The 43,321-nt window shown below is 40.0% G+C and carries 38 protein-coding genes, 1 tRNA gene, 1 other RNA gene, 1 riboswitch and 1 other annotated feature; of the genes, 28 read left to right on the forward strand and 12 right to left on the reverse strand.

The window, feature by feature from the left end; genetic code table 11:
* Positions 1 to 222: hypothetical protein (locus QYB95_RS17795; protein ID WP_301139719.1), on the reverse strand; the 222-nt coding region annotated here is incomplete at its 3' end.
* 666 nt (positions 223 to 888) lie between these two features.
* Here QYB95_RS17795 and guaB point away from each other — a divergent pair.
* From guaB to asnB, 3 genes are all read left to right on the forward strand, one after another.
* Entirely contained in the window at positions 889 to 2,352 is a 1,464-nt protein-coding gene (gene guaB, locus QYB95_RS17800) for an IMP dehydrogenase (protein WP_301139720.1), read from the forward strand.
* A 267-nt stretch (positions 2,353 to 2,619) separates the two neighbouring features.
* On the forward strand, positions 2,620 to 3,954 hold the full coding sequence (locus QYB95_RS17805; RefSeq protein ID WP_425609224.1) for a D-alanyl-D-alanine carboxypeptidase family protein: 1,335 nt from the start codon (positions 2,620 to 2,622) through the stop codon (positions 3,952 to 3,954).
* 184 nt (positions 3,955 to 4,138) lie between these two features.
* Positions 4,139 to 5,974, forward strand: coding sequence for an asparagine synthase (glutamine-hydrolyzing) (gene asnB, locus QYB95_RS17810; protein WP_301139721.1), 1,836 nt, complete (start codon positions 4,139 to 4,141; stop codon positions 5,972 to 5,974).
* 15 nt (positions 5,975 to 5,989) lie between these two features.
* On the opposite strand, the gene pdxR is transcribed toward asnB, so the two are convergent.
* Positions 5,990 to 7,423: a MocR-like pyridoxine biosynthesis transcription factor PdxR gene (gene pdxR / locus QYB95_RS17815; protein ID WP_301139722.1), complete on the reverse strand. Its 1,434-nt coding sequence runs from the start codon at positions 7,421 to 7,423 to the stop codon at positions 5,990 to 5,992.
* A 107-nt stretch (positions 7,424 to 7,530) separates the two neighbouring features.
* On the opposite strand from pdxR, the gene pdxS reads away from it, so the two are divergent.
* The 3 genes from pdxS to serS all read left to right on the forward strand — a co-directional run bounded on the left by pdxS (position 7,531) and on the right by serS (position 10,656).
* Positions 7,531 to 8,415, forward strand: coding sequence for a pyridoxal 5'-phosphate synthase lyase subunit PdxS (gene pdxS, locus QYB95_RS17820; protein WP_301139723.1), 885 nt, complete (start codon positions 7,531 to 7,533; stop codon positions 8,413 to 8,415).
* Position 8,416: 1 nt separating this feature from the next.
* Positions 8,417 to 9,019, forward strand: coding sequence for a pyridoxal 5'-phosphate synthase glutaminase subunit PdxT (gene pdxT, locus QYB95_RS17825; RefSeq protein WP_301139724.1), 603 nt, complete (start codon positions 8,417 to 8,419; stop codon positions 9,017 to 9,019).
* A gap of 46 nt (positions 9,020 to 9,065) precedes the next feature.
* Positions 9,066 to 9,279 (forward strand) — a binding site (T-box leader).
* A 96-nt stretch (positions 9,280 to 9,375) separates the two neighbouring features.
* Positions 9,376 to 10,656, forward strand: a complete 1,281-nt coding sequence (gene serS / locus QYB95_RS17830; protein ID WP_301139725.1) for a serine--tRNA ligase — start codon at positions 9,376 to 9,378, stop codon at positions 10,654 to 10,656.
* Positions 10,657 to 10,686: 30 nt separating this feature from the next.
* Here serS and QYB95_RS17835 read toward each other — a convergent pair whose 3' ends face one another.
* From QYB95_RS17835 to QYB95_RS17845, 3 genes are read right to left on the reverse strand one after another with little or no spacing between them, the layout of a single operon-like run.
* Positions 10,687 to 11,466 (reverse strand): ABC transporter ATP-binding protein, encoded by a 780-nt coding sequence (locus tag QYB95_RS17835; protein ID WP_425609225.1) that lies wholly within the window; start codon positions 11,464 to 11,466, stop codon positions 10,687 to 10,689.
* A gap of 10 nt (positions 11,467 to 11,476) precedes the next feature.
* Positions 11,477 to 12,526: a FecCD family ABC transporter permease gene (locus QYB95_RS17840; protein WP_301139726.1), complete on the reverse strand. Its 1,050-nt coding sequence runs from the start codon at positions 12,524 to 12,526 to the stop codon at positions 11,477 to 11,479.
* Positions 12,523 to 13,521 (reverse strand): FecCD family ABC transporter permease, encoded by a 999-nt coding sequence (locus tag QYB95_RS17845; RefSeq protein ID WP_301139727.1) that lies wholly within the window; start codon positions 13,519 to 13,521, stop codon positions 12,523 to 12,525. Before QYB95_RS17845 ends, QYB95_RS17840 begins: the two co-directional genes overlap by 4 nt.
* 155 nt (positions 13,522 to 13,676) lie before the next feature.
* Between QYB95_RS17845 and QYB95_RS17850 the strand changes: the two genes are divergently transcribed.
* Positions 13,677 to 14,660, forward strand: a complete 984-nt coding sequence (locus QYB95_RS17850; RefSeq protein WP_301139728.1) for an ABC transporter substrate-binding protein — start codon at positions 13,677 to 13,679, stop codon at positions 14,658 to 14,660.
* A gap of 62 nt (positions 14,661 to 14,722) precedes the next feature.
* Here QYB95_RS17850 and QYB95_RS17855 read toward each other — a convergent pair whose 3' ends face one another.
* On the reverse strand, positions 14,723 to 16,036 hold the full coding sequence (locus tag QYB95_RS17855; protein ID WP_301139729.1) for a short-chain fatty acid transporter: 1,314 nt from the start codon (positions 16,034 to 16,036) through the stop codon (positions 14,723 to 14,725).
* Between the two features lie 332 nt (positions 16,037 to 16,368).
* On the opposite strand from QYB95_RS17855, the gene QYB95_RS17860 reads away from it, so the two are divergent.
* Positions 16,369 to 17,526 (forward strand): aminotransferase A, encoded by a 1,158-nt coding sequence (locus QYB95_RS17860; protein WP_301139730.1) that lies wholly within the window; start codon positions 16,369 to 16,371, stop codon positions 17,524 to 17,526.
* Between the two features lie 188 nt (positions 17,527 to 17,714).
* On the opposite strand, the gene QYB95_RS17865 is transcribed toward QYB95_RS17860, so the two are convergent.
* Together QYB95_RS17865 and tadA are read right to left on the reverse strand one after the other, a co-directional pair.
* On the reverse strand, positions 17,715 to 18,266 hold the full coding sequence (locus QYB95_RS17865; RefSeq protein WP_301139731.1) for an SF0329 family protein: 552 nt from the start codon (positions 18,264 to 18,266) through the stop codon (positions 17,715 to 17,717).
* Positions 18,256 to 18,780, reverse strand: a complete 525-nt coding sequence (gene tadA, locus QYB95_RS17870; RefSeq protein ID WP_301139732.1) for a tRNA adenosine(34) deaminase TadA — start codon at positions 18,778 to 18,780, stop codon at positions 18,256 to 18,258. The genes QYB95_RS17865 and tadA overlap by 11 nt, the downstream gene beginning before the upstream one ends.
* 223 nt (positions 18,781 to 19,003) lie before the next feature.
* On the opposite strand from tadA, the gene QYB95_RS17875 reads away from it, so the two are divergent.
* The 3 genes from QYB95_RS17875 to QYB95_RS17885 all read left to right on the forward strand — a co-directional run bounded on the left by QYB95_RS17875 (position 19,004) and on the right by QYB95_RS17885 (position 21,452).
* The gene (locus QYB95_RS17875; RefSeq protein ID WP_301139733.1) at positions 19,004 to 19,645 is read left to right on the forward strand and encodes a deoxynucleoside kinase; all 642 of its coding nucleotides are present in this window, start codon (positions 19,004 to 19,006) and stop codon (positions 19,643 to 19,645) included.
* Entirely contained in the window at positions 19,642 to 20,310 is a 669-nt protein-coding gene (locus tag QYB95_RS17880) for a deoxynucleoside kinase (RefSeq protein WP_301139734.1), read from the forward strand. The genes QYB95_RS17875 and QYB95_RS17880 overlap by 4 nt, the downstream gene beginning before the upstream one ends.
* Before the next feature lie 350 nt (positions 20,311 to 20,660).
* Positions 20,661 to 21,452, forward strand: coding sequence for an ABC transporter ATP-binding protein (locus QYB95_RS17885; RefSeq protein WP_301139735.1), 792 nt, complete (start codon positions 20,661 to 20,663; stop codon positions 21,450 to 21,452).
* Positions 21,453 to 21,507: 55 nt separating this feature from the next.
* Here QYB95_RS17885 and QYB95_RS17890 read toward each other — a convergent pair whose 3' ends face one another.
* Positions 21,508 to 22,269 (reverse strand): MBL fold metallo-hydrolase, encoded by a 762-nt coding sequence (locus QYB95_RS17890; RefSeq protein ID WP_301139736.1) that lies wholly within the window; start codon positions 22,267 to 22,269, stop codon positions 21,508 to 21,510.
* Between the two features lie 82 nt (positions 22,270 to 22,351).
* Here QYB95_RS17890 and QYB95_RS17895 point away from each other — a divergent pair, with 82 nt between their 5' ends.
* A complete protein-coding gene (locus QYB95_RS17895; protein WP_301139737.1) occupies positions 22,352 to 22,915 on the forward strand; it encodes an LOG family protein in 564 nt (187 codons plus the stop codon).
* 43 nt (positions 22,916 to 22,958) lie between these two features.
* Here the strand turns inward: QYB95_RS17895 and QYB95_RS17900 are convergent, their stop codons facing one another.
* Positions 22,959 to 23,339, reverse strand: a complete 381-nt coding sequence (locus QYB95_RS17900) for a sodium:proton antiporter (RefSeq protein ID WP_301139738.1) — start codon at positions 23,337 to 23,339, stop codon at positions 22,959 to 22,961.
* 193 nt (positions 23,340 to 23,532) lie between these two features.
* On the opposite strand from QYB95_RS17900, the gene QYB95_RS17905 reads away from it, so the two are divergent.
* Both QYB95_RS17905 and QYB95_RS17910 read left to right on the forward strand, forming a co-directional pair.
* Entirely contained in the window at positions 23,533 to 24,159 is a 627-nt protein-coding gene (locus QYB95_RS17905; RefSeq protein ID WP_301139739.1) for an RraA family protein, read from the forward strand.
* A gap of 132 nt (positions 24,160 to 24,291) precedes the next feature.
* Positions 24,292 to 24,443: riboswitch (cyclic di-AMP (ydaO/yuaA leader) on the forward strand.
* Between the two features lie 130 nt (positions 24,444 to 24,573).
* On the forward strand, positions 24,574 to 25,830 hold the full coding sequence (locus tag QYB95_RS17910) for a cation:dicarboxylate symporter family transporter (RefSeq protein ID WP_301139740.1): 1,257 nt from the start codon (positions 24,574 to 24,576) through the stop codon (positions 25,828 to 25,830).
* A gap of 333 nt (positions 25,831 to 26,163) precedes the next feature.
* On the opposite strand, the gene QYB95_RS17915 is transcribed toward QYB95_RS17910, so the two are convergent.
* A tRNA-Ser gene (locus tag QYB95_RS17915) sits at positions 26,164 to 26,256 on the reverse strand.
* A 303-nt stretch (positions 26,257 to 26,559) separates the two neighbouring features.
* On the opposite strand from QYB95_RS17915, the gene ffs reads away from it, so the two are divergent.
* The 14 genes from ffs to QYB95_RS17985 all read left to right on the forward strand — a co-directional run bounded on the left by ffs (position 26,560) and on the right by QYB95_RS17985 (position 42,947).
* Positions 26,560 to 26,826, forward strand: an RNA gene (gene ffs / locus QYB95_RS17920) — signal recognition particle sRNA large type.
* Between the two features lie 527 nt (positions 26,827 to 27,353).
* On the forward strand, positions 27,354 to 29,744 hold the full coding sequence (locus QYB95_RS17925) for a cytochrome c oxidase subunit II (RefSeq protein ID WP_301139741.1): 2,391 nt from the start codon (positions 27,354 to 27,356) through the stop codon (positions 29,742 to 29,744).
* A 2-nt stretch (positions 29,745 to 29,746) separates the two neighbouring features.
* Positions 29,747 to 30,682, forward strand: coding sequence for an ABC transporter ATP-binding protein (locus tag QYB95_RS17930; RefSeq protein ID WP_301139755.1), 936 nt, complete (start codon positions 29,747 to 29,749; stop codon positions 30,680 to 30,682).
* Complete coding sequence (locus tag QYB95_RS17935; protein WP_301139742.1) at positions 30,679 to 31,542, forward strand: ABC transporter permease; 864 nt, start codon at positions 30,679 to 30,681, stop codon at positions 31,540 to 31,542. The genes QYB95_RS17930 and QYB95_RS17935 overlap by 4 nt, the downstream gene beginning before the upstream one ends.
* 13 nt (positions 31,543 to 31,555) lie before the next feature.
* A complete protein-coding gene (locus QYB95_RS17940; protein ID WP_301139743.1) occupies positions 31,556 to 33,016 on the forward strand; it encodes a hypothetical protein in 1,461 nt (486 codons plus the stop codon).
* 13 nt (positions 33,017 to 33,029) lie between these two features.
* Complete coding sequence (locus QYB95_RS17945; RefSeq protein ID WP_301139744.1) at positions 33,030 to 34,025, forward strand: AAA family ATPase; 996 nt, start codon at positions 33,030 to 33,032, stop codon at positions 34,023 to 34,025.
* On the forward strand, positions 34,022 to 34,900 hold the full coding sequence (locus QYB95_RS17950) for a DUF58 domain-containing protein (protein ID WP_301139745.1): 879 nt from the start codon (positions 34,022 to 34,024) through the stop codon (positions 34,898 to 34,900). Before QYB95_RS17945 ends, QYB95_RS17950 begins: the two co-directional genes overlap by 4 nt.
* Positions 34,901 to 34,911: 11 nt before the next feature.
* Positions 34,912 to 36,663: a vWA domain-containing protein gene (locus QYB95_RS17955; RefSeq protein ID WP_301139746.1), complete on the forward strand. Its 1,752-nt coding sequence runs from the start codon at positions 34,912 to 34,914 to the stop codon at positions 36,661 to 36,663.
* Positions 36,647 to 39,241, forward strand: a complete 2,595-nt coding sequence (locus QYB95_RS17960; protein ID WP_301139747.1) for a VWA domain-containing protein — start codon at positions 36,647 to 36,649, stop codon at positions 39,239 to 39,241. The genes QYB95_RS17955 and QYB95_RS17960 overlap by 17 nt, the downstream gene beginning before the upstream one ends.
* Before the next feature lie 193 nt (positions 39,242 to 39,434).
* Positions 39,435 to 41,210, forward strand: coding sequence for a DNA polymerase III subunit gamma/tau (dnaX, locus tag QYB95_RS17965; RefSeq protein ID WP_301139748.1), 1,776 nt, complete (start codon positions 39,435 to 39,437; stop codon positions 41,208 to 41,210).
* 97 nt (positions 41,211 to 41,307) lie between these two features.
* Positions 41,308 to 41,622 carry a YbaB/EbfC family nucleoid-associated protein gene (locus QYB95_RS17970; RefSeq protein ID WP_301139749.1) on the forward strand — a complete coding sequence of 105 codons (315 nt, stop codon included), beginning with the start codon at positions 41,308 to 41,310 and terminating at the stop codon, positions 41,620 to 41,622.
* A gap of 12 nt (positions 41,623 to 41,634) precedes the next feature.
* On the forward strand, positions 41,635 to 42,231 hold the full coding sequence (recR, locus tag QYB95_RS17975) for a recombination mediator RecR (protein ID WP_107937661.1): 597 nt from the start codon (positions 41,635 to 41,637) through the stop codon (positions 42,229 to 42,231).
* Positions 42,232 to 42,396: 165 nt separating this feature from the next.
* Entirely contained in the window at positions 42,397 to 42,612 is a 216-nt protein-coding gene (locus QYB95_RS17980; protein WP_301139750.1) for a YaaL family protein, read from the forward strand.
* Positions 42,613 to 42,677: 65 nt separating this feature from the next.
* The gene (locus QYB95_RS17985) at positions 42,678 to 42,947 is read left to right on the forward strand and encodes a pro-sigmaK processing inhibitor BofA family protein (protein ID WP_301139751.1); all 270 of its coding nucleotides are present in this window, start codon (positions 42,678 to 42,680) and stop codon (positions 42,945 to 42,947) included.
* Between the two features lie 168 nt (positions 42,948 to 43,115).
* Here the strand turns inward: QYB95_RS17985 and QYB95_RS17990 are convergent.
* Positions 43,116 to 43,321: hypothetical protein (locus tag QYB95_RS17990; protein ID WP_301139752.1), on the reverse strand; the 206-nt coding region annotated here is incomplete at its 5' end.

Below are 43,321 nucleotides of genomic sequence, written 5' to 3' on the forward strand. Positions count from 1 at the left end.
CGCAAACCACTGAGTATTCAGTGGTTTTTTTATTATAAGAAAACCATCAACTATAGAAACCGAGAGTTGGCCAGCCGGGAACACGGATGCACCCCTGTGAAAGTGGAAGACTTCATTGCTATCATTTGATGCCATTTTCTTTTTGAATCGTCCTAATACTCTCATCGCATTGCTACTGTTTACGCCTTCGCTTGCCGTAACTCGTCGTATAAACAGATTCATTGCTACCGCTTCCCCCCTTGCTAGCACCAAAACGTTGTAAAAGCAGCCGCATTGCTACCGTCTGCTCATTAACTTTCTTCGAACCTTCCTATATGCCTTGATTAACATAAAATCTCTCCTGCTCTTAATTTTAGAAAGATTAGTTTTAAAATTCTTAAAGAACACGCATGATTCATTAATAGAGATGAGGAAGTAATAAAATATCGCTGCCTTATCTTGCATTGATCAATAGAGGTTTTAGTTTATGGAGAATATCTTGAAAAGCAGCACCGACAGACAATACTATTGGAAATTAGGGATGTTTGTTAACAGCACACTTGCGAAAACAATCATATTAATTAAAATAATTTGTAAAAATGAATTAAGTTTCCAATTCACTAGAAAATGAAATTATTAAAGGGAAACTTCATTTAAGTTAGTTGAATGCGTTTACATATATTTGGATATTCTTATATTTCCTATTCGAGTCAATAATTCTCGTTGAGAAGTAAATACTAAATCAAGTTGCTCATAGGATCTATTTGGTGATACATTAAATGAAAACTTAGGACATAGATATAATAGAATTATCCGAATAATCTTTCTTTTAAAGTGTTCTTGACACTTAGATTCCATGTTGTTAATCTTACAATTAATATTCTTTAAGAAAATGGAGGCATTTACGAAATGTGGGAAACGAAATTTGCCAAAGAAGGCTTAACATTTGATGATGTTTTATTAGTACCAGCGCATTCAGAAGTATTACCAAAAACGGTTGACTTATCTTCACAATTAACTCCAAAGATTAAATTGAATATCCCGATTATCAGTGCAGGGATGGATACGGTAACTGAATCCAAAATGGCTATTGCTATGGCTCGTCAGGGTGGTATCGGAATAATCCATAAAAATATGAGTATTGAAGAACAAGCTGAAGAAGTTGAAAAAGTTAAGCGATCTGAAAATGGTGTCATTACGAATCCGTTTTTCTTAACTCCAACGCATCAAGTATTTGACGCTGAGCACTTAATGGGTAAATATCGCATTTCTGGTGTCCCAATTGTAAATAATGAAGAAGACTTAACATTAGTTGGAATAATCACAAATCGTGACATGCGTTTCATTTCAGATTATTCATTAAAAATTGATGATGTTATGACAAAGGAAGAGTTGATTACAGCTCCAGTAGGAACGACTTTAGAGGAAGCTGAAAAGATCCTTCAACAATATAAAATTGAAAAACTTCCTATCGTTGATGAGAACGGTAAGCTAACGGGGTTAATTACAATTAAAGATATCGAAAAAGTAATTGAGTTCCCAAATGCTGCGAAAGATGGATTAGGGCGTTTGTTGGTAGGAGCGGCAGTTGGCGTTTCAACTGATACAATGCAACGTGTATCAAAGCTTGTAGAAGCACAAGTTGATATTATTGTAATTGATACAGCTCACGGCCATTCACAAGGAGTAATTCAAACGGTAAAGCAAATTCGTGAAGCCTTCCCTGAATTAGAGATTATTGCAGGGAATGTAGCAACTGGAGAAGCTACTCGCGCTTTATACGAAGCGGGTGCAGATGTAGTTAAAGTCGGAATCGGACCAGGATCGATTTGTACTACTCGTGTAGTAGCTGGTGTTGGTGTACCACAAATCACTGCAGTTTATGATTGTGCAACGGTTGCCAGAGAAATGGGCAAAACAATTATAGCAGATGGTGGTATTAAATATTCCGGGGATATCGTAAAAGCATTGGCTGCCGGTGGACATGTTGTTATGCTTGGTTCTTTACTAGCAGGTACTTCAGAATCACCAGGTGAAACGGAAATCTTCCAAGGTCGACGCTTTAAAGTTTACCGCGGTATGGGTTCATTAGCAGCGATGGAAAAAGGTTCTAAAGATCGCTACTTCCAGGAAGATGCGAAAAAACTTGTACCAGAAGGAATCGAAGGACGTCTACCATATAAAGGACCTCTAACTGATACAATTCATCAGTTACTTGGTGGTATCCGTGCTGGTATGGGTTATTGCGGGGCGCCAAGCCTGGAAAGTCTTCGTGAGAATTCACAATTTATTCGTATGACAGGTGCAGGTCTTCGTGAATCACATCCACATGATGTTCAAATTACAAAAGAAGCGCCTAACTATTCACTATAGTAGATTGGGAACCTCAAGCATACTTTTAACGTCAGCATTTGATGTTAGAAGTGTGCTTTTTTTCTCTATCCAAGTAGAACGCAAATCTATAATGAGTGAATTTATTGGGGATACAATCGTTTTATGGATAGTATTTCTACTAATTCCCTAAATTTATTAAAATAAAACGTTTAACCATGATTTTCTATTGTAAACGTAATATTTTTCTTGCAAGTTCTATGATAAAATGACGAAAGTAAAGTAAAAAATAAATTGGAGGTATTTTTAGTGAAAACAGCTAAGAAAGCATCGTGGTTTAGCCTGTTGATGATTCCTATTCTGTTATTAAGCACTTTTGTTTCAGCTATACCAAGTGCAAGTGCGGAAACAGATTTAGGCATAAACGTGGATGCAGCGATTTTGATTGACGCAGATACAGGGAAGATTTTATATGAACAAAACGCAGACACTTCTTTAGGAATTGCGAGTATGTCGAAAATGATGTCTGAGTATATCCTGCTAGATGCCATTAAAGAAGGAACAATAACTTGGGATCAACAATACCATGTTACCGAATATACATATAAAATGTCGCAAGACCGTGCTTTAAGCAATGTACCTTTAAGAAGAGATGGAACATACTCAATTCAAGAGTTATATGAAGCAATGGCAATCTATTCAGCAAATGCTGCAACAGTAGGGATTGCCGAAACAATTGCGGGGTCTGAAACAGAATTCGTCAAACTGATGAATGAAAAAGCAAAAGAAATTGGTCTGGAAGGTTATAGTTTTGTAAATGCAACTGGTTTAAATAATGCGGATCTTTTTGGCATGCACCCTGAAGGCACTGGGGCTGAAGATGAAAACGTGATGCCAGCACGATCTGTAGCAAAGCTTGCTTACCATCTTTTAAAAGATCACCCGGAAGTATTGGAGACTTCTAGTATTCCAAAGAAAACTTTCCGTGAAGGCACAGACGACCAAATTGAAATGGCTAACTGGAACTGGATGCTGCCAGGTTTAGTAAGTGAATATCAGGGTGTGGACGGTTTAAAAACAGGTTCAACACTTTTAGCAGGCCAATGTTTCACTGGAACTGCGGAGCGTAATGGAACTCGCTTAATCGCGGTTGTAATGAATGCGAAAGATTCAAAAGGAAATAGTGTACGGACTGCCCGTTTTGATGCAGCTGCAAAGTTATTCAACTATGGTTTTGAGCAATTTACAAAACAAGAAATTGTTCCAAGCAACTATGTCTTCGAAGGCAATGAAACACTTGCCGTTACAAAAGGGAAAGAAGATAATGTTGATATTGCAGTAAAAGAGCCGATTTCTCTAGTAGTAAAAACAAATGAAAAAGATTTATATGTTCCTAAATTGGAACTGGACAAGAAATCCCTCGAAGCAGGAGTTGAAAAAGGGGCGGTTGTCGGTAAAGTCGTCATCGAAAAAACTGAAGGTGAAGATTATGGATTTATCGATGGCAAAGATTTTTCAACGGATGTCGTGACAACAAATAGTGTCGAACGTGCTGGATTTGTATCCCTATTCTTCCAAGGAGTAGGCAGCTTCTTCGGAAATGTATGGGATGGAATTACAGGATTTGTTGGTGGATTGTTCTAATTTCAAGCTGTTCTATGATGAAAACTCATAGAGCAGTTTTTTGTTGTTCAAGAAAGCGCAAACAACCGCAAAAGACTAAGCATTGTGCTGGTTGCTATTGAATCTGTCACACTCTTTTTTTTCTTGGACAAGACAACCTCGCCCAACTCTTTCATAAGCTAGTTGGTGAAGGAGCGTGATAGAAGTGTGCGGAATAACAGGTTGGATTGATTATACACGATCTTTGCAAAATCAAGTGTCAATTATGAAGGATATGACAGAAACTTTGAGTAAGAGAGGCCCGGATGAAGGCAATATTTGGTCCAGCACACATGCGCTATTAGGGCATCGTCGTCTAGCTGTAATTGATTTGGTTGGCGGAAAGCAGCCCATGATCAAAACACATCAAAACAAATCGTATTGCATGGTGTATAATGGAGAACTTTATAATACAGAAGAAATTCGCCAAGAGCTTTTACAGCGCGGATACAGCTTTTCTACAACATCAGATACGGAAGTGTTGCTAGCTTCATTCATTGAGTGGAGGGAGCAATGTGTCGAGTATTTGAATGGAATCTATGCATTTGCAGTTTGGGATCAACAAGAGGAGACGTTATATGCCTTCCGTGACCGTTTAGGGGTTAAGCCTTTCTTTTACGCATTAAAAGAAGGTTCTTTATTATTTGGTTCTGAAATCAAGGCCATACTGGCCAATCCTCAAATAACCCCTCAAATCGATCGCAAGGGGCTTTCAGCATTATTAAGTATTGGACCATCAAGAGTACCAGGAAATGGTGTTTATAAAGGGATAGAAGAGCTGGAGCCAGGGAATGCGATGAAATTCTCTAAAGAGGGCTTGAAAATATGGCGTTACTGGAACGTAAAAAGTGAAAAGCATGAACATTCCTTTGAAGAAACAGTAGAGCAAGTCCGTTATCTGGTGACAGACGCGATTAAGCGTCAGCTTGTATCAGATGTACCGCTATGTACATTTTTATCCGGTGGTTTGGATTCAAGTATCATTACGGCCATTGCAGCAAATTCGTACAATCAAGAAGGACGTACATTGCAAACCTACTCCATAGATTATGAGGGTAACGAAGAATTCTTTGAAAAAAACGATTTTCAAACATCCCAAGACAGCTACTGGATTAATAAGATGACGCAAGAATTTCAGACAAATCATTTTGATATCGTTCTTTCTCAAAGAGATATTGTGGACTATTTGGAAGAGGCAATGCTGGTGCGTGACTTACCTGGTATGGTCGATATCGATAGTTCACTGCTGGTTGCTTGTCGCGTTATTAAGGAAGGATATACAGTGGCATTATCGGGTGAGTGTGCAGATGAAGTGTTTGGAGGATATCCATGGTTCCATCGAGATTATGAGCTTTTCCCGTGGATTCGCTCGGCCGATGAACGGGAAGGATTCTTGAGAAAAGAATGGACGTCCAAACTACAATTAAAGGACTTTATGAAGCATGCATTTGAGGAAGCTGTAAAAGATTCACCTAAACTAGAAGGTGAAGATCCAAAAGCAGCAAAGCAACGTGAACTCTTTTATTTAAATATGCGATATTTCATGCAGACATTATTGGAACGTAAAGACCGCATGAGTATGGGAGCAAGTTTGGAAGTTCGTGTTCCATTTGCAGATCACCGGATTGTTGAATATCTATGGAATATTCCGTGGGAAATGAAAAATGTGGGAAATATGGAGAAGGGGCTTTTACGAAAGGCGGTCGAAGGTCTTTTACCAGAAGAAGTATTATATCGCAAGAAGAATCCATACCCAAAAACATATCATCCTGCATACACAAATGGTGTGAAAGAGTTATTGGGCAGTACACTACAAAGGAAAGAATCGATACTGCACGAGCTATTTGAAAAAGACCAACTAGAGCAACTTGTTTCAACGGGCGGATCATCCTTTAAAGTACCGTGGTTTGGTCAACTGATGGCTGGACCTCAGCTGCTCGCATACTTAGTGCAAATCGATCGCTGGTTTGAAAAGTATAATATCGAGCTACTAGAACAATAAGAAAAAGGGGGAGTCTCAATACTCATGAGATTTCCCCTTTTTTTGGCCTTTATTAATCCCCCAACAAGCCATGAGTTTGTGAATTGCAGGTTCGAGATCTTCAAGTGCTACACCGCCAAATCCCAACAGAAATGTCGGTCGTTCATATTTGATTGATTTGAGTAAGTAGTCAGTTACAGGATAAACAGCAATTCCAGCTTTATTTGCAAGCTGCTTTAACTCATATTCTGATTTGTTTAACGGTACCGATATTAATATATGCATACCGGCATGGTCCCCGGCAATCCTGATAGAAGGGTAGGAGCTTGTTAAAGTATTTGTTAGCCTATCATGCTTTTTACGGTAAATTTTCCGCATACGATTCAAGTGCTTCGAAAAGTGGCCATCTTTCATGAAATTCGCCAATAGATGTTGATCAAATCTTGGAACAGTCGCAGAGTAATAACTAAAGATTTCTTTGTATGATGGCAAAAGTGCCGGCGGTAAAACAAAATAAGCTACACGTAAAGAGGGCATTAATGATTTTGTAAAAGTACTTAGATAAATGACCTTATCATTTTGGTCCATCCCCTGCAAGGCTGGAATTGGTTTTCCGATATAGCGGAATTCACTATCATAATCATCCTCGATGATATACCGATTAACTGCTTTTGATGCCCAGTTCAAAAGTTGTGTTCTTCGGGCAGCTGATAACACGGCTCCGGTAGGGAATTGGTGAGAAGGAGTGATGTAGACAATATTGGCATCGGTTTTTTCTAGTTCATCTACAATTAGCCCGTCTTCATCTACAGCAATAGGAACGGCTTTGTTTTTTAAATGAATTCTTGGAATCGCGGAATAACCTGGATTTTCGAGGGCTATTTTAGAATTCGTTTCAATCAATCTTAAAATCATCGGCAATAATTGCTCAGTTCCAGATCCAATGACAATTTGCTCAGGGGTACATATAATTCCCCTGGATTGATATAAATAGTTCGCAATTTCTAAACGAAGCTCATATTCCCCTTGCGGTTCGCCTACTTGGAGATATTCTTTTGAAGGATAATCAAATAGATCCTTTGCATATTTCCTCCAAATAGCAAAAGGGAAGGATTCTGTATCTATTTTTCCGGGATGAAAGTTATATTGATATGGCTCGGGTGCACTGTAGCGAGTTTCAATTACTTTTTTAGGCGACTTGCTTTCAATAAAGGGAAGTTCATCAATTTCTTCCACGAAGAATCCTATCCGTGGCTTCGAAACGATATAGCCCTCTGCCAGCAGCTGTCCATATGCAATCTCCACTGTTGTTTGGCTAATATTTAAAAAGTCGGCAAGTTTCCTTTTGGAGGGCAATTTTGTACCGACTTCGATTTGTTTTGTAATGATGGCATCCTTCATTCCTACATAGAGTTGTTCATATAAAGGTTTTTTGCTATTTTTTTCTAACTCGAAAATCAGCATATCCATGGCATTTCCTCCTATGTGACCTTATGAAATTATAATAAATTGACTCTTTCTATATGGTCAACTTCCATTATACTTTACTTCAATAGGATATTGGAGGGAAATTTTACATGAAACTACTTGGAACAGAAACAGTAAAACGTGGGATGGCAGAAATGCAAAAAGGTGGCGTCATCATGGACGTGATTAATGCAGAGCAAGCGAAAATTGCTGAAGCGGCAGGGGCAGTCGCAGTCATGGCTTTGGAACGTGTACCATCAGATATTCGAAAAGCTGGCGGCGTGGCACGAATGGCTGACCCCCGCATTGTAGAAGAGGTGATGAATGCTGTATCCATTCCGGTTATGGCAAAGGCCCGAATTGGACATATTGTGGAAGCTCGTGTACTTGAATCAATGGGTGTGGATTATATTGATGAAAGTGAAGTATTAACTCCCGCTGATGAGGAATTCCACTTACTAAAAAGTGAATATACCGTACCGTTTGTGTGTGGTTGCCGGGATCTTGGTGAAGCGGCCCGTCGTATTGGGGAAGGCGCTTCCATGCTTCGTACAAAAGGTGAGCCAGGTACAGGCAATATCGTTGAGGCTGTAAGACATATCCGAAAAGTTAATGCACAAGTTCGTCGTGTTGTCGGCATGAATCTAGATGAACTTATGACGGAAGCCAAAGTACTAGGCGCACCATATGAATTGTTGGTTGAAATTAAGAAATTAGGACGTCTTCCCGTGGTCAATTTCGCCGCTGGTGGCGTTGCTACACCTGCAGACGCTGCACTAATGATGGAATTAGGGGCAGATGGAGTTTTTGTTGGCTCGGGTATTTTTAAATCCGATAACCCTGAAAAGTTTGCCCGTGCCATTGTGGAAGCAACAACTCATTACAAGGATTATAAATTAATCGCCGAAATCTCAAAAGAACTTGGCAGCCCAATGAAAGGTATTGATATTTCAACACTTCCGGAAAATGAGCGCATGCAGGAACGAGGCTGGTAAGATGAGGATAGGAGTTCTTGCTTTACAAGGAGCCGTCAGAGAGCATATTCAACAGATTCAATCGCTGGGGTGTGAAGCCATCGAAGTCAAATCCTTGAATGATCTCTCTGGATTAAATGGATTGGTACTACCTGGTGGAGAAAGCACAACAATGCGGAAATTATTGGACCGTTATCAATTGCTGAACCCAATCCGTACCTTAGCCCAGCTAGGAATACCCATGTTTGGAACGTGTGCTGGACTTATTTTGTTGGCAAAAGAAATCGTCGGTAAGGATGAAGCACATTTAAAACTAATGGATGTTGTAATAGAGCGCAATTCATTTGGCAGACAGGTCGACAGTTTTGAAGTGAAAATCTCGGCAGATCAGATCGGCGACGCCATTCCAGCGGTATTTATCAGAGCCCCTCATATCGTTTCGGTTGGTCCTGATGTTGAAATCTTGGCCCAATATGATGGACGTATAGTTTTAGCGAAAGAAGGGCAATATTTAGGATGTTCGTTTCATCCAGAATTAACGACTGATACACGTCTGATGGAATATTTTATTAATATGGCGAAAGAATTTCATCCGTATACACTTGCAAAATCGAACAGCATATAGTACATTATGGGTAATTTAATTCGCGAAAACCGCGAATGGGATATTGATAACATCGATGATAGGAAGTAGTAACAAGCAAGTTTTTTTTAGAGAGTCAGCGGGTGGTGAAAGCTGATAAAAACACTTGTGAATCCGTCCTTGAGCTGCTTAAGCTGAATTCGCAGTAGGCTTTTGCCGGTTGAAAAGCCGTTATGAGATAAGTGGATTAGAATGCGTTCTAATCAATTAGGGTGGCAACGCGGGTAGCTCTCGTCCCTTTATGGGGATGAGGGCTTTTTTGTGTTCTCTTTCTCTAGTACGGTGAAGTGGATGGAGTAACAATGGTATCAATAAATTAGAAAAATGGAGGAATCAACATGCTAGATATTAGACGTGTCCGTGATAATTATGCAGAAGTAAAAAAAGTTCTTCTAACACGTAATGAAGATTTAGGGAATATTGATGAATTTGAAGAATTAGATGCAAAACGCCGTGAATTAATCGCAAAAACAGAAGTGTTAAAAGCAGAACGCAATAAAGTGTCTGAACAAATTTCAGTGATGAAACGCAACAAAGAAAATGCGGATGAAGTCATTGCCCGCATGCGTGAAGTGGGAGACGAAATTAAGCAACTGGATAACGAGCTTCGTGAAGTGGAAGAAAAATTCGACTATATGATGATGCGTTTACCAAACATTCCACATGAGTCTGTTCCTGTTGGGGAAACAGAAGATGATAATGTGGAAGTACTTAAGTGGGGTGAACTTCCAATTTTCGATTTTGAAGCAAAACCACACTGGGACCTTGCAACGGATCTGCAAATTGTCGATTTTGAACGTGCTGGTAAAGTAACGGGCAGCCGTTTTGTATTCTACCGTGGCTTAGGGGCTCGCTTAGAACGTGCTTTAATGAGTTTCATGATGGATTTACATGCTGAGGAACATGGCTATGAAGAAATGTTGCCGCCAGTAATCGTTAACCGTGATAGCTTAACAGGTACAGGTCAATTACCGAAGTTCGAAGAGGATGTATTCAAATTAGTGGATACAGATTACTTCATGATTCCAACTGCTGAAGTGCCTGTAACAAATTTCTATCGTGATGAAATCATCGATGGTGAAATTCTGCCAAAAGGATTTGCTGCTTATAGCTGTAATTTCCGTTCTGAAGCAGGTTCGGCAGGTCGCGATACACGCGGTTTAATTCGCCAGCACCAATTCAACAAAGTAGAATTAGTACGCTTCGTAAAACCGGAAGATTCTTATGAGGAATTGGAAAAATTAACAGGCCATGCGGAAAAAGTCCTTCAATTATTAGGACTGCCTTACCGAAAATTACTAATGAATACATCAGACCTTGGTTTCACGGCAGCGAAAAAGTATGATCTGGAAGTATGGATGCCGACACAAGAAATGTACCGCGAAATTTCTTCTTGTTCTAACTTTGAAGATTTCCAGGCGCGCCGTGCAAACATTCGTTTCCGCCGTGAACAAGGGGCAAAACCTGAGTACGTACACACATTAAACGGTTCAGGCCTTGCAATCGGCCGTACAGTGGCAGCACTTTTAGAAAATTACCAACAAGCTGATGGAAGTGTAGTGATACCGGAAGTGCTACAACCTTATATGGGCGGTAAGGAAGTTATTGCGCCTAAATAAATATAAAAATAGCCAAGACAATGCGCTTGGCTATTTTCTATTTCCATAGGGAATACACATGGGTGTCCCATAAATAGGGTCCTCTATAATTTCACATTTCAATTGGAAAACATCTTGAATAAGTTTAACTGTAACGATCTCTTTCGGCTTTCCTTGTGCATATATGCCCTTATTAACGAGGGCAATCATATTCGTTGCATAACGGCAAGCCAAATTGATGTCATGCAGTACCATGACGATTGTTCGATTTTCTTCTTGGTTCAACTTTGACAACAAATCCAGCACTTCAATTTGATGTGTGAGGTCTAAGTAGGTTGTGGGTTCATCAAGTAAAATAATGTCTGTTTGCTGGGCCAAGGTCATTGCAATCCAGGCACGCTGTCTTTGTCCACCGGAAAGGCTTTCAATTTCACAATCTTTAAACTCCGTTAGGCCAGTTGCTGCAATTGCCTGTTCAACAATTTGCTGATCCTCGCTAGACCATTGCTTTCGCCAATTTTGATAAGGGAAACGTCCTTGCTTCACTAGTTGCAGAACAGTCAAGCCTTCTGGTGCCAACGGTTGTTGTGGTAAAATGGATAATTTTTTTGCAGTCTCTTTTGCGGAAAGGCTCGTAATATCTTCAGCATTTAAAAGAATCGATCCACTTTTTGGCTTTAATAATCGGGCAATCGATCTGAGTAATGTAGATTTCCCACAACCATTTGAACCGATGAGGATCGTGATTTCTCCTTTAGGCAAAAATAAATCCAAAGGCTCAATAATGACCTTTTCACCATAATTTAGTTGTAGCTGTTTTGTTTCAATCATTGCTATCAGCCTACCTTTTTTGCATTTTAATTAACAGATAGATAAAATAAGGTGCTCCAATAGCTGCAGTAAATACCCCTGCTGGAACCTCTATAGAACCAAACATGCTTCGTCCAATTGTATCGGCAAGAACTACCAGTATTCCGCCTATACAAGCTGATACAGGAATAAGGGAACCAAAGGAAGAGCCAACTAACCTCCGGGCAATATGTGGCGCCATTAATCCTACAAATCCTATTGTCCCGGAAAAGGCGACCGCACTTCCCACCAGGGCAGTACATAAAAGCAGCAAGGCCAATCTTGTTTTCTGAACACCTTGGCCTAGGCTGGTTGCTACATCATCCCCGAACTGCTGTAAATTTAAATGGCGTGTAACTAGTAAAGATAGGAAGAATAAGCAAGCTATTACAGGAATAATAATCTTCACTTGTTCCCATGTCGCACTATTAACACTTCCTGTAATCCATATATTCGCTTTACTGGCTTGATAAATGGGACCAGCAAGCATTAGCACGGTTGAGGTTGCTTGCATAAAGGCAGCGATCCCTACGCCGATCATTACTAATCGTGTAGCTGTTACACCATTCGTCCAAGATAAACCATAGACGAGCAGTGCCGTAACCAAAGCACCCACAAATGCAGCGACAGGCATCCATTCCATGCTTACAGTTAACGAATAATTCGTATCACTGAATATTGCCAGGAATGCAACAACTGCTCCGCCCGCCCCTGCTGAAATACCAATTACATCTGGTGAAGCCAGTGGATTCCTTATAATTCCTTGTAAAATGGCACCGGAAACTGCCAACCCCATTCCAGCAAATAGAGCGACAATAATTCGCGGCATTCGAAATTCTTGGACGATTAATGTATCAAATTCAGAACCATTTCCACTCAAAATCGAAATTACCTTTAGCGGTGAAATAAAGGAATCACCTATCGATAAACTGATAATAAACGTTATAGCAACTACAACTATTAATATTCCAAGCTGTTTTAAAGCACTTAGATCAATTAGTTGTGAATAAAATCTGGATTGTAAGTTCAATAGCTTTTTCATCCTTTATTAAATCCCTTTCTTGCTATATATACAAAGATGGGAGTGCCTATAAAGGCGGTCATCGCACCCACGGGCACTTCTTGAGGCATGAGTATATAACGTGCACCTATATCTGCAAATAGCAATAATATCGCTCCTAGGATGGCAGCAAAAGGAATAGTCCATTGATGTTCAGTGCCAATTATTTTGCGTGCAATATGAGGGGTAATGAGTCCGATAAAACTAATAGGACCTGCAATCGAAACCGATCCCCCAGCCAGTAGTACGACAACTAATATGATTAAAAACTTGGTTCTTAATATATTCAATCCCAAGCCCCTTGCAACATCCTCACCCAAAGACAGCAAATTGAGTTGTTTCATCTTGATCGCAGTGATTAACCATCCAACCAATAAAAACGGGAGAACGATCCATAGCATGTGTAAATCGCGTCCCTGTACAGATCCCGCAAGCCAAAATAATACTTGGTCCAGCTGTGCTTCATTGATAGCCAGTAAGCCCTGTGTCAACGAATAAAACAATGCCCCCAAAGCAGTCCCCGCTAAAGTCAAATTTATTGGCGTCATCCCACCATGGCCTACAGAACTAATAGCTAAAATACTAAGTGCAGATATCGCTGCACCTAAAAACGCAACTAGTGTAAAGCTAAAGAGATTTGTCATTTGAAAAATACTCATGGCGAGCACTACAAATAAGCCGGCTCCAGCATTGATTCCTAAAATGCCGGGTGAGGCTAAAGGATTTTTTGTCATTGTTTGAAGTAAAGCGCCTGCAATAGCGAGGGAGGCTCCAACAAAGGTGGCAATAAGTGCCCTAGGCAATCGATGCTCAAGAATAATAAGGTGTTCATTACTCGCATTGAAATGGAAAAATGCTTCCCAAGTTGTAAGTAAATTTGTATCTGCATAGCCAAACGTGATACTAAGCACGATACCGATAATCGTGAGGATTGAACTCAACAATAATAGAATTGATTTAAATAAATTACTTGTCATTATAAGAACGTCCTTCAAATATAATTAAAGTTTAGCAAATATTGTATTGACATAAGGAAATCCAGCGAATATGATTTAGACTATTAGAGAATGATAATCATTATCATTTGTTTTTCCATAATAATACACTACCACACAAATTGGAGGAAAAAAAGATGAAAAGTTCATTTAATGAGATCTTCGGTATGTTCTTTCTGCTGATGGTTTGTATCCTAGGGGCTTGCAGCGACTCAAAAACAACTGAAGAGTCGAACAGTGCTGAACCGACAGAGGAAAAGTCTACAGCATACACAGTGGAGCATGCTATGGGTTCTACAGATCTCCCTGCTACACCAGAAAAAATTGTCATACTGACAAATGAAGGAACTGAGGCATTACTTGCTTTAGGCATAAAACCGGTAGGTGCAGTATCTTCATGGTCAGGTGAACCTTGGTATGACCACATTGCCGATCAAATGGAAGGCGTAGAGGTAGTAGGGCAAGAAACAGCAATCGATCTAGAAGCGATTGCCAAGTTAAAGCCAGATCTAATTATTGGAAACAAAGTACGTCAAGAAGCGGATTATGAAAATTTAAGTAAAATTGCCCCAACTGTTTTTGCTGAAACTTTAACAGGGCAATGGAAAGATAATTTCTCCTTATATGCTAAAGCGGTAAATGAAGCAGAAAAAGGAGAGGAAGTGTTAGCAAACTATGATGCTAAGGTGCAGGAAACAAAAACGGCCCTAGGTGATGTAACAAATCAATCTGTATCTGTCGTTCGTTTCTTAACGGGAACTTCTCGAATTTACTACACTGATTCTTTTTCCGGTGTTATTTTAAAAGAGTTAGGCTTTGAACGCGTGGAAAATCAAGCTGAGTTATTCACTGAAGATAATCAAATGGCGGTAGAAGTCGGTAAAGAATTGATTCCACAAATGGATGGGGATTTATTATTCCATTTTACTTACCTTCCAACAGGGGATGATTCAGCATCTACAACAGAAGCTGAATGGACGGCTGATCCATTATGGCAAAACCTATCAGCAGTCAAAAACGGAAAGGCATATAGCGTGAGCGATGCTGTTTGGAATACAGCAGGCGGTGTTTTAGCAGCTCAAAAAATGCTGGAAGAAATTCAGGAATTATTGGCTCCTTAATTTTCCATTTAAACTAGAGCAGGGCTTCCATTAAGTTGGCAAGCCCTGTTCTATTTACTTTCTTAAAAGAATAAAAAACCGATACTGATGATCACGCCGGTGAAGATGAGTACGAATAAACAGAACCCCATAATATCTTTTGCTTTAAGTCCGGCTATTGCCAATGCCGGTAATGCCCAAAATGGTTGAATCATATTTGTCCAGGCATCTCCCCAAGCGATTGCCATTGCCGTTTTGGCATAATCCGCTCCAAGCGTCTGTGCAGCCTCTAACATAATCGGTGCTTGTACTGCCCATTGCCCGCCACCGGACGGAACAAAAAAGTTCACCAATCCGGCAGAATAGAATGTAAATAAATAGAATGTAAAGTCATTTGAAATATTAATAAACCATTCCGAGAAAACCCCAGCTAAACCTGATACTGTCATCATCCCCATAATTCCTGCATAGAACGGAAATTGGAACACAATCCCGGCTGTCGTTTTAATGGCCGCTTGAGCTGCTGCCAAGAAACGCTCTGGCGTGCCATGCAAAATTATCCCTAGTATGATAAAGATGGTATTGACGATATTTAAATCTAGTAAAAATCCTTTCGTTACAAAGTGGTGAATTAAATAGGAAAGGCCAATAAGTCCGATTAAAATCGTTAACAAAGTACTTTTCTCAGTCCAAGAGGCAAATGTTTTTTCAGCAGGTGGAAACTTTTGCTCCTCCTCAACCAATAACACTGGATCTACCTCCACTACATCCTCGTCCTTTGGCAACATCCAACGATTAAAGAAAGGTAGTGTAAATCCAATTACAATCACGATAAACAAGTTATACGGCGTGAAGATCGTATCAGAAGTTGGTACAACACCCATGATCGCCGCAAATGGATGCCCCTCTGTCGCAACCGAAAGTGGAATTGAACCAGCTAAGCCGCCATGCCAAATAATAAAACCAGAATACGCACTTGCAATTAGTAAACGATAATCAACTTTCTTCACATGACGGGCAATTTCCTTTGCAAATAATGCGCCAATAACTAATCCAAAGCCCCAGTTAATCCAACAAGCTACTAGCGAAATGAATGACACAATAATGATAGCACTAGAAGGCTTTTTAATCCTGCCTGCAATGGAAGATAGGAATCTCTTAAATACAGGGCTATTGGCTAATACATGTCCGGCAGCTAATACAATAACCATCTGCATTGTAAAAGAGAGTAATCCCCAGAATCCGTCTCCCCAATAAACAACCATATCTAGTGGTGAGCTAGGTGTCAGAATAACCCCTAATAGGAAAACAAGTACCGTTAAAATTGCAACGAATATATAGGGATCCGGTAAGTATCTTTCCATAAGGGCGTTCGATATTCTTGTTAACGTTTTCATCCTACGTCTTCTCCTTTCATACTAATATTGAAAAATACGAGAAAAGTATTTTTCGATGCATAATATGTCATCAAGAAGATTAATATTTCGATAATAATAAAAATACGTAACGGAAAATAAGTTGAAAGAGAATAAAAGCGGGGGGATTTTATTGTAGTAAAGTGTAAAAATATTTCTTCAAATATTGTAAGATGAAAATATCGAATAGTTGAGGAGAGAAGAAAATGTAAAGCTTTCTTCTCCATAAGTTCAACAAAGGCTAAAAGATGCAATTTTCTCGACTAGCCAAGTTAACGAATAATATAAAACGTATGCTAGAAGGAGATAAAGGAATGGAACATTTAATTTATAAAAACTTAAAAAAAATTGAGCTTTCTGGGATTCGAAAGTTTACGAACATGCTGGTAGATTATCCTAACGCCATTAACTTAACAATCGGCCAACCGGATTTTCCAACACCAGCCCATGTGAAAGAAAAAGCAAAGCTTGCGATTGATCAAAATTATACATCCTATACACCAAATGCAGGGATTGTCGAATTACGAAAAGCGATTTCTTCATTTTACGATAAGCAATATGGACTTTCTTATAACCCGCAAGATGAAATTATTGTGACACATGGAGCATCAGGAGCCCTTACAATCGCATTAAGAACGATTTTGGAAGAAGGGTGCGAAGTGATCCTATCAGCTCCCGCTTATCCAGGTTACATCCCGCTAATTGAGCTTTGCGGAGCCATTCCGGTTTGTGTGGATACAGCGGCCACTGATTTTGTATTAACTGCAGACCTAATCGAAAAGCATATGACAGATAAAACAAGATGCGTAATTCTTCCATCACCATGCAATCCAGTAGGGACAATTATTGAAGAGGCCGAACTGCAAAAAATAGCTGCACTCTTAAAAGAAAAAGAGATTTTCATTATTTCGGATGAAATCTATAGTGAGCTAATTTATGAAAAAACACATAAATCCATTGCCTCTTATGAAGGTATGCGCCATAAAACAATCGTTATCAACGGTGTTTCAAAATCTCACTCCATGACGGGCTGGCGAATCGGGTATACATTAGCGCCAAGCTATCTAACGAAAGAAATGACGAAGCTAAATGGCTATTATATCAGCTGTGCATCAAGCATTAGTCAGCATGCGGCACTAGCAGCTTTAACGGACGGAGTTAATGATCCAATTGAAATGAAGAACGAATATAAAGTGCGTCGCGATTATGTATATGACCGTTTAGTTGCAATGGGTTTTGATGTTGTAAAACCAGCTGGAGCATTTTATATCTTCCCGTCCATCAAGAAAACAAATATGACCTCTTTTGATTTCTGTATAAATCTACTAAAAGAGCAGGAGCTGGCAACAGTTCCAGGAAGTGCATTCTCGGAGTTTGGTGAGGGCTACATTCGGTTGTCTTTCGCACAGCCTCTAGAAGTATTGCAAAAGGGCATGGACCGGTTAGAAAAGTTTATGGAGAAGTTTAACTAAAAAATATTGGGAAGGGACTGATCCTAGTGGGTTGGTCCCTTTGAATTTAACTCTTCAGTATGGCTATAGCTAGGAAGTAACAAGACAATCTCAGTGGGATAAACGCTGTTTTTTCCAGTGCGGTAGTTAAAGGGACACATGGAAGAAATCCACCCCCTGAATTGTATCGATAGAGGTAGCTATGAAATTCAACTAGGTCCATTATTCAGCCCTTCAACCTCACAGCGAATTTTAAAAAATTCCCCCTCTACTGGATGTTCGAAATGTTCCATTTTTAAAAGACGGCGTTTGCCAACACGGCGGTCAAATAACGCAAAGGCTCGAATCAAAGAGTTTTCCGAAGTCAAAGCTTCTTCAATTGATAGATTTGGATAATTCAAGAGGGCTTGATAGAAATGCCGGCTCCCCCATACACCAGCTTCCACAAGCTCCTCTTCAGCTTGATCGGATGCTGCAATTAATGCTTTTCGTTCGGGTGAATTCAGCATAACTTCCCAATCGTCGTTATATGGAATCGGCTGTAATTTGTATTGTTCTTTCAACGCTTGCTCCAGATGGTAGTGCTCTAGTGAGAATGAGAGGTCCGAAGCGCTCAGAATTTGCCTCTTATCAAAAGTAAGCCACACCCGGGCTTGATCATCATGAGAATGACGGTAAACAGCAGCATGTAATCCCACTCGCCTCTTTAAGGAATCACATAATAACCCTTCAACCATCTTCTTTAATTTACTAAATTGCATGATCCTCTCCCTCATGTGCCAACCGTTTTCGCTCTAATTTTTCGGCTTTTTTCCTTTTCCGAATGGCACGGAAGAAACTAGTCAGCATTTCGCCGCACTCGTCTGCTAAAACGCCTTCCGTTACTTCGCATTCATGGTTAAATCTTGAATCATTTAACAAGCGGTATAAGGAGTCAACACAGCCGGCCTTTAAATCTCTCGCTCCATAAACTACGCGGGGCACACGGGATTGAAGAATTGCCCCGGCACACATTGGACAAGGCTCCAATGTGACATAGAGCGTTGTTTCTTCTAATCGCCAACTTCCAATTACTTCACAGGCTTGTTGTATCGCCATTAATTCTGCATGTGTAACAGCATTTTGCGAGGTTTCCCGTAAATTATGAGCACGCCCGATAATCTCATCTTTATAGACAATAACCGCACCAATAGGTACCTCACCTAGGGCTTGTGCCTTTTTTGCTTCTTCCACTGCTTCAAGCATATACTTTCGATCTCGTTCAAAAAGTTCCACGTTCATCTCTCCTTGCTTGATAGTTTACCACGGCAGTATGGAAAAAAGAATTTTTGAACAATGATGTCGATTATTGTAAGAAGATAAATGATGTTCTTCCTTTCTATTGTATAAGGTTTATAATTATTCCTTATTTTGTTCAATCACTGTCTCTGTTTTTCGACAAGCTCATGTGATAAAATGAATAGCATTGACTAATTTAGACTTAAAGGAGGGACTTCTCGTGACTGTTCCATTTATTACAGTAGAGGGTCCAATTGGTGTGGGGAAAACGTCATTATCCAAAGCGATTTCCAGCGCCTTTGAATACCATCTATTAAAAGAAATCGTGGATGAAAACCCGTTTCTCGGAAAGTTCTATGAAGATATTGATGAGTGGAGCTTTCAAACGGAGATGTTCTTCCTTTGTAATCGATATAAACAATTGAGCGATATTCAGAAACATATTATAGAAACAGGGTCACCTGTCGTTGCAGATTATCATGTATTCAAAAATTTAATTTTCGCAAAGCGTACATTAAAGCCATCTGAATATGAAAAGTATGAGGCCATCTATAACATTTTAACAGCAGATATGCCACGTCCTAATATGGTGATCTATCTACATGCCAGTTTAGACACGTTGATGAATCGCATTGCGATGCGCGGAAGAGAATTCGAAAAAATGATTACGCGAGATTACATAGAGCAATTAGCGGCTGATTATCACGAATTCATTCAGCATTTTGAACTGATGCATCCTGATATCCCGGTTATTCAGTTGAATGGCGACAAAATAGACTTTGTAAAAAATCCCAAAGATCTAGAACAGGTATTAAAATTAGTAGAAGAAAAGCTACAACAAAGGAGTTCACACATAGAATGAATTTACGAGAAAAATATAACATTCCATCCAATACAGTGATTACGATCGCTGGGACGGTAGGGGTCGGAAAGTCTACAATGACAAAAGCACTTGCAGAGGCTTTAAACTTCCGTACTTCATTTGAAAAAGTAGATACAAACCCATATTTGGACAAGTTCTATGACGATTTCGAAAAATGGAGCTTCCATTTGCAAATATACTTCCTGGCAGAACGTTTCAAGGAGCAAAAGCGTATTTTCGAATACGGCGGCGGCTTTATTCAGGACCGTTCCATTTATGAAGATACAGGCATTTTCGCGAAGATGCACTATGACAAAGGGACAATGAATCCAACTGATTACGAAACATATACAAATTTGTTTGATGCCATGGTCATGACGCCTTATTTCCCGCATCCGGATTTACTTGTCTATTTAGAGGGGCCAATTGACGATATTATCGGCCGTATTCAAGAGCGTGGCCGCGAAATGGAACAGCAAACGCCAAATGATTATTGGATTGAAATGCATGACCGGTATGAAAACTGGATCAACAATTTCAATTCATGCCCGGTATTACGCATAGATATCAATGATTATGACCTAATGAAAAATCCCGACCAAATCGAAGGCATCGTGGAGCGCATAGCGTATATGCTGGAGCAGACAAGTCATTTACGTAAATAGTGCAGGCACCATAAACTAAAGAAGCCTAGTTCAGAAAAGCAGAACCTTAAAAATCTGCACCGAAAGCCGCTTACATAAGTAGAAGTGTGCATTTCAAGAAAAAAATAAATAGGCCAAAGTGTCTCCCTAATCAAAAAGGAGGCACTTTTTAGTTGCCGTTTAATCATTAAATAAATAACTGAAAATCCAACATAATAAATAAAAAGCTTCGGCGTTAGATAATGGAAACCCTTTTATCTATGGAAGTTGTTATTGACAATTGAAATGGAAAAGAGAATAATTTTGATTAACAGATTTGATTGAGAACGGTTCTTATTTACGGCAGAGAAACAGGGGTTGAAAATAGTTAAATGCGAATGAATGTCAGCAATGTCGAAGTGGGTTACGATAAGAAAGTGATTGTAAATGACTTAACAATTGGAATTCCCGACAGCCAAATTACGACAATTATTGGGTCAAATGGTTGTGGCAAATCAACATTATTAAAAGCCATGACAAGAATTATCCCACACCAAAAAGGGCAGATTATGCTGGATGGTGCCGAGATTCAGAAGAAAAACACAAAAGAGTTAGCCAAAGAACTAGCAATTTTACCTCAAACCCAAGATAGTGCAGTGGGGTTATTAGTTGAAGAATTGGTTTCTTATGGCCGCTTCCCATACCAATCAGGCTTCGGGAGCTTAAAGAAAGAAGATAGAGAAATTATCGATTGGGCATTGAAAGCAACGAATACTTATGAATTAAAAAATAGTTATGTGGACGAACTTTCAGGTGGGCAGAAACAACGTGTCTGGATTGCGATGGCACTTGCACAAAATACAGATATCATTTTCTTGGATGAACCAACTACATACTTGGATATGGCCCACCAGCTCGAGGTGTTGGAGCTTCTTCAAAACTTAAACAAAAAAGAGAAGCGTACCATAGTGATGGTTTTACATGACCTGAATCATGCTGCAAGATTCTCGGATTATATGATTGCCCTTGAAAAAGGGAACTTGGTTAAAGCCGGCACCCCAGAGGAAGTAATGACATCCAAAGTATTAAAAAAGGTGTTTAATATCGATGCCGTTATTAGTAAGGATCCCCGTTCCAACAAACCGATATGTCTTACGTATGATTTAATTAAAGAAGATAACTAGCTCAATCTTGACTCTGGATAAAAACAGCACTTAGCGCAGTGCTGTTTTTATTTTCTTAAAACAATTCAAGAACTTCTTGTCTCTTCACCAGACGTATATTGGCTTGTTTTATAGCCTCTTTATAATCTTCTACATTATCGTTATAGTGCATCGCATAGATTTTTTTGTGCAATGATACCGGATAGTATTCGAGTACTTCCTGGAGTGTTGCATGGACACCGTTAAATGTGAAACTTATGTCCTGGAAGATTGCAACGGTATTTTCATCAACTTGCTCTTTCAGGTTTGTAAGCTGCAAGTTTTTCACGTCCCCAGAAAAAACAATGTTCGCTTTTTCAGATGATAATTTAAACCCCGCACTGATTAAACCATCTGCATGAAGATTCGTTGTATCGATGACGGAAAACCCATAATCCCCTATTTTAAATTCCTTGCCATCCTTTAAAGGAATAAAGTCGCAAAAATCGTCCACTCCGCGCCCTTGATTCTCCAGGCTATTCTTTAGGTAATTCTTCAAGAGTGGTAAAAGTTTTTCGTGAACAATCACGGTTGTTTTTAAAGGTGAATGTTGTCCATCTTCAAATTGCCAAAAGCGAGTCATGACTAATTCCTCTAAACCACCGACGTGATCATAATGAAGATGTGAAATAAAGACATAATCGATGGCTAAATAATCATACCCAGCAGCTGGCAGACTAGTTCTCAGAGTTGTTCCAGCATCAATCAAAAGGCATTTTTCGTCGAATTCAATGATATAGTTATTATGATAGTTGCTTTTTGTGAAAGCACCACCTACACCTAAGGGGAAAATTTTCATGGAAGGTTCTCCTTTTTTACAAAGTATTAATAATTACGCTGTATACTTGTAGTATATCAAATCGAGCTTTGGGGGGATAAAAATGAACGTTGCGATCTACTGTGGTTCACAAGCAGGGAAGAAGGATATTTATATAGAAAAGGCGAAGGAGCTAGGTGAAACATTAGCAAAAGCTCAAATTGGGATTGTCTATGGCGGTTCCAATGTGGGCCTTATGGGCGCTGTTGCTGATGCATCATTAGCTCACAGTGGCAGGGTTATCGGCATTATGCCCGAGCATTTACAAAAACGTGAAATTGCGCATTTACATTTAACCGAGATTCATTTCGTGGAATCCATGCATATTCGAAAAAAGCAAATGGTCGATCTTTCGGATGCCTACATTGCCTTACCAGGTGGCTGCGGCACACTGGACGAATATTTTGAGGTGTTTACTTGGGCACAAATCGGCTTACATCAAAATCCTGTTATTTTATATAATATCGATGGATTCTATGATGCCCTTATTCTACATTTTGAAAAAATGATTGAAGAAGGATTTATTCGGGAAGAGCAGCGTGACATTTTAAGGGTTGCCACAACAGCTGATGAAATTCTGCATATTCTAGGAAGCCATCAGGAAGTTTTACTAAAAATGGGCAGCTGAAACTTAACCCTAAGCAATATTATAAAATTGCTTAGGGTTTTTTCTATCGTAATATCATTGCTACTAATAGTGGGATTCCCATTAGGAGCAAGACTCCGAAACTCCATAAGATCTGTTTGGCAGTTGACATATTCCTGGGGCGGATGCTAATTGTATCGTATAAATTATTAAGAGCTTGCTGTTCTTTTTTATATAGCATGGTTTGAAACTGTCCGTAATCATCGATATAGGTGTAAGGCGAGTCCACCCCAAACCTGAGCGAACGAATGTCATCTGTGACATCTTGGTTATTATGAAAATATAAAATGGTAGGAGCAAGCCCTCCAGTCGATTTTGCAATGACATCAATATCAAATGTAGCCATTTTGTACCCTACTTCTCCATCACTCCCCTGATATTGCTGTACTAATCGATTTAATTTCATACATATCACTCCTTCTTGTCCTTATGTATGTTCAAAAACCTTCTGAGAAGTGCACACTAATTACATTTTATCCAAATCGTACTATTTTAAAGGGTGGTATGGATTAAATTAATAAAAAATTACTATTTAATTTGATCTAATATTATTATATTATCTGAATTATTATAATGTTTTGTCAATAAGGGGATTAAAAATGGAAACTAAAACATTACAACAAAGGTTATTCGCGTTACCTACTACGGCTATTTCAGATGCAACTGGTGGTCATAGCAATGTGGATGGGAGCATTAAACCGCTTAGTAATCACTTTAAAATAGCTGGACGAGCCCTTACAGTAAGGCTGCCTGATGGCGAGAATGGTGCAGTACTGGAAGCTATCAGTAAAGCACAAAAGGGTGAAATTATCGTGATTGACGCAAAAGGCAATAGAAATCGAGCGGTAGCCGGGGATTTTGTCATTTCATTAGCAAAAGGTCTAGGAGTACAGGGATTTGTTGTAGATGGCGTGATACGTGATATTGCAGCCATTCGGGAATTAAATTTTCCTGTCTTCTCCTTAGGTACAAGTGTGGCAGCTGGCTTCAAGAATGGGGGAGGCGCTGTAGATGTACCGATAGCAATTGGGGGTGTGGCCGTGCATCCTGGTGACTATATAGTTGGTGATGTGGATGGTGTTGTTGTTATTCCCAATAAAGATGCGGAACATGTCGCGAATGCGGCAGAAGAAAAAGTACGAAAAGATGAATTACGGGAAATAGAAGCATTATCTCGTGGTGAAATATCTATTCGTGCTTACTTGGATAAGGTATTGTCAAAATAAAAAGTTGAATACTAAAAGAGGTGACTATCAAGAATACTGGTGGTTATCTCTTTTATTTTTTATGCATAATAGAGATGGAAATAATCAGTTATTTACTTTTCAAGTATAATAATGATAATATTTATTTAGTTAGGTAATTTTTCGCTTAATCCTATTTTAGGAGCGGGGGACCCAAATGATTTATACGGATATCTCCGTTATAGGTGAATTCTAAAATGAAAGGGCTTTTAGTTTCCGAAGTCCTAACCTGAAAGCTAACCTCGTAAGCGTTTAAAGGAAGCGATATGAAGAGATTTAGTTAGTCAATAGTACAAGCTTTTTGTGTTAATTAAATTAATGGGTTTCATTCATATACTTGTTTCCCTTACCAGAGTAAGTCGTATAGCTAAAAACATCAAGAAGGTGGGGTAATTAATGAAGTTTAAGTTAAGTTTAGCAACGCAAATCTTTATCGGTCTAATTTTAGGGATTATTGTCGGTGGAATCTTCTATGGAAGTGAAACGGCACAAAGTGTTCTACAGCCATTCGGTGATCTTTTCCTCCGATTGATTAAGCTGATTGTTGTACCAATTGTACTTTCTAGTATTATTGTTGCCATTGCTGGTGTCGGAGATTTGAAATCCGTCGGAAAACTGGGCGGTAAATCATTGGCCTATTTCATTGGTATGACATTAATTGCCATTGCAGTAGGTCTACTATCTGCCAATATATTCCAACCCGGTTCTGGTGTGGATATGAATAATCTAAGCCAAACAGATATCTCTGGCTATGTGGATACTTCGCATGAACAAGAAGGGAAATCAATTGCGGATACGCTTCTGCACATTGTCCCTACAAATCCTATCCAGGCAATGGTTGAAGGCGATATGCTGGCGATTATCTTCTTTGCATTGGTATTAGGTCTTGGTATCGCGGCAATTGGCGAAAGAGGGAAAACAGCATTAAACTTCTTTGAAGGTATATCACATGCTATGTTCTATGTAACAAACTTATTTATGAAATATGCTCCAATCGGTGTTTTCGCTTTAATCGGAGTGACAATTTCTAAATATGGTTTTGCATCACTCATTCCACTTGCTAAATTGGCGCTAACTGTATATGGAACGATGATCTTCTTTGTAATTGTTATCTTGGGTATTATGGCTAAAATCATTGGATACAGCATCTTTAAGTTAATTAAGGTGATTAAAGAAGAATTACTTTTGGCATTCTCTACATCTAGTTCAGAAACGGTTCTTCCAAGAATTATGGACAAAATGCAGCAAGTTGGTGCGCCAAAGCATATTTCAACTTTTGTTATTCCAACAGGTTATTCATTTAACCTGGATGGCTCGGTATTGTACCAAGCAATCGCTTCACTATTTGTTGCGCAAATGTATGGTATTGACTTAGGTATTGGTGAACAAATCATGTTAATGCTGGTCTTGATGGTTACATCAAAAGGTATGGCTGGTGTACCAGGTGTATCATTCGTTGTATTATTAGCAACATTCGGCACAATGGGCTTACCACCGGAAGGCCTGATGTTTATCGTTGGTATTGACCGTATTCTTGATATGGGACGTACTGCGGTTAACGTAGTAGGTAATTCATTGGCGGCACTTGTTGTTGCTAAATGGGAAGGTCAATTTGACCCTAATACTGAAGTGGAAAACACTCAAAAAGTTTAATAAAATAAATTCTATATTATGTCAATATAGAGTTCGATTATCGTAACCTGCAAAAAAAGACTTTCAACGTCGAGCGTTGAAAGTCTTTTTTTCTGTGAAGATGTAGAATGAAATTTTACTGGGTACTCAGCTTGAGATAGAACACTTGCAATGGATCATCAAAAGTGAAGGGAGAAAGTACTTAAGGTGCGCCAAAGCATTAGAGTCTATCACACATACACCAAGGTATATTTAATAGGCTTAAAAGATCAATGGAACCTCTTAAGTCTTTAGATAAAATAAAAAACCGTATCCAGAAAAGATACGGTTGAGTAGTTGAATTATTATAAAAAATGGCGGAGGCAGTAGGATTTGAACCCACGCGCGGTTTAACCCGCCTGTCGGTTTTCAAGACCGATCCCTTCAGCCAGACTTGGGTATGCCTCCGTGATAAATATGTCGAACTGTATCGACAAGAAATAATATATCATGTATTATAACCGCGGTCAATAGTTTTATACATTTTTTTAAAGAGATTAAATTTGTTTGATTTCATAATACTATTATCAAAATAGAACTTAGAAAATTGGTTACCGTTCTTACATGGAGGTTGCTGTCCTCAAAAAAAAAGCATAAAAGAGAAGTCAGCACGTAAGATAATTTTATTTAATAGGAAAAAATATAGTATTTCCAAATTAACCAGAACAAAACATTGCAATTACCCCTTGGTATAAAGTATACTAATTTATGCCGTGCTAGGTGGGGAGGTAGCGGTGCCCTGTAACTCGCAATCCGCTCTAGCGAGACTGAAGTCCTTTTCTGAGGCTGTCCGTATGTTTGGTCTGCCTCTTGCACGTAGCGTTGAAGGTTGGGTCCTGCGCAATGGATACCCATGAACCATGTCAGGTCCGGAAGGAAGCAGCATTAAGTGGCTTCATCCATGTGCCGCGGGGTAGCCTAACCTGAGCTGGCGACAAGAGTAACGCTTATGTACGGCTGTCGAAGAAAGGTGCACGGCTTTAATATACATATTAAGCCATGCAGGCATTTAAAAAGACAAAATCAACTAAATGGTTGATTTTGTCTTTTTTGTTGTCGAAAAACTTTAGCCGGTAGCTAATACATTTCTCTATACAAGATTGTATTGTGACACTTTCTCCTTCAACCATATCAGATTCGTTTAATTCGAATCAGTATTTTCACATTTCTACTCTCCAGCCTTCCATTTCACTCCCATCCATCGAAAGTGTTTTTTTATGAAAACTAGTACTTTTTAGGGCCTATACAAGCCGTAGAGACACTATACAGCTTATATGCTTAGCACACCCACCTAACCCAATACTTTATAAGAATATAGCTAATAATAATCTAATCTATAGAACTTATCTAATGCATAAATCTTAGTAATAAAATTTATTACAAACGTATTATAGTAATACGAACGATACGAACAAAATCTGAAAATTTACTTATTATCTGGTAATACTGGAACTTAATTGTAAAATGAACGTACCAATTAAAGAGGAAAAAAGGGGGTCATGGTTTTGATAAAGAGAATAATGCCAGCAGTACTGTCATTATTATTTGTTTTAAGTTTCTTACATATAAACAGTGCTAGTGCAGCACCCAAATTGGATGTTCAAGCTGAAGCGGGAATATCCAATAAAGTTAAATACTATACGCCGTTACCGATGAGCGTAACCATAACAAATGACGGCTCGCCCTTTTCAGGGGATTTAGTCATTGATGCAGCGGAATCTCCCTCTGTTGGATCTGGATTGGTGTATCCAGTAGATATTGCAGAAGGAGAAACGAAAACAATTCAGCTGTATTTAAATGGATTATCGGATGATTACTTGTACAGTGGTAATCAACAAGCAAGTCTATTTACTTTTTACGAGGGTGGTATTGAGGAAGGAAACCCTGTGGAATTTACAGGTACAAAAGTGGTCCGTCCCCAAATCCATGAACAAGAAGCTACATTTATTTATACATTAACAGAAAATAGCGACCGATTATCTGCTTTACAACGGTTAAGACAATTTTCAACTTATAATGTTGAAGTTTTCCACGTAAATCAGCTTAAAGAGTTTGAATTGCCATCAGATGCAAAGGGGTTGGCAATGGCTGATGTACTTGCGGTAGATGAAGTAAGTCTGGCAGATCTGTCAGAAAAGCAGCAACAAGCAATTTACAGTTGGGTAGAAAATGGTGGAAAGCTCCTGATCGGTGCTTCTGATCAAGTTGAAGTATCCGCAGGACCTTTTAAAGACCATTTACCACTGACCCTATCTAATGAAAGGGTTGCTGTTTCAAAAGAAAGTCTTGCTTCATTATCCAATGAAGGAATCTTTACACAAGATATTGAGGTATATCAAGCCCAAGAAAAAGTGGGCAGTGTTGATCTGCTTGAAGATGGAGATACAATTCTTGCATCGAGTCTGGCGTTAGGTAGCGGGCAAATTATTCAAACGACCTTCTCTTTGGGTGATCAGCCACTTGCAGGGATGGATGGCTACGCAAAATTAATTGCTCAAATTTTAAAGCTGCAAAATCCAAGACAAACTAATTCGTTTGGAATGTATTATGGCGGTATAAATGAATATCTTCCTTCAGAAGTCGGAAGTGTGAATGAACTCTTTCCTTCTTTTGAAGTATCGACAACACTGCTTGTGATCACGGTAATTGTTTATATCCTAATAGTTGGCCCGTTACTTTACTTCGTTTTAAAACGAATGGATAAACGGGAGCATGCTTGGTGGGTTATCCCGGTTTTATCGATTGGTCTTTCACTATGTATGTTTCTATTTGGTGCAAAAGATCGTTTGCTGCAATCACAAATCCAGCAATCCGCTTTTTATAAAGTAGAGGGCGAGAATCTTGTTGGGAATTACGTGGAGTCTATTTTAACAAACCGTGGAGGGGACTTTACCTTTACGACCGATGAAAATACAACAGCTGTTGCTTCAAGAAATTCAACTTTCTATTCAAGCCCATCTGAAAGTGTACTCCATGAAAAATCCTATGTAAAAGAGCATGCAAATGGTTCTACGATTAATCTGAGGAATTTAAATTACTGGTCTGTCCAATCCATTGTTGGGCAATCCAAAATAGACAATGCAGGGAATATGGATATCCAATTAACACTTAAAGACGGAAAAGTAGAAGGAAGCATTACGAACCACTTCCCATTCAAATTGAATGGTGTGGCGATCTGGTCAGGAACTAAGGAGATTGAATTAGGAGATATAGAAGCGGAAGGTACTCTTGAGGTATCGGAAGAAGTAAAAAACTCTGTTTTACTTGCACCTTCCTTTTCAAACTATAACTATACCCAAGCTCAATCTAAGGATGAACTAATGCCAGTTCGCCTGGAGAAGCTGAAGTATGGAGTAGGAGCTCTGATAGAGGAGGAACGATTACCTGTAATTACCGCATGGACAGAAGAGGCATTGGTTGGAATTGAACTAGATGGCAATGCAAAAATGTCCCCGGTAGCCTACATTGCTCAAAGCTTTGAGCCTGCTATCGAATTATCGGGCGAATTTACTTTAGATAAAGAATCCCTAGACGTTTCTTTAGAGCAATCCACTGGTTCGGGCTATATGGAATTAATGAATGAAGCAACAAATGAGTGGTTTTTGGATAAAGGGGATTACGACTTCAATGTTTGGGTACCCGATGAGCTTTTGGAGGGCACATCCTGGAGCGAAGTTTCGATTTCCAATAAAGCATCGGATCGTATGTCGCTTGCTATTTGGAATAGTACTACTTCTCAATATGAAGATATACAAGAAGCAAGTGCTAGTTACACAACAAATTTAGAACAATATATATCATCAGAGGGTCAACTGAAAATCCTTGTCCGGATAACGGATGATATGGGGTCACCTGTTAAAATGCCTGATGTTGAAATAAAAGGGGTGGCACAATAATGATGGTGGATATACAAGGATTAACGAAAAAATATGGTTCCTTTACGGCATTGGATAATCTGACGCTATCACTGGATGAAGGTGTTGTATTTGGCTTTGTTGGAGCGAATGGTGCAGGAAAGTCTACTACATTTTCAATACTTTCCACGCTCCTTTCACCATCTGCCGGGGATGCACTGATCAATGGGAAAAGTGTAGTGCGCGAACCAAAGGAAGTACGTAAACAAATTGGCTATATGCCGGACTTTTTCGGAGTATATGACCAGCTAAAAGCAGATGAATATCTTGATTTTTATGGAGCGAGCTATGGCCTTCCTGCGGCAGAACGACGAGTCCTCATTCCGCAATTATTGGAGCTCGTGAATTTAACAGAGAAACGCTTCGAGTATGTTGACTTACTATCACGCGGTATGAAGCAACGCCTTTGTTTGGCCCGCTCCCTTATCCATGATCCCAAGGTCTTAATATTGGATGAACCGGCTTCAGGTTTGGATCCCCGGGCCCGGGTGGAAATGAGGGATATTTTAAAGCACTTGAAATCGATGGGAAAAACAATCCTAATTTCATCGCATATTTTGCCGGAGCTTGCAGAAATGTGCGACGAAATAGGCGTGATTGATAACGGTAAATTAATTGCTCACGGTAATGTTGCCCAGATTCAAGACCAACTGCAGGGAGACAAACGCATTATTGTAAAAGTAATGGACGATCTCGAAAAAGCCCGTGCCTTCTTTGAAGAAGACCCATTTGTTAGTTCAATAGAAATGACTCATGGGAAAAATGAGGTTGCCTTTAATTATCGCGGGAAGACAATGGATCAAGTAAATCTTCTGCGCAAAGCATTACTTGCAGATATTTCAATCTTCTCCTTAACAGAAGAAGAAAAGGATCTGGAAGATGTCTTTATGGCGATAACGAAGGGAGCGGATGAAAAATGATGGAACGCTTTTCAAACCCAGTTTTGTTAAAGGAGTTAAAGCTGCGATTCCGCTCCTTTAAAAGCTTCTCGGGATTAATGTTCTACTTAGCGGTGTTATGTATTTTTGTTACGGGGTTCTTGCTGATCTACACACAATTTTCAGGTACCGGTTTTTTTAGACCGCGGGATAGCTTTACAATGTTTGCTGTGTTAAGTGTAATTCAAATGGGGCTTGTGATGTTCATTACCCCTGGCTTGACTGCCGGTGCAATTAGTACAGAACGCGAGAAACAAACATTGAATATTTTACTGACGACAACTCAAAGCTCCACTCAAATAATCGTAGGAAAGCTTTTATCGTCAGTGGCATTTTTAGTATTGATGTTATTGGCAGGCTTGCCTTTATATAGTCTTGTATTTTTGTTTGGTGGTGTCTCGCCGTCCCAGTTGATTACAATCTTCTTATTTTATTTGGTTACACTGATTGCAATCGGAAGTATTGGGATTATGTTTTCAACAATCACGAAAAGAACGATTGTATCAATGATTGCTACTTATGGGGCAATGATTTTTTTAGGAGGGATTACGGCATTCCTATTTTTTGTAGGGGTTTCCATGGATCAAATGTTCATGTATTCAGGAAATCCACAGCCGAATGCAGCGCCATTTTCCCCCATTCCATATTTTTGGGCAAGCATCAATCCGGGAGCACTGATGGTAACGATTCTTTATCCTGAAATGGCAACAAGTCTAGAGTCCGCGGTTGGAGTTTCAATCCCTGTCTGGGTGAGCTATTTAATATTTTATGTGCTATTAACGGCTTTTTGCTTATTGATTGCCATTCGTAAGTTACGTGCGAATATGAAAACAAATAGATAAGGAGGCAATGGAAATGGATAGCCGTCAAACATTGAAACAATTTATCCGTCGGGCAAAAAGAAGTCTAAATATGGAGCATTCACTTCCCAAATTGCAATATGGAATACTCTCGGCGTTGTTTTTAAGCGCGGCGATTCTTCTAGTTTCCCGTTTATTTGTTTTTTCTTATTACCGGGATGCCACAATCTATGTGGGGATCTGCACTTTCATGGCAGCGGTTGTTTATATTTGGTGGAAGAGAGTCCGGGGAAAAGAGGCATTGCATCGTTTAGATCGCTTCTACCCCCACAATGAGCTTGTGACGGCTCTTTCGTTGGGAGATGAATCGAATCCGTTAGTAGGTTCTATTATTCAAAAAGCGGTAGAAGAATCACCAGCTGCTTTTGAACACTTCAAGAAACGTGAAAGAACGCTTTGGAAGCCCAAAGCTTTAGTCGGAATTATCTTAATGATGATTATAATCGGGGCATTGTCCATTTTCCCATCAGCAACACAACAACAAGCGCTTGTTATAGAAAAAGAAAAGGATGTTATCAATGATCTCGAAAAAGAAGTAGCGGAGCTTCAGGAAAAATCCGAAACGAAAGAAACAAAAAAACAATTACAAGAATTGCAAAATAAATTAAATGAATTAGATACTTCCGAGGAAGCTCTACGGGAAGTAGTGAAAAAGCAAAAGGAATTAAAGCTCCAAGAGCAGAAATTAAAAGAACAACAAAATTTGGCAAAGCAAGATAGCGGCGAAGGAACGGATGGGTTAACAACAGAGGAGCAAAAGCAGTTAGGAGAGCTAATGGAGATGCAAAAGGAACTTGCGAATACTGCCAATAGTACTCAAACTGCATTAAGTAAACTAGGAAAGCCGATTAGCTTTGATCTACAAAATGCCATCGCTAGTGAACTTGGATCGGAATCAACAGAAAATAGTTCAGAAGATGAACAGATTGATTCTTCAAGCGAAGGTGATGGACAACAAAGTGGAAATCAGGGTGAGTCACAAGGAGATGGCCAAGGAAATAATGGTGAATCTGGCCAAAATGGCGAAGGAAGCAATAGTGGATCTGGTCAAAACGGGCAAGGTCAGGGTCAAGGAAATAGCCCGGGTAACGGTTCCGGCTCTGGCTCCGGTCAAGGAACCACGGGAAGCGGAACAGGAAGTGGAAATGGCGGAACAGGAAGCGGCAAGGGTGGAAATGGAGCTGGACTTGGTCAGGGTGGCCGCGATCTACTTTCCATTCCAAATCGAGTGGGCGGCGGCAGTGAAACAACAGTTGATGGAGGTCCAGTCGGTGAGGGTACAGCTGTTGGTGAACAGAAAGGACCTGTTCCGGTGACAAAGGGAAGTATCCGGCCTTATGAAGAAGTCATAGGCGACTATAAAGAAAGCTACTTGGAGAGCTCGGAAAGAATGCAGCTGCCCAAGGATTTACAAGATATTGTCCAATCATATTTTTCTTCCGTAGAGTCGGAATAAAGGGGATGAAAGAATGGCCTTCAGTGAACAGCAATATAGTGAAATGAGCCAGGAACTGCAAAGTGTAAAAAATGAAATAGGTAAATTCATAGTGGGCCAAGAAGAAGCGATAGAATTCACGCTGTACTCGATATTGGCTGATGGGCATGCCTTGTTGGAAGGCTTGCCGGGGCTCGGGAAAACAATGCTGATTCGAACAATTTCAGAAGTATTGGATCTTTCCTTTTCCCGTATTCAATTCACACCCGATTTAATGCCTACTGACATTACGGGGACGAATATTATTGAGCGAACAGAGAGTGGAAAACAGCAATTTGTCTTTCAGCCGGGGCCACTCTTTAGCCAGATGGTCCTAGCGGATGAAATAAACCGGGCGACACCCAAAACGCAAAGTGCTTTGCTTGAAGCAATGGGGGAAAAAACCGTTACGATTTTAGGAGATACAAAGAAAATGGCAAAACCTTTCTTTGTACTTGCAACGCAAAACCCAATAGAGATGGAAGGGACGTATCCTTTACCGGAAGCACAGATGGACCGTTTCTTATGCAAAATTTTGGTTCCTTATCCCTCAAAAAAAGAGCTAATGGAAATTATGAAACGGACAACGGGTGCACTGGAAATCGATTTAGAAAAAGTGATGAACGGCGATCGCCTGATTATTGCACAGCAAATGGTCAAGGAAGTATTGGTGGCTGATGAAATGATGGAGTATGCGGTCAATTTAGTTGTCGCTACACACCCGCAGGGAGAACTGGCTTTACCGGAAGTTCAGCAGTTTGCGATGTATGGCAGTGGTCCGCGAGGCTTGCAAAGCATTATTAAATTAGCAAAAGCTCGTGCTGTAATGCAAGGCCGCTTCCATGTATCCATCGGAGATATTAAATCGGTTGCCAAACCAGCTCTTCGCCATCGAATGATGATGAATTATGAAGGAGAGGCAGAGGGGAAAACAGCGGATGACCTAATCAACAACATTATAAATTCAATCCAGCAAGGCGTGGGGCTATGAAGAATCAAAAATTAATATTACCTGATGAATGGGTTTCGAAAATTAGCCGCTTATCCATAGCAACTTCCTCCAAGCTACGCGGACAGCATAAAGGGGGCAATCGTTCGCAAAGATTCGGTGCATCCCTCGATTTTTCCGATTTTCGTGAATACACATTGGGGGATGATGTGAGGCAAGTCGATTGGAATGTGTATGCGCGGATGGAAAAGTACTTTATAAAACGTTTTTTAGACGAGCAGGAGATGCGGGTACATATTTTATTGGATGCTACGCGGTCAATGGGTGAAGAAAAGAAGTGGGTGTTTGCAAGACAGGTTGCTTCTGCCATCGGATTGATGGTTCTAAATCGAGATGACCGACTATCCTTTTCATATGTAAACGAAACGAACACGCTTCCCTTTAGACGAAAAGGAGCAACCTACAGAAAACATTTTTTGCAAATTGTTTCGAGTTTAGAGAAAGCAAACGGTACAGGCAGTTTCGCAAGGGAAGGCATCAAGGCACTACCTAAAGATAGTACTGTTCTTTTTGTTATTACAGATGGTCTCGAACCAATAGGTGAATGGGAGAAATTTTTTAAACGGTTACCGCGATTTGCTGGGGATATACGCTGCATTCAAATTGTGACACAAGATGAATTGAATCCATCCTATACCGGGGATGTCCGGTTAATTGATGCCGAAACTGGGCGGGATGTGAATGTGTCTGTTTCAAACCGTGTTTTAGCCAGCTATGGAAAATCACAAGAAATGCACGAAACAGAGTTGGATGCCTTAGCTAATCGTTTTGGCATTCGCAAAATTCAACTGGTTGTGGAGGATGGGTTACAAAATGCCATTTTCCATAAAATGCTCAAATCGCATTGGGTACAGTGAGGTGAAGCTATTTGGGATTTACTAATCTCCTATTTATATGGACAGCATTCATACCGGTTATCGTCCTGCTTTATTATTTTTTCCGTAAAAAGTATAAGGACCAGCCTGTCTCTTCAACTCTCTTTTGGGATGAGGCCATGCAGGAAACAAAAGCTTCACCTTACTTAAGGCACCTACAACAAAATGCCCTGCTCTATTTGCAATTACTGGCCCTTATTTTATTTGTATTAGCTCTTATGAATCCGTTTGTGAAAACAACGGAAATCGAAGGGGAACAGTCGATTTGGATTGTGGATACATCTGCAAGCATGCTTGCCAAAGATGGGGAAAGTACCACTTTTGATCGCCATAAAGAAGAAATGAAGTCTTTGGCAAAGGCTTTAAACGGTCGCCCAGTAACAATCATTACTACCGGAGAGGAACCGAAAGCAATCGTTCGCCAAGAAACAAGAGAATCAGTCATACATAAAGCGATTGAGGAAATAGAAGTAGCCTATGAAGAAGAACAACTGTCTAAAGCATTTGATATGGCATCCGCTTTTATAGGAGAAACGGCAACCTCTGTTTACTTATTTACTGACTCGGTTGAACGTGGGGAGCTTCCAATCGAAAGCGATAAAATTACGTGGGTTGTAAAAGGCGCAAGTAAAGGGCTTGAAAATGTATCGATTACCCGGTTGGTGTCCACGGCATTGGAAGGCACGACACTAGCCCTTATTCAGCTGAAAAATGAGGCAGAAAGTATGCAAGTAGTTCAACTCTCTTTACTGGATGGCGAGAATAAACGGATCGTCCAGGAAGAGGTTGCACTGCAAGGTGGAGAAGAATGGTCTAAAACCTTTGAGGACCTTCCTATGACAAATTTATTAACTGCCACAATTCAAGCAAAAGATGATTATAAAATGGACAATGCGATGGTCACCTTGGTAGGAAGTGGGACGTCGGAGATCGTTATTGACCAGCAAATGCATCAGCTTGTTCAGAAAGGGTTTCAGGCCCTGAATGCAGATGTGAAAATTGTTCCTGCAGATCAGTTATTAGGTATGGCGGATGCAATGGTTGTGACAAATCAAAAAGAACTTCTCCAAAAATCTGCATCCCCGATTGTACTAATTGGGCGGGATGATGTAGAAGCTCAGGAGGTAAATGCTCTTGTGGATATGTCGCAGGATTCACTATTTGCTTTTAGTTCATTGGAAGATGTCTATGTTAGTTCGATTTATCCGGCTTTTGATGACTTTGCAACAATAGCCACAATTGATGAGAAACCTTTTGTTCAACGGTCACCAAGAGGAGATATAGTGATCTTGGCGGATATCGAGCAGACGGATTGGCCGCTGCACCCGTCATTCCCGCTTTTGTTGTGGGGAATTCAAAATGAATTAATAGAAGGAACACAAAGCCTTGGTACTTTCTCTCCGGGTGAAAGTCGAGCTGTTTCACTATCTTCGGGGGAATGGTCGATCTATTCCGGCGAGGGTGAATATATTTCTACTGTTGAGGGCGGTGGTGAGTTTAGAGCTCCTGCAACTCCAGGAGTCTATACCATCAGCTCCAAGGAAGAGGAAAAACAATTTATTGTCGAGCTCTCGAGCGGGGAACGTTCAATTCAAGAAGGTACCAGCTTCGAATTAGGAGCCATTCAAAATGGTGCGCAAGAAGAAACGACCAAGAAATCATTTGTCCAATGGTTGCTGATACCGATTCTTTTATTACTCGTACTAGAGTGGGAGGTGCAAAGAAGACGTGGATTTGCGAATTGATCATCCATTGGCACTATTGCTGCTTATTCCACTAGCCGGTTATTTCCTTTGGACATGGTGGCAGCATAGGAAACAGTTAAAAAAGAATCAACAAATCGTCTTTGGCATTCGAATTATAGCAGTGATCCTTTTGGTATTTGCAATTTGTGCGCCTTACCTTCTGCTGACGGTAAAAGAAGAGCAGGTCCTGTTTTTAATTGATCGTTCCGCATCCTTGGAAGGCGTAGAGGAACGAGCAATTTCCTTTATTGAAGAAAGCTTGCAGGCAAAGGAAGAAACGCATCTTGTGGGTGTATATTCCTTTGCATCCAATCTCCAAACGGAATCGATGTTAACGGATAGGTTGGAGCATGTTCCCGAACTGAGTGACATGGGGAATAAAGGAGAAACAAATATTGCGCGGGCAATACAACTGGCTACTGGAATTGTAGACTTAAAAAAAGCGACACGTATTGTCTTGTTGACAGATGGTCTTGAAACAAAGGGTGATGCAGCAGAGCAACTAACGAAGTTATCGGACTCAAATGTTTCGATTGATGTTGTTTCGCTAAGTCAAACAGTAGCAGAAGATGTTTCCGTAAATAGTTTTACAACTCCACAAGTAGCTTATGCAGGAGAGCAGCAACAGCTGGTAACAGAAATCGAATCAACAACAGCGGCCCAGGCAGAACTTTATCTATATGAAAATGATCAACTCATCCATCAAGAACCCGTTCAGCTTGAAGAAGGAGCAAATGTATTTACCTACCGACATGTCGGACAGGCTGAAGGGTTAGTGAAGTATGAAGCTCTCGTCCAGGTTAATGAAGATGCCATATTTGAGAATAATGAATTAACAAGTGTCACAATGGTGCAAAGTACACCGAGAGTTTTAATTGTAAGTGACCGGGAAGAGGGGTCGGCAATCGCATCTGCGATTGGGACAAATTCGGTCAAGTATGATGTGAAATCCTCCAATGAATTACCGAGTTCGTTATCAAGCTTTTTACATTACAATGCGATTATTTTTGATAATATTCCGGGGCATCTCGTTGGCGAGGAAAAAATGGGTGTGATCGAGCAAGCCGTCAAAAATTTCGGTGTAGGGTTTATGATGGTTGGTGGTGAAAACAGCTTTGGACTTGGAGGGTATTTTAAAACCCCGATAGAAGCACTGCTGCCTGTTGAAATGGAAGTGAAGGGGAAACAGCAATTGCCTTCCCTTGGCCTTGCGATTGTCCTTGACCGATCAGGCAGTATGATGGGTCCCAAAATCGAGTTAGCCAAAGAAGCCGCTGCACGTTCCATCGAGCTGTTGCGTGATGGAGATACCCTTAGCTTTATCGCGTTTGATGATCGTCCATGGGAAGTAATTGAAACCGCTCCATTAACAGACAAAGAAAAGGCGGTAAATACGGTTTTATCCATACCTCCAGGGGGTGGGACGGAAATCTATTCTTCTCTGGAGCTAGCATATGAGAATTTGACGGACCTAGAATTGCAGCGAAAACATATTATTCTGCTTACGGATGGCCAGTCCTATACAGCAAGCAGTTATGAGGACCTTATACAAGCTGGAAAAGAGAATAATATCACATTATCCACCGTGGCAATTGGTGCAGATGCAGATGCCTCTTTATTGGAGGAGTTGAGCGAGTGGGGTAGTGGGCGTTTCTATAGCGTACTCGACGAAACAACCATCCCTTCCATCCTGTCCAGGGAAACTGCGATGATATCGAGAACCTATATAGAAGACAACCCTTTCTATCCGATTATCTATGGTGCGGAAGGGTGGAATGCACTGTTTGAAGCAGGTGTCCCGCAAATGAATGCTTATATCGGCACGACGGCAAAGCAAACCGCGATGGTCATTGCAGAAAGTGAGAAGGAAGATCCGGTATTGGCAGAATGGCAATATGGGCTTGGTCGAACAATTGCGTTTACCTCGGATTCCACAGGAGCCTGGACTGGCGACTGGGCGCGATGGGGAGAGTGGCCAAACTTCTGGCAGACAGCTATTTCAAGAATGCTGCCAACCTATAATGAGATTGCCTATGATATCCGGCTAGATGCACAAGGTTCATTCGTCATCACGGACCCAACCAACCAGGCCGCATTTTTGGATATTGCTGTAGTAAATGAATTCGGGGATGAGTTGGAAGCTCAATTAGAGCCGATTTCAGCAAGTAAAGTACGTGCTTCAGTTGAGGCCGATCCAGGTCTGGTTTTCTTCCGAATTACAAGTGGAGACGGCACAATCTATCAAACCGGCCAGACGATACCTTATAGCAAGGAATATGAACTGCATCCGCCAAATGAAACCTTATTAGCACAGATGACGGAGAGAACTGGAGGTATCCTTCTAGAGGAACCTGAGCAAGCATTCCGTGAATTTACAATGAAGGGTGCAGAAGAACAAAGCATTACATTGTGGCTTGTCTTCGCGAGTATGCTGCTATTCTTCATCGATATTACAATCCGAAGATTTGGATGGGGATTCCTGCAAACAATTGCTAAAGTGAAGAAAACATCCAATGACGAAGAAACTTCCGGAGAAACAAATGTGGCTCAGCTACTTAAGGAAATGAAGAAGAAATAGTTGAAGAGTTGTGTGTGCGTGAATTTCTGGAGAAAGGAGGAGCTACTATTCATATAGAGGTAGCTCCTTTATTTTTTCCTGATTAATTTTAAACAATTGAATGGCAATTTTACCGTGGGAAGGGAAAAGAGAAGCGGACCTATGATATAATGTAGCTACTAGACTAAAGGGAAATTGGACGGGGTGAGAAAAGTTGACATATCAAGCGTTTTACCGTGTTTATAGACCGCAGAGCTTTCGTGAAATGTCCGGTCAGACACATGTAAAAAGAACCCTTCAAAATGCTCTGCTAGCAAATAAAACAACACATGCTTACCTTTTTTCAGGTCCTCGCGGAACAGGGAAAACAAGTACGGCGAAAATTTTTGCAAAAGCATTAAATTGTGAAAAAGCCCCTTCTGGTGAGCCATGTAATGAATGCCCGACATGCTTGAGCATTACGGAAGGTTCTCATCCGGATGTGATTGAATTTGATGCTGCTTCCAACTCGCGTGTGGAAGAAATGCGCGACATTATTGAAAAGGTAAGATTCGCTCCGGCGAATGCACGCTTTAAAGTGTACATTATCGACGAAGTGCATATGCTTTCAACAAGCGCTTTTAATGCACTATTAAAAACATTGGAAGAACCACCTCCACATGCAGTTTTTATTTTGGCAACAACAGAGCCTCATAAATTACCCGCAACAATTATTTCGCGCTGTCAACGCTTTGATTTCAAAAGATTATCCTCAAACGATATTCTAGAGCGAATGAAAGTCGTATTAGAGGATATTGATTTGCCGTATGAGGAACAGGCTTTAAAGGTAATTGCGCAAGCTGCAGCGGGTGGGATGCGTGATGCATTAAGCTTGTTGGACCAGGTTGTATCATTTAGTGGCGAAACGTTGACACTAGAAAATGCTTTACTTGTAAGTGGTTCCATTAGCCAAGATATCTTTTATGAGGTAGTCGAGTCATTGAAAGCGAAAGAAATCGCAAAAGTATTGACTGCTATAGAAGAGCTAATAGCGGACGGGAAAGATCCACTGCGCTTAGCGGAGGATTTAATTACATTTTTCCGGGATTTATTATTGTTGCAAACAAGCAGCGAGCTAACTGAGCTGTTGGAACTAGTATCCCCGGAGGACAAGTTTATCCAGCTGGCACATGATTTCAGTGCCGATACACTTTACGGATATATCGATATACTATCTAAAACACAGCAAGAAATGCGCTTCTCGCATCATACAAAAATCTATCTAGAAACAGCTCTATTGAAAATGGCGCAAGTTCCAAATAGCGGTGCTGTAAGTGTTCAAGCGCAAATGGGCAGTTTGGCAATCGATCCTGACATGAGTGAAAAGGTGGCAAACCTTGAAAAAATGGTGCAGCAGTTAACAATGCAGCTGCAAAATGGTATTCAGGCACAAGGGAATGGTGGCGTACAACAGAAAGAAGCACCGCGTCCGCGTGCTAAGTCGAATAATTTCAATGCACCGATAGGACGTATTCGGGAAGTGCTAAAAAGTGCCACAAAACAAGATATTCATAATATAAAAAATGCATGGGCACAGTCTTTGAGCCAGCTCCAAAAATCGCAAGCGGCATTATTGGCTGAAGCGGAACCAGTTGCAGCTTCAAGTAGTGCATTTGTGATAAAATTCAAGTATGATATACATTGTCGAATGGTTGCCGAAAACAGAGAGTTTACAAGCCTTTTCGCTCAAAGTTTATCCCAAATGACAGGAACGATGTATGAAGTATTATGCATTCCTGAAAATGACTGGATGACTCTCCGACAAAACTTTATAAAAGAAAACGGTCTGAATCAGAAAAAGGGAACTTCCGATGAGGGAGCTGAAGTAGGTGGAGACGATCATGAGGAACCATTTATTGAAGATGGACCAGAGATTGCTTCAGAAGATCCATTAATTACTGAAGCGGAGAAAATGTTTGGTAAGGATTTTGTTGAGGTAGTTGAAGATTAATTTAAAAATCCAAAGCTTATGCCAAAAAAGAGTCTAATTGCAACAGGTCTTCAGTGAAATCTAAAAATTAAAGAATAGTATTAGGAGGAATTATAAGATGCGCGGTATGGGAAATATGCAAGGTATGATGAAGAAAATGCAGAAAATGCAAAAGGAAATGATGCAAGCTCAGGAAGAGCTAAACGCAAAAGAATTCGAAGGTACTGCTGGTGGCGGTATGGTAACGATCACGTTAAACGGCCAACGTGAAGTCCTTGGCGTAAAATTAGATCCATCTGTAGTTGACCCGGAAGATGTAGAAATGTTAGAAGACTTAATTGTTGTTGCTACAAATGAAGCACTAAAGAAAGTAGAAGAAACGACTTCATCAACAATGGGTAAATTCACTCAAGGATTAAACCTTCCATTCTAGGAGGAAACATAAATGTATTACCCTGAACCAATATCAAAGCTAATCGATAGCTTTATGAAATTGCCAGGCATCGGTCCGAAAACTGCGGCTCGACTGGCATTTTTCGTTTTAACCATGAAAGAAGATACGGTATCAACCTTTGCAAAGGCATTAATTGATGCTAAAAGAAATTTAATGTATTGCTCTGTATGTGGGCATATTACAGATGTAGACCCATGCCAGATTTGCTCTGATAAACAGCGTGACATCTCGACAATTTGTGTTGTTCAGGATCCTAAAGATGTGATTGCAATGGAAAAAATGCGTGATTATCAAGGACTTTACCATGTATTGCACGGTGCAATCTCGCCGATGGATGGAGTGGGTCCGGAAGATATTAATGTAGCTTCGTTAATCACGCGTCTCCAAGATGAACGGGTACAAGAGTTGATACTAGCAACGAACCCGACAATTGAAGGGGAAGCAACAGCCATGTATATCTCTCGGCTTGTAAAACCATCTGGAATTCGTACAACACGTATTGCCCATGGTTTACCGGTGGGTGGCGATTTAGAGTATGCCGATGAAGTTACTTTATCAAAGGCTTTGGAAGGCCGCCGCGAATTATAGAGATTCAGCTCACCTTTTAATAGTGTGAATAATGAGTTTGTTGTGTATGTTTACCCACTCTTTTGTATTAGTTTTAATAACATGTTTTCTCACATAGTTTGTTCTGGGCAAATAAATAAGAAGATGTATTGTCCCGTGATATTAGTATAAGGTGAGTGGAGTAGTGTGATATTTAGTCGTAAAGGGAAATTAAAGAGAGAATTTGATGAAAAGCTGGTCCATCTGATAAAAGAGACAAAAGATGACTGGAGCAGTGCCAAAGTGATTGAGGATCTCGTGGATGATTATGATTTAGAGGTAATCGCCCATCGGAAAATCGCGGAAAGTATTCATTTCTATTTATTTAAAGAAGCACGGATTCGGAAAATATTAATTAAATAATCATACTAAGGGTAGCCACTAAAGCATATGCTCCTATGAATAGATATTCGTGAGGAGTGATATGATTGACAACATACATAGCAATTGGTGTTGTTTGTGCGCTACTTTTTTTTAGTATATTAATAGGTAGAAAAGTAGGGTTTGGTGTGATTTTTGAGAAGTTGGCGATTCTTTGGTTTAAGCTTGCCTGCTCCTTTGCATTACTGTACATAGCTCATATCATTGTAGATGGATATGATATTGTTGTACCTGTTAACCTATTTTCTGCACTTACGATAACGATTTTAGGAATACCAGGCGTTCTTTGTATTGGGGTACTAACAGTACTCCAATAATTTTTTGTTTAAAGTTATTGCATTTAGCCTGATATGGTGATATATTATTAAAAGTCACTACGACACATCAAAAAAATATCATAAAGAAAAGAAAGTTGTTGACTTTGCTTTCGTTAATTGATAGGATGTAATAACTGTCGATTGAATAAGTGTTTCTGACGAAAGATTTTATAAAAAAATGTTGACACTTCGTTTGATTATATGATATAATATAAAAGTTGTCGCTCGAGAAGTGGCAATCAATGAACCTTGAAAACTGAACAACAAAACGTTAATGAATACAGTTTCTTCTATTAAGTTAGGGAAACGAAAATTTTGGACATCAAAATTGATGCCAGCAGATGTTTTTCGGACATTAGTATTAATGTCCGGCA

The organism is Ureibacillus aquaedulcis, assembly GCF_030418165.1.
GTDB lineage: Bacteria > Bacillota > Bacilli > Bacillales_A > Planococcaceae > Ureibacillus > Ureibacillus aquaedulcis.

What these genes read in the sequence shown, in the direction of transcription:
- guaB (WP_301139720.1), top strand. Translation starts at nt 889, where the DNA reads ATGTGGGAAACGAAATTTGCCAAAGAAGGCTTAACATTTGATGATGTT.
- pdxR (WP_301139722.1), bottom strand. Translation starts at nt 7,423, where the DNA reads ATGGATATGCTGATTTTCGAGTTAGAAAAAAATAGCAAAAAACCTTTA.
- pdxS (WP_301139723.1), top strand. Translation starts at nt 7,531, where the DNA reads ATGAAACTACTTGGAACAGAAACAGTAAAACGTGGGATGGCAGAAATG.
- pdxT (WP_301139724.1), top strand. Translation starts at nt 8,417, where the DNA reads ATGAGGATAGGAGTTCTTGCTTTACAAGGAGCCGTCAGAGAGCATATT.
- serS (WP_301139725.1), top strand. Translation starts at nt 9,376, where the DNA reads ATGCTAGATATTAGACGTGTCCGTGATAATTATGCAGAAGTAAAAAAA.
- QYB95_RS17835 (WP_425609225.1), bottom strand. Translation starts at nt 11,466, where the DNA reads ATGATTGAAACAAAACAGCTACAACTAAATTATGGTGAAAAGGTCATT.
- QYB95_RS17840 (WP_301139726.1), bottom strand. Translation starts at nt 12,526, where the DNA reads ATGAAAAAGCTATTGAACTTACAATCCAGATTTTATTCACAACTAATT.
- QYB95_RS17845 (WP_301139727.1), bottom strand. Translation starts at nt 13,521, where the DNA reads ATGACAAGTAATTTATTTAAATCAATTCTATTATTGTTGAGTTCAATC.
- QYB95_RS17850 (WP_301139728.1), top strand. Translation starts at nt 13,677, where the DNA reads ATGAAAAGTTCATTTAATGAGATCTTCGGTATGTTCTTTCTGCTGATG.
- QYB95_RS17855 (WP_301139729.1), bottom strand. Translation starts at nt 16,036, where the DNA reads ATGAAAACGTTAACAAGAATATCGAACGCCCTTATGGAAAGATACTTA.
- QYB95_RS17860 (WP_301139730.1), top strand. Translation starts at nt 16,369, where the DNA reads ATGGAACATTTAATTTATAAAAACTTAAAAAAAATTGAGCTTTCTGGG.
- QYB95_RS17865 (WP_301139731.1), bottom strand. Translation starts at nt 18,266, where the DNA reads ATGCAATTTAGTAAATTAAAGAAGATGGTTGAAGGGTTATTATGTGAT.
- QYB95_RS17880 (WP_301139734.1), top strand. Translation starts at nt 19,642, where the DNA reads ATGAATTTACGAGAAAAATATAACATTCCATCCAATACAGTGATTACG.
- QYB95_RS17885 (WP_301139735.1), top strand. Translation starts at nt 20,661, where the DNA reads ATGCGAATGAATGTCAGCAATGTCGAAGTGGGTTACGATAAGAAAGTG.
- QYB95_RS17890 (WP_301139736.1), bottom strand. Translation starts at nt 22,269, where the DNA reads ATGAAAATTTTCCCCTTAGGTGTAGGTGGTGCTTTCACAAAAAGCAAC.
- QYB95_RS17895 (WP_301139737.1), top strand. Translation starts at nt 22,352, where the DNA reads ATGAACGTTGCGATCTACTGTGGTTCACAAGCAGGGAAGAAGGATATT.
- QYB95_RS17900 (WP_301139738.1), bottom strand. Translation starts at nt 23,339, where the DNA reads ATGAAATTAAATCGATTAGTACAGCAATATCAGGGGAGTGATGGAGAA.
- QYB95_RS17905 (WP_301139739.1), top strand. Translation starts at nt 23,533, where the DNA reads ATGGAAACTAAAACATTACAACAAAGGTTATTCGCGTTACCTACTACG.
- QYB95_RS17910 (WP_301139740.1), top strand. Translation starts at nt 24,574, where the DNA reads ATGAAGTTTAAGTTAAGTTTAGCAACGCAAATCTTTATCGGTCTAATT.
- QYB95_RS17930 (WP_301139755.1), top strand. Translation starts at nt 29,747, where the DNA reads ATGGTGGATATACAAGGATTAACGAAAAAATATGGTTCCTTTACGGCA.
- QYB95_RS17935 (WP_301139742.1), top strand. Translation starts at nt 30,679, where the DNA reads ATGATGGAACGCTTTTCAAACCCAGTTTTGTTAAAGGAGTTAAAGCTG.
- QYB95_RS17940 (WP_301139743.1), top strand. Translation starts at nt 31,556, where the DNA reads ATGGATAGCCGTCAAACATTGAAACAATTTATCCGTCGGGCAAAAAGA.
- QYB95_RS17945 (WP_301139744.1), top strand. Translation starts at nt 33,030, where the DNA reads ATGGCCTTCAGTGAACAGCAATATAGTGAAATGAGCCAGGAACTGCAA.
- QYB95_RS17950 (WP_301139745.1), top strand. Translation starts at nt 34,022, where the DNA reads ATGAAGAATCAAAAATTAATATTACCTGATGAATGGGTTTCGAAAATT.
- QYB95_RS17970 (WP_301139749.1), top strand. Translation starts at nt 41,308, where the DNA reads ATGCGCGGTATGGGAAATATGCAAGGTATGATGAAGAAAATGCAGAAA.
- recR (WP_107937661.1), top strand. Translation starts at nt 41,635, where the DNA reads ATGTATTACCCTGAACCAATATCAAAGCTAATCGATAGCTTTATGAAA.